Origin of the sequence: Mesorhizobium shonense (assembly GCF_040545255.1) — a bacterium.
Taxonomy (GTDB): Bacteria; Pseudomonadota; Alphaproteobacteria; order Rhizobiales; family Rhizobiaceae; genus Mesorhizobium; species Mesorhizobium shonense.
Genome location: NZ_JBEPLM010000006.1, coordinates 55,546 through 111,594, shown reverse-complemented (window position 1 = coordinate 111,594; position 56,049 = coordinate 55,546). Strand labels below are relative to the sequence as shown.

55 protein-coding genes, 1 tRNA gene and 1 pseudogene (1 of these 57 only partly in view) are annotated in these 56,049 nt (G+C 64.0%); 24 read left to right on the top strand and 33 right to left on the bottom strand.

Features of this window, described 5'->3' with window-relative positions; genetic code table 11:
• Positions 1-173, top strand: partial view of an agmatinase gene (speB, locus tag ABID26_RS17590; RefSeq protein WP_126096714.1) — the 3' end only. The gene continues 883 nt to the left of window position 1, outside the view; only the last 173 of its 1,056 coding nucleotides appear in the window; its start codon lies off the left edge, out of view; its stop codon occupies positions 171-173.
• Positions 174-575: 402 nt separating this feature from the next.
• Here the strand turns inward: speB and ABID26_RS17585 are convergent, their stop codons facing one another.
• Positions 576-1,979, bottom strand: coding sequence for an MATE family efflux transporter (locus ABID26_RS17585; RefSeq protein WP_126096715.1), 1,404 nt, complete (start codon positions 1,977-1,979; stop codon positions 576-578).
• A 253-nt stretch (positions 1,980-2,232) separates the two neighbouring features.
• Between ABID26_RS17585 and ABID26_RS17580 the strand changes: the two genes are divergently transcribed.
• The 6 genes from ABID26_RS17580 (at position 2,233) to ABID26_RS17555 (ending at position 8,622) form a co-directional block, all read left to right on the top strand.
• Positions 2,233-3,150: an AraC family transcriptional regulator gene (locus ABID26_RS17580; RefSeq protein WP_126096716.1), complete on the top strand. Its 918-nt coding sequence runs from the start codon at positions 2,233-2,235 to the stop codon at positions 3,148-3,150.
• A gap of 240 nt (positions 3,151-3,390) precedes the next feature.
• Positions 3,391-4,665: an ABC transporter substrate-binding protein gene (locus ABID26_RS17575; RefSeq protein WP_126096717.1), complete on the top strand. Its 1,275-nt coding sequence runs from the start codon at positions 3,391-3,393 to the stop codon at positions 4,663-4,665.
• A 112-nt stretch (positions 4,666-4,777) separates the two neighbouring features.
• A complete protein-coding gene (locus ABID26_RS17570) occupies positions 4,778-5,644 on the top strand; it encodes a carbohydrate ABC transporter permease (RefSeq protein ID WP_126096718.1) in 867 nt (288 codons plus the stop codon).
• A gap of 11 nt (positions 5,645-5,655) precedes the next feature.
• Positions 5,656-6,468 (top strand): carbohydrate ABC transporter permease, encoded by an 813-nt coding sequence (locus ABID26_RS17565; RefSeq protein WP_126096719.1) that lies wholly within the window; start codon positions 5,656-5,658, stop codon positions 6,466-6,468.
• A 15-nt stretch (positions 6,469-6,483) separates the two neighbouring features.
• Positions 6,484-7,530, top strand: a complete 1,047-nt coding sequence (locus ABID26_RS17560) for an NAD(P)-dependent alcohol dehydrogenase (protein ID WP_126096720.1) — start codon at positions 6,484-6,486, stop codon at positions 7,528-7,530.
• Between the two features lie 3 nt (positions 7,531-7,533).
• Entirely contained in the window at positions 7,534-8,622 is a 1,089-nt protein-coding gene (locus ABID26_RS17555) for an ABC transporter ATP-binding protein (protein WP_292303165.1), read from the top strand.
• A 10-nt stretch (positions 8,623-8,632) separates the two neighbouring features.
• Here the strand turns inward: ABID26_RS17555 and ABID26_RS17550 are convergent, their stop codons facing one another.
• The 9 genes from ABID26_RS17550 to gcvA form a co-directional block, all read right to left on the bottom strand.
• Positions 8,633-10,219 (bottom strand): FGGY-family carbohydrate kinase, encoded by a 1,587-nt coding sequence (locus ABID26_RS17550; protein WP_292303166.1) that lies wholly within the window; start codon positions 10,217-10,219, stop codon positions 8,633-8,635.
• Entirely contained in the window at positions 10,216-10,899 is a 684-nt protein-coding gene (locus ABID26_RS17545) for an HAD family hydrolase (protein WP_126096721.1), read from the bottom strand. Before ABID26_RS17545 ends, ABID26_RS17550 begins: the two co-directional genes overlap by 4 nt.
• A 16-nt stretch (positions 10,900-10,915) precedes the next feature.
• Positions 10,916-12,394, bottom strand: a complete 1,479-nt coding sequence (locus ABID26_RS17540; protein WP_126096722.1) for a mannitol dehydrogenase family protein — start codon at positions 12,392-12,394, stop codon at positions 10,916-10,918.
• A gap of 151 nt (positions 12,395-12,545) precedes the next feature.
• Positions 12,546-13,316 carry an L-iditol 2-dehydrogenase gene (locus ABID26_RS17535; protein ID WP_126096723.1) on the bottom strand — a complete coding sequence of 257 codons (771 nt, stop codon included), beginning with the start codon at positions 13,314-13,316 and terminating at the stop codon, positions 12,546-12,548.
• Between the two features lie 10 nt (positions 13,317-13,326).
• Positions 13,327-14,331, bottom strand: a complete 1,005-nt coding sequence (locus tag ABID26_RS17530) for an ABC transporter ATP-binding protein (RefSeq protein ID WP_126096724.1) — start codon at positions 14,329-14,331, stop codon at positions 13,327-13,329.
• Between the two features lie 41 nt (positions 14,332-14,372).
• Entirely contained in the window at positions 14,373-15,197 is an 825-nt protein-coding gene (locus ABID26_RS17525) for a carbohydrate ABC transporter permease (protein WP_126086439.1), read from the bottom strand.
• 207 nt (positions 15,198-15,404) lie between these two features.
• Positions 15,405-16,277 (bottom strand): carbohydrate ABC transporter permease, encoded by an 873-nt coding sequence (locus tag ABID26_RS17520; RefSeq protein ID WP_126096725.1) that lies wholly within the window; start codon positions 16,275-16,277, stop codon positions 15,405-15,407.
• Positions 16,278-16,415: 138 nt separating this feature from the next.
• Positions 16,416-17,726 carry an ABC transporter substrate-binding protein gene (locus tag ABID26_RS17515; protein WP_126096726.1) on the bottom strand — a complete coding sequence of 437 codons (1,311 nt, stop codon included), beginning with the start codon at positions 17,724-17,726 and terminating at the stop codon, positions 16,416-16,418.
• Positions 17,727-17,898: 172 nt separating this feature from the next.
• A complete protein-coding gene (gcvA, locus tag ABID26_RS17510) occupies positions 17,899-18,807 on the bottom strand; it encodes a transcriptional regulator GcvA (RefSeq protein WP_126096727.1) in 909 nt (302 codons plus the stop codon).
• Between the two features lie 110 nt (positions 18,808-18,917).
• Between gcvA and ABID26_RS17505 the strand changes: the two genes are divergently transcribed.
• Complete coding sequence (locus ABID26_RS17505) at positions 18,918-19,103, top strand: hypothetical protein (RefSeq protein WP_126096728.1); 186 nt, start codon at positions 18,918-18,920, stop codon at positions 19,101-19,103.
• A gap of 63 nt (positions 19,104-19,166) precedes the next feature.
• Here ABID26_RS17505 and ABID26_RS17500 read toward each other — a convergent pair whose 3' ends face one another.
• The gene (locus ABID26_RS17500; protein ID WP_126096729.1) at positions 19,167-20,126 is read right to left on the bottom strand and encodes a sugar-binding transcriptional regulator; all 960 of its coding nucleotides are present in this window, start codon (positions 20,124-20,126) and stop codon (positions 19,167-19,169) included.
• 205 nt (positions 20,127-20,331) lie between these two features.
• Between ABID26_RS17500 and ABID26_RS17495 the strand changes: the two genes are divergently transcribed.
• Positions 20,332-20,964, top strand: a complete 633-nt coding sequence (locus ABID26_RS17495; RefSeq protein ID WP_126096730.1) for an HAD family hydrolase — start codon at positions 20,332-20,334, stop codon at positions 20,962-20,964.
• A gap of 86 nt (positions 20,965-21,050) precedes the next feature.
• On the opposite strand, the gene ABID26_RS17490 is transcribed toward ABID26_RS17495, so the two are convergent.
• From ABID26_RS17490 to ureC, 8 genes are all read right to left on the bottom strand, one after another.
• Entirely contained in the window at positions 21,051-21,818 is a 768-nt protein-coding gene (locus ABID26_RS17490) for a class II aldolase and adducin N-terminal domain-containing protein (RefSeq protein ID WP_126096731.1), read from the bottom strand.
• 143 nt (positions 21,819-21,961) lie between these two features.
• On the bottom strand, positions 21,962-22,594 hold the full coding sequence (ureG, locus tag ABID26_RS17485) for an urease accessory protein UreG (RefSeq protein WP_126096732.1): 633 nt from the start codon (positions 22,592-22,594) through the stop codon (positions 21,962-21,964).
• A complete protein-coding gene (locus ABID26_RS17480) occupies positions 22,591-23,031 on the bottom strand; it encodes a DUF3995 domain-containing protein (protein ID WP_126096733.1) in 441 nt (146 codons plus the stop codon). The genes ureG and ABID26_RS17480 overlap by 4 nt, the downstream gene beginning before the upstream one ends.
• Positions 23,028-23,699, bottom strand: a complete 672-nt coding sequence (locus ABID26_RS17475) for an urease accessory protein UreF (RefSeq protein ID WP_126102455.1) — start codon at positions 23,697-23,699, stop codon at positions 23,028-23,030. The genes ABID26_RS17480 and ABID26_RS17475 overlap by 4 nt, the downstream gene beginning before the upstream one ends.
• Positions 23,692-24,264 (bottom strand): urease accessory protein UreE, encoded by a 573-nt coding sequence (gene ureE, locus ABID26_RS17470; RefSeq protein ID WP_126096734.1) that lies wholly within the window; start codon positions 24,262-24,264, stop codon positions 23,692-23,694. The genes ABID26_RS17475 and ureE overlap by 8 nt, the downstream gene beginning before the upstream one ends.
• Positions 24,261-24,866 (bottom strand): glutathione S-transferase family protein, encoded by a 606-nt coding sequence (locus ABID26_RS17465; protein WP_126096735.1) that lies wholly within the window; start codon positions 24,864-24,866, stop codon positions 24,261-24,263. Before ABID26_RS17465 ends, ureE begins: the two co-directional genes overlap by 4 nt.
• 58 nt (positions 24,867-24,924) lie before the next feature.
• Positions 24,925-25,518: a hypothetical protein gene (locus ABID26_RS17460; protein ID WP_126096736.1), complete on the bottom strand. Its 594-nt coding sequence runs from the start codon at positions 25,516-25,518 to the stop codon at positions 24,925-24,927.
• Between the two features lie 95 nt (positions 25,519-25,613).
• A complete protein-coding gene (gene ureC, locus ABID26_RS17455) occupies positions 25,614-27,326 on the bottom strand; it encodes an urease subunit alpha (protein ID WP_126096737.1) in 1,713 nt (570 codons plus the stop codon).
• 167 nt (positions 27,327-27,493) lie between these two features.
• Between ureC and ABID26_RS17450 the strand changes: the two genes are divergently transcribed.
• Both ABID26_RS17450 and ABID26_RS17445 read left to right on the top strand, forming a co-directional pair.
• The gene (locus ABID26_RS17450; protein WP_126096738.1) at positions 27,494-27,865 is read left to right on the top strand and encodes a hypothetical protein; all 372 of its coding nucleotides are present in this window, start codon (positions 27,494-27,496) and stop codon (positions 27,863-27,865) included.
• Between the two features lie 132 nt (positions 27,866-27,997).
• Positions 27,998-28,483 carry a hypothetical protein gene (locus tag ABID26_RS17445; protein WP_126096739.1) on the top strand — a complete coding sequence of 162 codons (486 nt, stop codon included), beginning with the start codon at positions 27,998-28,000 and terminating at the stop codon, positions 28,481-28,483.
• 34 nt (positions 28,484-28,517) lie between these two features.
• Here the strand turns inward: ABID26_RS17445 and ABID26_RS17440 are convergent, their stop codons facing one another.
• From ABID26_RS17440 to ABID26_RS17420, 5 genes are read right to left on the bottom strand one after another with little or no spacing between them, the layout of a single operon-like run.
• Positions 28,518-28,823, bottom strand: a complete 306-nt coding sequence (locus tag ABID26_RS17440) for an urease subunit beta (RefSeq protein ID WP_126096740.1) — start codon at positions 28,821-28,823, stop codon at positions 28,518-28,520.
• 7 nt (positions 28,824-28,830) lie between these two features.
• Complete coding sequence (locus ABID26_RS17435) at positions 28,831-29,424, bottom strand: HupE/UreJ family protein (RefSeq protein ID WP_126096741.1); 594 nt, start codon at positions 29,422-29,424, stop codon at positions 28,831-28,833.
• 26 nt (positions 29,425-29,450) lie between these two features.
• Positions 29,451-29,705, bottom strand: coding sequence for a DUF1272 domain-containing protein (locus tag ABID26_RS17430; RefSeq protein WP_126096742.1), 255 nt, complete (start codon positions 29,703-29,705; stop codon positions 29,451-29,453).
• A gap of 25 nt (positions 29,706-29,730) precedes the next feature.
• Positions 29,731-30,033 carry an urease subunit gamma gene (locus ABID26_RS17425; RefSeq protein WP_126096743.1) on the bottom strand — a complete coding sequence of 101 codons (303 nt, stop codon included), beginning with the start codon at positions 30,031-30,033 and terminating at the stop codon, positions 29,731-29,733.
• A 37-nt stretch (positions 30,034-30,070) separates the two neighbouring features.
• Positions 30,071-30,943, bottom strand: a complete 873-nt coding sequence (locus ABID26_RS17420; protein WP_435528584.1) for an urease accessory protein UreD — start codon at positions 30,941-30,943, stop codon at positions 30,071-30,073.
• Positions 30,944-31,138: 195 nt separating this feature from the next.
• On the opposite strand from ABID26_RS17420, the gene ABID26_RS17415 reads away from it, so the two are divergent.
• From ABID26_RS17415 to ABID26_RS17405, 3 genes are all read left to right on the top strand, one after another.
• Positions 31,139-31,393, top strand: a complete 255-nt coding sequence (locus ABID26_RS17415) for an acyl carrier protein (RefSeq protein ID WP_059188710.1) — start codon at positions 31,139-31,141, stop codon at positions 31,391-31,393.
• 4 nt (positions 31,394-31,397) lie between these two features.
• On the top strand, positions 31,398-32,606 hold the full coding sequence (locus ABID26_RS17410) for a beta-ketoacyl-[acyl-carrier-protein] synthase family protein (protein ID WP_126096744.1): 1,209 nt from the start codon (positions 31,398-31,400) through the stop codon (positions 32,604-32,606).
• Between the two features lie 284 nt (positions 32,607-32,890).
• A complete protein-coding gene (locus ABID26_RS17405; RefSeq protein WP_126096745.1) occupies positions 32,891-33,595 on the top strand; it encodes a glutathione S-transferase family protein in 705 nt (234 codons plus the stop codon).
• A 102-nt stretch (positions 33,596-33,697) separates the two neighbouring features.
• On the opposite strand, the gene ABID26_RS17400 is transcribed toward ABID26_RS17405, so the two are convergent.
• The 4 genes from ABID26_RS17400 to ABID26_RS17385 all read right to left on the bottom strand — a co-directional run bounded on the left by ABID26_RS17400 (position 33,698) and on the right by ABID26_RS17385 (position 38,334).
• Positions 33,698-34,009: a hypothetical protein gene (locus ABID26_RS17400; RefSeq protein WP_126096746.1), complete on the bottom strand. Its 312-nt coding sequence runs from the start codon at positions 34,007-34,009 to the stop codon at positions 33,698-33,700.
• A gap of 115 nt (positions 34,010-34,124) precedes the next feature.
• Positions 34,125-34,736, bottom strand: coding sequence for a nucleoside triphosphate hydrolase (locus tag ABID26_RS17395; RefSeq protein WP_126096747.1), 612 nt, complete (start codon positions 34,734-34,736; stop codon positions 34,125-34,127).
• A 338-nt stretch (positions 34,737-35,074) separates the two neighbouring features.
• Positions 35,075-36,178, bottom strand: a complete 1,104-nt coding sequence (locus ABID26_RS17390; protein ID WP_126096748.1) for a hypothetical protein — start codon at positions 36,176-36,178, stop codon at positions 35,075-35,077.
• Between the two features lie 347 nt (positions 36,179-36,525).
• Entirely contained in the window at positions 36,526-38,334 is a 1,809-nt protein-coding gene (locus ABID26_RS17385) for a methyl-accepting chemotaxis protein (RefSeq protein ID WP_126096749.1), read from the bottom strand.
• 407 nt (positions 38,335-38,741) lie between these two features.
• On the opposite strand from ABID26_RS17385, the pseudogene ABID26_RS17380 reads away from it, so the two are divergent.
• Positions 38,742-39,626, top strand: a pseudogene (locus ABID26_RS17380) (D-alanyl-D-alanine carboxypeptidase family protein); the annotation flags it as partial.
• A 415-nt stretch (positions 39,627-40,041) separates the two neighbouring features.
• On the opposite strand, the gene ABID26_RS17375 reads toward ABID26_RS17380, so the two are convergent.
• Complete coding sequence (locus ABID26_RS17375; protein ID WP_126096751.1) at positions 40,042-40,491, bottom strand: universal stress protein; 450 nt, start codon at positions 40,489-40,491, stop codon at positions 40,042-40,044.
• Between the two features lie 566 nt (positions 40,492-41,057).
• On the opposite strand from ABID26_RS17375, the gene ABID26_RS17370 reads away from it, so the two are divergent.
• Positions 41,058-41,972 (top strand): DUF1003 domain-containing protein, encoded by a 915-nt coding sequence (locus ABID26_RS17370; protein ID WP_292373900.1) that lies wholly within the window; start codon positions 41,058-41,060, stop codon positions 41,970-41,972.
• Between the two features lie 219 nt (positions 41,973-42,191).
• Positions 42,192-42,268, top strand: a tRNA-Arg gene (locus tag ABID26_RS17365).
• 16 nt (positions 42,269-42,284) lie between these two features.
• Here ABID26_RS17365 and ABID26_RS17360 read toward each other — a convergent pair.
• The 3 genes from ABID26_RS17360 to ABID26_RS17350 are packed head-to-tail and all read right to left on the bottom strand — an operon-like array spanning position 42,285 to position 46,179.
• Positions 42,285-42,509, bottom strand: coding sequence for a hypothetical protein (locus ABID26_RS17360; RefSeq protein WP_292373902.1), 225 nt, complete (start codon positions 42,507-42,509; stop codon positions 42,285-42,287).
• 47 nt (positions 42,510-42,556) lie between these two features.
• Entirely contained in the window at positions 42,557-45,925 is a 3,369-nt protein-coding gene (locus tag ABID26_RS17355) for a class I SAM-dependent DNA methyltransferase (RefSeq protein WP_354416026.1), read from the bottom strand.
• Positions 45,859-46,179, bottom strand: coding sequence for a type IIL restriction-modification enzyme MmeI (locus ABID26_RS17350; RefSeq protein WP_354416006.1), 321 nt, complete (start codon positions 46,177-46,179; stop codon positions 45,859-45,861). The genes ABID26_RS17355 and ABID26_RS17350 overlap by 67 nt, the downstream gene beginning before the upstream one ends.
• 232 nt (positions 46,180-46,411) lie before the next feature.
• On the opposite strand from ABID26_RS17350, the gene ABID26_RS17345 reads away from it, so the two are divergent.
• Positions 46,412-47,845 (top strand): chromosomal replication initiator DnaA, encoded by a 1,434-nt coding sequence (locus ABID26_RS17345; protein WP_354416005.1) that lies wholly within the window; start codon positions 46,412-46,414, stop codon positions 47,843-47,845.
• 46 nt (positions 47,846-47,891) lie between these two features.
• On the opposite strand, the gene mocR is transcribed toward ABID26_RS17345, so the two are convergent.
• Positions 47,892-49,364: a rhizopine catabolism transcriptional regulator MocR gene (mocR, locus tag ABID26_RS17340; RefSeq protein ID WP_292373909.1), complete on the bottom strand. Its 1,473-nt coding sequence runs from the start codon at positions 49,362-49,364 to the stop codon at positions 47,892-47,894.
• Positions 49,365-49,903: 539 nt separating this feature from the next.
• On the opposite strand from mocR, the gene iolE reads away from it, so the two are divergent.
• The 6 genes from iolE to iolG all read left to right on the top strand — a co-directional run bounded on the left by iolE (position 49,904) and on the right by iolG (position 56,027).
• Entirely contained in the window at positions 49,904-50,848 is a 945-nt protein-coding gene (iolE, locus tag ABID26_RS17335; RefSeq protein WP_292373912.1) for a myo-inosose-2 dehydratase, read from the top strand.
• On the top strand, positions 50,845-51,942 hold the full coding sequence (locus ABID26_RS17330; RefSeq protein ID WP_292373914.1) for an ABC transporter ATP-binding protein: 1,098 nt from the start codon (positions 50,845-50,847) through the stop codon (positions 51,940-51,942). Before iolE ends, ABID26_RS17330 begins: the two co-directional genes overlap by 4 nt.
• Positions 51,939-53,252, top strand: coding sequence for an extracellular solute-binding protein (locus tag ABID26_RS17325; RefSeq protein WP_292373916.1), 1,314 nt, complete (start codon positions 51,939-51,941; stop codon positions 53,250-53,252). The genes ABID26_RS17330 and ABID26_RS17325 overlap by 4 nt, the downstream gene beginning before the upstream one ends.
• Positions 53,252-54,157, top strand: a complete 906-nt coding sequence (locus tag ABID26_RS17320) for a carbohydrate ABC transporter permease (RefSeq protein ID WP_292373918.1) — start codon at positions 53,252-53,254, stop codon at positions 54,155-54,157. The genes ABID26_RS17325 and ABID26_RS17320 overlap by 1 nt, the downstream gene beginning before the upstream one ends.
• Complete coding sequence (locus ABID26_RS17315; RefSeq protein WP_292373920.1) at positions 54,154-54,972, top strand: carbohydrate ABC transporter permease; 819 nt, start codon at positions 54,154-54,156, stop codon at positions 54,970-54,972. Before ABID26_RS17320 ends, ABID26_RS17315 begins: the two co-directional genes overlap by 4 nt.
• A 62-nt stretch (positions 54,973-55,034) precedes the next feature.
• The gene (iolG, locus tag ABID26_RS17310) at positions 55,035-56,027 is read left to right on the top strand and encodes an inositol 2-dehydrogenase (protein WP_126096761.1); all 993 of its coding nucleotides are present in this window, start codon (positions 55,035-55,037) and stop codon (positions 56,025-56,027) included.
• The last annotated feature ends 22 nt before the right edge of the window (positions 56,028-56,049 follow it).

Sequence of the window (56,049 nt, the reverse complement as noted above, 5' to 3'; positions counted from 1 at the left end):
GCGAGGTGCTCGAGCTGCTGCGCGGCCTGAAAGGCTTGAACATCGTTGGCGGGGACGTGGTCGAGGTGGCGCCGCAGTACGACGCGACCACCAACACCGCTCATGTCGGCGCCCAGGTCCTGTTCGAGATTCTGAGCCTGATGGTGTTCAGCCCGGCCATCAAGAAGGGCTGAAGCAGGCAACCCGACGCGGCGGCCGCGCGGGCGGCCGTCACCGAAGTGGCCAGCAATGTTCACAATTGGCCCCCCGTTCATTTCCGTGAAATCAGCGCAAATGCCGGGGATTGATTGAAGCCGCCCCAACCTCGTCATTCTATGGCGGAGCAAGGAGCGAAGCGACGCGGCGCAGACCATAGAATCCATGCCGTGACTTGGAAGCGCCACCACGGTGCAGAATTTTTGCTCCGTTGCACTCCTTGGCGAAGGTAACGGCATGGATTCTAGGGTTTTCGCGACGGAGCTTCGCTCCTGCTCCGCCCTAGAATGACTATCGCGATGGGCGTTTCGGCCAATCTCCAAGGCATGCCACCTGCCAATGCAAACAGAGCCGACCGGTCAAAATCCCTGTGCTGGGGTCTAATGACTGAACGACAGCGCCGGCGCGATGCGATCGCGCCGCAGCCAGCGCGCGAGCAGTAGCGCCGCCACCACGGCCAGGCCCGACGCCAGGCCGATCCAGATGCCGACGCCGTGGAAGCCGAAATGGAAGGCGAGCAGCACGCCGAGCGGCAGGCCGACGCCCCAATAGCCGATCGCGGCATAGATCATCGGCACCTTGGTGTCGTGCAGGCCGCGCAGCATGCCGGCGGCCACCGCCTGCGCGCCGTCGAAAATCTGGAACAACGCCGCAAACGCCAGGAACGACACCGCAAGCGTGATCACTCTGGCGTTGGCCGGATCGGCAAGGTCGATGAAGGCGCTGATCAGGACATGCGGCCAGAGGATCATCACCAGGCCCATCAGCGCCATGAAGGAGACGCCGATGACAAAGGCGGTCCAGCCGGCGCGCGAGACGCCTTCCGGATTGCCGGCGCCATGCGCAAGGCCGACCCGCACGGTCACGGCCTGGTTGAGGCCGAGCGGCACCATGAAAGAGATCGAGGCGATTTGGATGGCGATGGCATGCGCGGCAAGCGAATCCGCGTCGATCAGGCCCATCAGCAGTGCTGCCGCGTTGAAGATCGTCACCTCGAAGGCAAGTATGCCGGCGATCGGCAGGCCGAGCCTGAGCAGGCCGCGGAAACGCGGCCAGTCGGAGCGCCAGAAGCGACCGAACAGGCGATAGCGACGAAACTTCTTCTCCAACACTACGACGGCCGCCAAGCCGGCAAACATCAGGGTGCTCGATAGCGAGGTGGCAAGGCCCGATCCGGCGATGCCCATGGCCGATACGCCGAGATTGCCGAACATGAACACCCAGTTGAAGAAGGCGTTGCAGGCTACCGCGACGAACACGATGATCAGCGCCCAGCCCGGCCGCTCCAGCGCCGAGATGAAGGAGCGCAGCACGATATAGCCGTAGAAGGGCAGCACCGCCCATTGCAGCCAGTGCAGGTAGATGCCGGCCTGATGCGCGAGCTCCGGCTTCTGACCCATGGCCAAAAGCACCTCTTCGCCGTGCCAGAGGAACAGCCAGATCGGGATCGACACGAGCACCGCCAGCCACAGGCCCTGGCGCACGGTGCGGCGCAGGTCGCGCACGGAATGGCGGCGACGGCCGAGCTCGGTCGCCATCATCGGCGATGTCGCCAGCATCAAGCCGAGCCCGAAGATCAGCGGCATGAAATAGAGGTTGGAACCGAGCGCGCCGGCGGCCAGCGTGTCGGGTCCCAGCCTGCCCATCATCATGACGTCGGTCGCGGTCATGGCGGTCTGGCCGAGATTGGTCAGCACCATCGGCCAGGCGAGCGCCAGCGTCGTCCTGATTTCCTGACGCCAAAGATTTTCCGGCGCGCGAGCGCCGGCTTCGATCGCAGACATTTTCCGCTCTTTCAGATCGCGGCGCGTCGGGACCAATCCCGGAAGCCGCACGGCAAAACGGCGCAACCTTCGGTTTCGCGCCGTTTGCGTCGTCTTGTGAACGAAATGCGACATATTGGCAAGGGAGGAGGAGCGGCGAGCCATTGATCCAGCGGGCGGCTGCGGCCTCCGACGCCCGCGTTCACTTGCCGGCCGAGGGCTGCTACGGATTACCCAAAGACACGGAGCCGGCGGAACGAACCCGGAGGAATGGATGCCGTTCAGGCGCAGAAAGAACACGGCCGCGATACCGAGAACGGTGCCCGCTTTCGAGCATATCGTCACCGAGGCGAGCGACAGTTTTCTGTGGCGGCTGGACGACTATCCCTGGGAGCGCAATGTCTGGAATTTCCATCCCGAATACGAAATCCATCTGTTGCGGAAATCGTCCGGCGTCGCGCTGGTCGGCGACCATATCGGCGAATTCGGACCGGGCTATCTGACGATCGTCGGCGGCGGCCTGCCGCATGACTGGGTGACGGCGGTGCAGCCGGGCGAGCTGATCGAGGGCCGCGATATCGTGCTGCAATTCGATCCCGAGCGGCTGCGCGGGTCCGCCGGACTGCTGCCGGAACTGCGCGAGCTTGAGCCATTCCTCGAACGCTCGCTGCGCGGCATGGTCTTCCATGGCCAGACGGCGCTCGACGGCGCCGAACTGATGGAACGAATGGGAGAGGTGCATGGGCTGGCAAGGTTTCGCCTGTTCCTCGAACTGCTGGACCTGCTGGCCACGACCGACGAATACCAGCTTTTGTCGTCGCCGGACTTTTCACCGCTTCTCGACGCGGAGTCGCTGGACATCATCCAGCGTTCGCTGACCTATCTGTTCCAGCATTTCGCCGAGGACCTGAAGCTGCCGGACGTGGCCGCATTGGCCGGGATGAGCGAAAGCACGTTCTCGCGCTTCTTCCAGAAGAACACCGGCAACTCCTTCAGCGACCACCTTGCCAAGCTGAGACTTTGGCAGGCCTGCAAGCTGCTCGCCGATACCGACATCCCGATCACCGACATCTGTTTCCAGGTCGGCTACATGAACATCTCCAACTTCAACCGCGCCTTCCTGCGCAAGCACAAGATGACGCCGTCATCCTATCGCAAGCTGTCGCGGCAGCGGCTGGCGCTGCGGGCCTGATCAGGTCGAAATCGGCTGCTCCCGACGGCACTGATACTCGTGTGACAGACAGACTCTGTCTGCGCTAGTTTTTGCGCCGCACAATGCATAAAAGTACAGGTTTGCCGCAACAAGACTTCTAGTCTCGCCCTGTCCAACTCCTCATTTTGGCGACGGGTGGCAGGTCGCCCGGGCGATGGTGAGGGTCGCTTAGTCCGAGGACCTCCGCTTCCTGCGAGTGTTTCTGGAGGAGAAAAATCAATGCAATCAAATCGGCTCGCTGCCAGCCTCGGCGCAGCGTTCGTGCTTACCGCATCCGTATCAACCGCAGCGCTGGCGCAGGCGCCGATCTGCTCGGCGCCGGTCAAGGTGCTGGCGCAGCCGCGCGATGGGCTGACGCTTCTGGAAGACTCCAAGGACGAGTTCAAGAAGCTCTCCGGCGCCGGCTTCCAGATCGACTACCTGAACGAGAACGACCGGCGGGCCAAGTCGCGCGCCGACGCCTCTACCGTAGGCAATTACAACGTCTACTATGTCGACGAAGCCAATGTCGCGCTGTTCGCCTCGTCCGGCTGGATCGCGCCGCTGACCGATTATTATCCGGCCGAGTACGACTTCGCCGATTTCGATCCGGGCCGCCAGAAGGTCGCCACCTATGACGGCAAGGTCTGGTTCGCGCCGCTGACCGGCGGCGGCGACCTGATGGTCTACCGCAAGGACGTGCTGGAGGCCGCCGGCATCCAGCCGCCGAAGACGTTGGACGAGCTGATCGCCGATGTTGCGAAGCTGAACGATCCCGACAAGGGTATGTACGGCATCGCGCTGCGCGGCGCGCGCGGCTCGGGCGCCAATGTCTGGCGCTGGATGCCCTTCTTCAAGGCCTATGGCGGCAAATGGTTCGACGGCGACAAGCCGGCTTTCAACTCGGACGCCGCCGTGAAGGCGACCGAAACCTATCTCAAGCTGTTCAAGGACTCGGCCCCCGGCACGCAGACCGGCAGTTGGGATGAATCGACCGGCGCCTTCCTCTCCGGCCAGGTCGCCATCCTCGTCGAATCGACGCCGCTGTCGGGCATGGCGGTCGATCCGAAGACCTCGCAGGTCGTCGGCAAGGTCGGCTTCCTGCCGCCGCCATCGCCGCTGCCCGGCGGCGGCTACGGCCATGGGCTCGCCATCGGCACCAAGGCCAATCAAGACGACGCCTCGAAGAAATGCGCCGGCCTGTTCATCGCCTGGGCAACGTCGAAGGAGAACGAGAAGCGCAGGCTCGACGCGCACCAGTTCGGCGAGCTCAATCGAACCAGCATCCTCTCCAGCAAGGAATTCGCCGACATCTACGGCGCCGATCTCGGACAGGCGCTGGCCGACACCGGCAAGGTTACGGCGGTGAACTTCTGGCAGGATCCGCGCTGGCCCGATCTCGGCGACCGCTGGGGCATCATCCTCGAGGAGCTGGTCACCGGCACCCGCACCGACATCAAGGGCGGCCTCAACGAGCTCGATGCCTACGCCAACGAGTTGGTGAAGAAGAAGTAATCCTCCCGCCCGTGGCGCGCGGTCGCCGGCATTCGTCGGAATGCCGGGACCCGTGCGCCGCGGGCTCACGCCAGCGATTCCAATGTATCCGCGATATTCCCGAGGATAGGCAATGCGCCGACGCTCTTCCCTGCCCGTCACCTTTCTCGTTCCGACGCTCGCCATCCTGCTCGTGCTGTCGATGGTGCCGACGCTCTATGCCATCGTCATTGCCCTGCAGAACCGCGAGCTGAGCGCGTCGGGCTATTCCTGGATCTGGTTGTCGAACTTCGCCGATCTCTTCCTCGACCGCCGCTTCCTCAACGCCGTCTGGGTTTCGGTGAAATGGGAGATCGTCACCGTCGTGGCGACGATGGCGGTGGCGATAGGGCTCGGCGTGCTGATGTTCGAGGTCGCCGGCCCACGCCTGCGCAATGTCTACTGCCTGCTGTTCATCATTCCGGTGCTGCTGCCGCGCGTCTCGGCGGCCTTCGTGTGGAAATTCGCCTATCACCCGCTCTACGGCATCGCCACCTATCCCTACCGGCTCGTCACCGGCGGGCTGATCTTCGACCCGCTGTCAAAGGCCTCGACGGCGCTTTTCGCCGTCTCCTCGGTCGATGTCTGGCAATGGGGCCTGTTCTTCGCCGTCATCGTGCTGAAGCTCCTGGAGACGTTGCCGCCGCAGCCGATCGAGGCGGCGCGGCTCGACCATGCGAAGCGCTGGCAGATCCACGCCTATGTCACCTTGCCGATGCTCAAGGCGCCGCTGATCAGCCTGATGTTCGTCAAGATGATCGAGTCGCTGCGCTCCTTCGACCTCATCTATGTGATGACGCGCGGCGGGCCGGGCGTGGCGACCGAGACGCTCGACATGTACGCGTTCTCGCAGGGCTTCATCGAGTCCGGCAAGGTCTCCTACGCCTCGGCCATGGCCGTGCTGATGATGATTGCGACGGTCATCACCTTCACCTTCCTGTGGAAGCGGGTGCAGGCATGAGGCAGTACCGGATGAGACCGGGCCGCCTGATCGCCAAGGCCATACTGGCGCTGGCCGGATTCCTGGCCGTGTTCCCGCTCGTTTGGACGGCGCTCAACGCGCTGAAGAACAATGTCGACATCATCACGCGGGTCCCGCGCCTGGTGTTCACGCCGACGCTTGCCAACATCTCCTACATCCTCGGCCGCGACAGCGTGATGACCGGGCTCTACAACTCGGTGGTCGCCTGCGGCTCGGCCGTGCTGATCGGCGTCGCGCTCGGCCTGCCGGCGGCCTATGCTGTGGCGCGCTATCCCAACCGCTGGGCGGGCGACATCCAGTTCTTCGTGCTGTCGCTGCGCTTCCTGCCGCCAGTGGCGGTGGCCATCCCGTTGATGGTGATCTGGCTGCAGGTCGGTCTCTACGACACTTTGCCGGCGCTCATCGTCACCTATTCGCTGCTCACCATCTCGGTGATCATGTGGCTGGCGATCCCCGCCTTCCAGGGCGTGCCCAAGGAGGTCGAGGAAGCCGCCTTCGTCGACGGCTACGGCGCCTATTCGGTGTTCTGGCGGATTGCGCTTCCCGTCGCGGCGCGCTCGCTCGCCGGCGCCATCGCCTTCAGCTTCGTGCTGGTCTGGAACGAGTTCCTGATCGCGCTGATGCTGTCGAGCTCCAACGCCAAGACCCTGCCGATCGTCGCCTCGGAGCTGTCGCAGCAAGGCATGAACGTGCCGTGGGGCATCCTCAACGCTTCGGTCGTGCTGCTCTCGCTGCCGCCGCTGCTGTTCCTCGGCGTGCTAAGCGGCTTCCTGAATTCCGTTTTCCGGCAAAAAAAGACTTGATGCGAGGATTAGCCGATGCAGGCACTGGTACTTGAGAAAAAGGGTGAACTGTCGCTGCGCGAGATCGCGCTGCCGCTGGATGTCGGACCGGACGATGTCAGGATCGCCATCCACACCGTCGGCGTCTGCGGCAGCGACGTGCATTATTACACGCATGGCGCGATCGGCAGCTATATCGTTCGCCAGCCGATGGTGCTCGGCCACGAGGCGTCAGGCACGATCGTCGAGATCGGCGCCAATGTCACGAGCCTGAAGGTCGGCGACCGCGTCTGCATGGAGCCGGGCGTGCCGAACCTTGCGTCGCGCGCAACGAAACTCGGCATCTACAATGTCGACCCGGATGTCCGCTTCTGGGCGACGCCGCCGGTGCATGGCGTGTTGGCGCCCTACGCCGTGCATCCGGCGGCCTTCACCTACAAACTGCCGGACAATGTCTCCTTCGCCGAGGGCGCGATGGTCGAGCCCTTCGCCATCGGCATGCAGGCGGCGGCGCGTGCCCGCATTGTGCCCGGCGACGTCGCCGTCGTCGTCGGCTGCGGCCCGATCGGCATCATGATCGCGCTGGCTGCACTCGCCGGCGGCTGCTCGAAAGTGCTGATTTCCGACTTCTCCGCACCCAAGCTGAAGATCGCCGCGCAGTATCCGGGCATCGTGCCGGTCAATATCGGCGAGCAGTCGCTGGTCGATGCGGTGCGGACAGCCACCGACGGCTGGGGCGCCGACATCGTCTTCGAGGCGAGCGGCAGCCCTAAGGCCTTCGCCAATCTTTTCGATCTCGTGAGGCCCGGCGGCGCGCTGGTGCTGGTCGGGCTGCCAGTCGAGCCGGTCAGCCTCGACGTGCCGGCGGCGATTTCCAAGGAAGTGCGCATCGAGACCGTGTTCCGCTACGCCAACATCTTCGACCGCGCCCTGCAGCTCATCGCCTCGGGCAAGGTCGACCTCAAGCCGCTGATCACCGGCACCTATGATTTCCCGGACAGCATCAAGGCGTTCGAGCGAGCGGCCAAGGGCAACCCGCAAGACGTCAAGCTGCAAATCCTGCTCACCGGCGAAAAGGGCTGACCCATGTCCGCGATCGTTTGCTCCCACGTCGACAAGGCCTATGGCGCCACAACCGTCATCCGCGACCTCAACCTTGCGATCGAGGAGCATGAGTTCGTCGTGTTCCTAGGCCCGTCCGGCTGCGGCAAGTCGACCTTGCTCAGGATGCTCGCCGGGCTGGAGGACATCAGCGGCGGCGAGGTTTCGATCGGCGGCAAGGTGGTGAACGATCTCGAGCCAGGCGACCGCGGCATCGCCATGGTGTTCCAAAACTATGCGCTCTATCCGCATATGACGATCTTCGACAACATCGCCTTCGGGCTCAAGCGGCAGAAGGTGCCGGCTGGCCAGATCAAGAAACGGGTCGAGGCGGTTTCCGGGACGCTCGGGCTCGAGCCCTATCTCGGCCGTAAGCCGACCGAGCTTTCCGGCGGCCAGCAGCAGCGCGTGGCGATCGCGCGCGCCATGATCAAGACACCGAAAGTGTTCCTGTTCGACGAGCCGCTGTCCAATCTCGATGCCAAGCTGCGCAACCATATGCGCGTCGAGATCGCCAGGCTGCACCAATCGCTGAAGACCACGACCGTCTACGTCACGCACGACCAGCTCGAAGCGATGACGCTCGCCGACCGCATCGTGCTCTTGAAGGACGGCGTGATCGAGCAGATCGGCTCGCCTGCCGAGATCTATCGCCAGCCCAAAAACATGTTCGTGGCGGGCTTCATCGGCACGCCCAATATGAATTTCGTCGAGGTGACGGTCGGCCGAGCAAAGAGCGGGTGGACTCTGAACGGCGCCGGAACGGCTCTGGTCGTGAACGGCTCGGATTTTCATCTGCAGCACGGCGATCGAGCGGTGCTCGGCATCCGGCCTCCGGACCTGAAGACGGTGAACGCCGACGCAGCTGGCAACCTCTTGCTAGGCACGGCCGATCTCATCGAATTCCACGGCAATGACGCGCTGGTGACATTCGGCTCCGGCGGCAAGGAGATCAGCGCGCTGGTTCCGGCCCGTGAATGCCCGGATCTGCGCGCGGCGGTGCGCTACACATTCGATGAGGAAAGCATCCATCTGTTCGATGCGACGACGGGCCTGTCGCTTCGCAAACAATAGCTCGGCCAATCTACCCTATCGCATCCAGCGCCTGCCGCTGGCGGTGCATCTCGAGGAAAATCCGGTAGTCGCGGTCGAAGCGGGGGCCGGCGGCCGGATTGGAGGGCCGCGTCTTGCCGCCTTGCTGCATGGCGACACAGGCGGCGTTGAGGTCAGGGTAAAGCCCGGCGGCGGTAGCGGCCACCATGCCGGTGCCGAGCAGCACCGCCTCGTCGGCGAGCGGCTCGATGACGGTGCAGCCGGTGGCGTCGGCATAGAGCTCCATCAAAAGCGGATTCTTGGTATGGCCGCCGGTGACATGCAGCGTGTCGATCAAATAGCCGTTCTCGTTCAGCGCCTCCAGCACATGGCGCACGCCAAGCGCGATGCCGACGGCGGTGCGCCAGTAGAGCTTGCACAGGCTGTCGAAGGAGGAGTCGAGCGTCAGCCCGCTGACGACGCCGACCGCGTGCGGGTCGGCGAGCGGCGAGCGGTTGCCATGGAAATCCGGCAGGACATGCAGCCGCGCCGCCAGCGCATCGCCCTCGACGGCGCGCAGTTCGGCGACGCGCCTGGCAATCTTCGCATGCATGGCCGCATCCGGCTCGCCGCCGGCGCCGTGCCAGCGGATGATGTGGTCGAGCAGCGCGCCCGTCGCCGACTGGCCGCCTTCCGATAGCCAGAGTTTTGGCAATGCCGCGCCGTAATACGGTCCCCAGACGCCGGCGAAAGGCTGCGGATCCTGGGACATCGCCATGACGCAGGACGAGGTGCCGGCAATCAGCGCCAGGTGCCGGCTGATGTCCTTCTCGTCGCCGGCAAAGCCGCCGAGAACACCGAGCGCGCCGGCATAGGCGTCGATGACCCCGGCGCCGACGCGACATTTCCCGGTCAGGCCCAGATCGGCCGCCGCTTGCGTCGTCAGCGGGCCAATATCGGCGCCGACGGGGCTGGCTTTTTCCGGAAGGTTGCCGTGCTCGAAGAGATCGCCGAGGCCGACGAGCTCGAAGAAATCGCGCCGCCAGCCCGTCTCCTCATGCGCGAGATAGGTCCATTTGGCGGTCAGCGTGCATTGCGAGCGGGCGAGCGAGCCGGTCGCCTTCCAGGTCAGGAAATCGGCGAGGTCGAACAGATAGCCGGCTTCGTTCCATGTTCCGGGCAGGTTGCGCTTCAGCCACATCAGCTTCGGCGTTTCCATTTCCGGCGACATCACGCCGCCGATATAATCGAGCACGGCGTGGCCGCTTCTGGTGCATTCATCTGCCTCGGCGATGGCGCGATGATCGAGCCAGACTATGGTGTCCCAGCGCTTCTCGCCGGTGACCGAGACACTGAGCTGGCCGCCCTGCCTGTCGCGCACCACAAGCGAGCAGGTGGCATCGAAGGAGATGCCGACGATATCCGCGGCTGCGACGTTCGCCTTCTCGCGCGCGGCGCGCACGGCGGCGCAAACGGCCGACCAGATATTTTCCGAATCATGCTCGGCGTGATCGGGCTTGGGCTGGTGCATGGCGATCGGCCGCTCGGCACGGCCGAGCAGATTGCCTTTCGAGTCGAGAATGCCCGCGCGAGCGCTCCCGGTGCCGACATCGACCGCGCAAACGAAACTCGTCGTCAAGATGCTTTTACTCTCGCTCCCAGGCCTGCAATCAGATCGGGCAATTGCAGCATGTCAGCGAATATAAAGTCCGGTTCGGTCGACGCAAGCCGCGCCTTGAGAGCGGGGTTGTTCGCGTGCGAGCCGCCGGTGAAGGCAAAGACGCGCATGCCCGCCGCCCGCGCCGCGGCGATACCGGCCGGACTGTCCTCGATGACCAGGCATTTGCGCGGTTTTGCGCGCATGGTGGCGGCGGCATGGAGGAAGAGATCCGGCGCCGGCTTGCCACGCTTCACCATGGCGGCGCTGAACAGGTTGGGCTCCAGCAAGCCCAGCAGGCCGGTGACCTCGAGCGCGTAGCGGATGCGCTCCAGCGTGCCGGAGGAGGCGACGCAACAGGGCAGGTCGAGCCTCGGCAGAACCTCCTTGATGCCGGGGATCGGCTTCAACTCCTCGCGGAACTTGCGCATCAGCTCGACACGCATGGCGGTGAGATGCTGGTCGCTGATCTCGAGTCCGAAATCGCGGCCGAGGATCTCACGCACGCTTTTCATGCTCTTGCCGAGGAAGTGCTCGTAGGCCGCGTCCTCGCTGACCGTTCCGCCGGCAAGCTCGATCATGCCGAGCAGCGCCGAGACCGAGAGCGCCTCGCTGTCGACCAGGACGCCGTCGCAGTCGAAGATGACCAGTTCGGGCGTCATGCCGGTTTCAGGGGCTTCAGAGCTTGCCGGCGAGATAGCGCGTCAAGGTCTCGCGCGCGCCATTCGTCCACAGCACGTCGAGCGCATGGGCAAAGGCTTGCGTGAAAACCGGCGAGCGGCCGACATCACCATAGATGTCGTCCATGGCAAGCCAGGCGCCGGGCTTGTCCTTTGCCGCTTTCGCGGTCGCCTGCATGCGGTCCCAGCTCGGATCGTTCGGCTCGATGACGGCGCCGCTGTCGGTGGTGCCGAAGCAGTAGCGGCACCAGAGCGCGGATTCCAGCGCCAAGCCTGTGACGCCCTCCCCCGCCTTCAGCCGGTCGGCAATGGTCGGGATGATGAATTTCGGCTGCCGGTTGGAGCCGTCGAGGCAAAGCCGGCGGATGGTGTCGCCGATCTTCGGATTGGAGAAGCGGCGCTCGATGAGCTGGTAGTAGTCCTCCAGCACGGTGTCCGGCACCGGCGGCACGGTCGGGATGATCTCGTCGCGCTCCAGCTTGGCGAGGAAGCCGCGCACGAGCGGCTCCTGCATCGCCTCATGGACGAAATGGATATCCATCAACCCGGCGGGATAGGCGATTGCTGCATGGCCGCCATTGAGGATGCGGATCTTCATCAGCTCGTAAGGCGAGACATCCTTGACGAACTGCACGCCGGCCTTTTCGAGCGGCGGCCGGCCGGCGGTGAAATGATCCTCCAGCACCCATTGCTTGAACGGCTCGCAGAAGACCGGCCAGTTGTCCTCAAGCCCGAAATCGCTCGCCAGGATACCACGCTCGCGGTCGGTGGTGGCCGGCGTGATGCGGTCGACCATGCCGTTCGGGAAAGCGACATTGTCCCTCACCCAGTTGGCCAGATCCTCCTCGATCAACCGCGCAAGGCCGATGACGCCATCGGAGGTGACGTGACCATTGTGGGGTATGTTGTCGCAGGACATGACGGTGAACGGCACGATGCCGTCGGCGCGCCGGCGCACCAGCCCGGCGAGGATGATGCCGAACACCGTTTTCGGCGCAGCGCCAGCCTGCGCGTCGGCGACGATGTCGGGATGGGCCGGGTTGAACTTGCCCGAAGCCGGGTCGATGAAATAGCCGCCTTCGGTGATAGTCAGCGACACGATCTTGATCGCCGGGTCGGCGAGCTGCTCGATGATCGCCTCAGCATGGCCTGGCATCAGGAAGTCGATCATGGCGCCGGTGACGCGGGCGCTCATATGGCCAGAATCCTGCTCGACCACCGTGGTCAGCCAGTCCTGCTCCTCCAGCTTCGAGCGCCCGACTTTTTCGCCCTCGAACACGCCGGCGCCGATCAGCGCCCAGTCATGGCCGAGCCCGGAATTGAACAGGTCGTCGAGATAGACGGCCTGGTGAGAGCGGTGGAAGTTGCCGACACCGAAATGCACGATGCCGGCTTTCAAAGAGGAGCGGTCGTATTTCGGGCCGGAAACCTTGGCGGGGAGCTTTGCGAGGTTCGAGGAAGAGAGTTTCACGGTCATCTGCTTTACCCTTTGGCCGATACGCGGCCCGACAATTCCGTCTTTTCCCGCGCCCGGCGAGAGCGGTGAGGGACGGCGCCGGCTGCTCCGTGCCGCCCCTCACCTGCCCCTCGGCGCATGCTCCCGGAGGAAGGGAGACGCGCCTTCCCCCTCAACTCATCCATTGGCCGCCATCGACATTGTAGGTCTGGGCGACAATGTATTCGGCCTCGTCGCTGGCGAGGAAAACCGCCATGCCGGTCAGGTCTTCCGCCCGGCCCATGCGGCCGTAGGGCACGCTCTCGCCGACCAGGCGCTTCTTCTCGCCCTTCGGCCGGTTCTCGTATTTGGCGAACAGCGCATCGACGTGATCCCAATGCTCGCCGTCGACGACGCCCGGCGCGATGGCGTTGACGTTGATGCGGTGCCTGATCAGGTCGAGCCCGGCCGACTGGGTCAGCGAAATGACGGCGGCCTTGGTGGCGCAATAGACCGCGACCAGCGGCTCGCCGCGGCGCCCGGCCTGGCTCGCCATGTTGATGATCCTGCCGCCCTTCCCGCGCGCGATCATCGATCGCGCGGCGGCCTGTAGCATGAACAGCGTGCCGGCGACATTGACGGAGAACAGCTTGTCGTAGCTCGCCCGGCTGATCTCGACGATCGGCGCCAGATCGAACAGGGCGGCGTTGTTGATCAGGATGTCCAAGCCGCCGGCCTTCGCCTCGACCGCTTTCACCGCGGCCTCGATCGAGGACAGGTCGGTGACGTCGAGCCGGACGGCGTAGGCGGCTGAGCCGATATCCCTCGCCGTCGCCTCCGCCGCTTCGAGGTTGATGTCGGCGATCGCCACCGTGGCGCCTTCGCGCGCATAGGCTTCGGCGAAGGCCCTGCCGATGCCGCGCGCCGATCCGGTGATCAGCGCCGATTTGCCCTTCAGCCTCACTGTCCCGTCCTCACTGGGCCAGCGCCTTGCCGTCGGCGCCGAAGCGATGGAGCTTGCTCTTGTCGGGCGTCAGATAGACGGTGTCGCCATGCTTGACCGCGACCTCGCCGTCGGCGCGCACGTTGATCGTGCCGATGCCGTCCGTCTGGACATGCAGGAAGGTGTCGGAACCGAGATGCTCGGCAACGCCGACCGTCGCCTTCCAGTCGCCCGCCGTGGTCGAGATGTTGATGTGCTCGGGCCGGATGCCGATGGTCTTGGCGCCGTATTTGTCGGCCGGCGCGCCTTCGATCAGGTTCATCTTGGGCGAGCCGATGAAGCCGGCGACGAAGAGGTTCTTCGGCGTGCGGTAGAGCTCCATCGGCGAGCCGACCTGCTCGATGTTACCGGCGTTGAGCACGACGATCTTGTCGGCCATGGTCATGGCCTCGACCTGGTCGTGGGTGACGTAGACCATCGTCGTCTTCAGCTGATGGTGCAGCTCGCTGATCTCCAGCCGCATGGTGCCGCGAAGCGCTGCGTCGAGGTTCGACAGCGGCTCGTCGAACAGGAAGGCCGAAGGCTGGCGTACGATGGCGCGGCCGATGGCGACGCGCTGGCGCTGGCCGCCGGAGAGCTGGCCCGGACGACGCTCGAGATAGTTGGTGAGGTTCAAGACGCGCGCGGCGTCCTTGACCTTCTTGTCGATGGTCGCCTGGTCCTCGCCGGCCATCTTCAGCGGGAAGGCGATGTTCTTGGCGACCGTCATGTGCGGATAAAGCGCATAGGACTGGAAAACCATGGCAAGCTTGCGCTTGGCCGGCGCTTCCTGGGTGACGTCGCGGCCGTCGATGCTGATTGTGCCGCCGCTGGTGTCCTCGAGGCCGGCGATCAGCCTGAGCAGCGTGGACTTGCCGCAACCCGACGGGCCGACGAACACGACGAACTCGCCGTCCTCGATATTGAGGTCGATGTTCGGAATGATCGTCGTCGACCCGAAGGACTTGGAGACGTTCTTGAGCGTGATGTTTCCCATGGTTTCCTCCCGGGGATTTCGTCGTCCGCCGCTTGCGGCTCTTACTTCACGGCGCCAAAGGTCAGGCCGCGCACCAGCTGCTTCTGGCTGAACCAGCCCATGATCAGGATCGGCGCGATCGCCAGTGTCGAGGCGGCCGAGAGCTTGGCCCAGAACAGGCCTTGCGGGCTGGAGAAGGAACTGATGAAGGCCGTCAGCGGCGCTGCGTCGGTGGTGGTCAGCCGGATCGTCCAGAACGCTTCGTTCCAGGCCAGGATGATGTTCAACAGCATGGTCGAGGCAATGCCCGGGACCGCCATCGGCGTCAGCACATAGATGATCTCGTTCCACAGCGAGGCGCCGTCCATGCGCGCCGCTTCGAGGATCTCACCCGGGATCTCGCGAAAGTAGGTGTAGAGCATCCAGATCACGATCGGCAGGTTGATCAGCATCAGCATCACGGTGAGGCCGATGCGGCTATCGAGCAGGCCGGTGTCGCGGAAGATCAGGTAGATCGGGAACAGCACGGCGACGGCCGGCATCATCTTGGTGGAGAGCATCCACATCAGGATGTCCTTGGTGCGCTTGGTCGGCGAGAAGGCCATCGACCACGCCGCCGGTATCGCGACGACGAGAGCCAGGATGGTCGAGCCGACCGACAGGATCACCGAATTCAGGAAGAACTTGAAATAGCCGCTCTGCGCCTGCACTTCGGCATAGCTTTCCGTGGTGCCCGACGGGATCAGGGCGAAGCCCTGGATCGCCTCCTGCTCTGACTTGAACGAGGTGATGATCGTGTAAAGGATCGGGAAGAAGATCAAAAGCGCGACGATCCAGGCCGCAGCGGTGGCGATCGTCTTGTGCTGGGTGGTGACTGCGCGTGCCATAGTCAGGTCCTCCCGTATCGGCGATGTTGGCGGCAGGGTCGACCCCCACTCCGGTTCGCTGCGCAAACCACCTCTCCCCCGATCGACGGGGTAGAGGAAGGGCGCAGCTTCGATGCAGGCCTTTCCTCTCCCCCTGCCACGGGGAGAGGTGTCCCGCGCAGCGGGGCGGAGTGGGGGTGGTTCAGCGCAAGTGGCATCGTCTCCCCCTTACTTGTCCAGGTTCTTGCCGACGGCGCGCATGACGAAGAAGGCGACGATGTTGGCGAGAATGACCGCGATGACGCCACCGGCGGATGCCTGGCCGATTTTGAACTCCAGCAGCGCCTTCTGGTAGACGAGGAAAGGCAGGTTGGTTGAGGCATAGCCCGGGCCGCCGTTGGTGGTGACCAGGATCTCGGCATAGATCGAGAGCAGGAAGATCGTCTGGATCAGGATGACGACGGTGATGGCGCGCGACATGTGCGGCAGCGTCAGATACCAGAAGCGGCTGAGGAAGCCGGCGCCGTCCATCTCGGCCGCCTCTTTCTGCTCGCCGTCGAGCGATTGCAGGGAGGTGAGCAGGATCAGCGTCGCGAAGGGCAGCCACTGCCAGGCGACGATGAGGATGACCGCCGTCAGCGGGTGCTGCCCGAACCAGTCGATGGGGTTGGCGCCGAAGAAGCGGGCAATATCGGCGAAGACGCCGTATTGCGGGTGCATGATCATGTTCTTCCACACCAGTGCCGCGACCGGCGGCATGACGAAGAACGGCGAGATGACGAGAATGCGCACGAACCCCTGGCCCCAGATCGGCTGGTCGAGGAGCAGCGCCAAAAGGATGCCGCCGATCACCGTGATGACCAGCACGCTGACGACGATGGTCAGCGTGTTCAGGATCGACTGCAGGAAGGCGGGATTGGAGTAGAAGAGCTTGTAGTTGGAGAACCAGACGAACCCGTCGCGGATCGGATTGAGCGGGTTGTACTGGAGGAACGAGAACCAGATCGTAAAGACCAGCGGCACGATCATCCAGATGAACAGCAGGATCACCGATGGCGCCATCATGAAACGGGCAAGCGAACGGGTTTGCTGAGTAGCCATGACGGTCACCCTCCAATAGTCGGCCGGATTTCAGAGTCGTGCCAAATTTCCTGATTGCAAAGGTGGCCGCCCGAACTGGGTTTCGGGCGGCCAATGCCGGTCATGATGCGCTACCGGCGTTCGGCACCGGGAGGAGCCTTACTGGATATAGCCGCCTTCGGTCATCGCGGCGGTCGCCGCGTCCTGGGCCTGCTTCAGCGCGTCGTCGACGCTCGACTGGCCTGCAAGGGCAGCCGAGAAGAGCTGGCCGACGGTGGTGCCGAGGCCCTGGAATTCAGGAATGGCCACGAATTGCACGCCGACATAGGGCACCGGCTTGACGGTCGGATGCGTCGGGTCGGCGGCGTTGATGGAGTCCAGCGTCATCTTCGCGAAGGGAGCGGCCTTCTGGTACTCAGGGTTGGCGTAGAGCGAGGTGCGCGTTCCGGGCGGAACGTTGGCCCAGCCTTCCTTCGACGCCACCAGCTCGGCATAGTGCTTGCTGGTTGCCCAGGACACGAACTTCTCGGCGGCGTCCGCCTTCTTGGTGCCGGCGGGGATGGCCAGCGACCAGGCCCACAGCCAGTTGCCGCGCTTGCCGAGGCCGGTGTCGGGCGCCAGTGCATAGCCGACCTTGTCGGCGACCTGCGAAGCCTTCGGATCGGAGACGAAGGACGCGGCGACGGTGGCGTCGATCCACATGCCGCACTTGCCCTGCTGGAACAGCGCCAGATTCTCGTTGAAGCCGTTGGACGAAGCGCCCTCGGGACCGTCGGCCTTCATCAGGTCGACATAGAATTGCAGCGTGTTCTTCCATTCCGGCTGATCGAATTGCGGCTTCCAGTTCTCGTCGAACCAGCGGGCGCCGAAGGAGTTCGACATGGCGGTCAGGAAGGCCATGTTCTCACCCCAGCCGGCCTTGCCGCGCAGGCATACGCCGTTCACGCCGTTGGCGCGGTCGGTCATCTTGTCGGCCGCCTGCTTGATGAAGTCCCAGGTCGGCGCGTCGGGCATCTTGAGGCCGGCCTTCTCCATCAGGTCCTTGCGGTACATGACGAAGGAGCTCTCGCCGTAGAAGGGCGCGGCATAGAGCTTGCCGTCGACCGAAAGGCCGCCGGCGATGGCCGGGATGATGTCCTTGACGTCGTAATCGTCGCCGAGCTTGTCGAGCGGCAGCAGCCAGCTCTGCTTGGCCCAGATCGGAACCTCATAGGTGCCGATGGTCATGACGTCGTACTGGCCGCCTTTGGTGGCGATGTCGGTGGTGACGCGCTCGCGCAGCACGTTCTCTTCAAGCGTGACCCAGTTGAGCTGGATGTCGGGGTTAGCCTTGGTGAAGTCGTCCGTCAGCTTCTGCATGCGGACCATGTCGCCATTGTTGACGGTGGCGATGGTGATGGATTCGGCATGCGCGGCGAAAGCAAGGGCGCTGGCCGACAACAGGCCCAGGGTGAGCGTGCGAAGTTTCATCAATTCCTCCCATAAACCAAGATGAGCATTTGCCTTGGCTGTGGGCAATTACTCACTTAGCGTGAATTGTGTCAAGCCGGAATCGATGCTGCAGCGCAGCAGAAATGACGCAACGTGACCCTGTCGGGGAACGCGGTCAGATCATTCGGAACGAAGATTGAGGGACGCCGGTCTACTGGCAGGCGATTTCGGCGAGGATCCAGTCGCGGAAGGCGCGGATCTTCGGCACGTTGCGTCGGGCCGTGGGATAGACCAGCCAGTAGGCGTGACCGTCGTCGCCGACCAGATCGAAGGGCTGGACCAGCCGGCCGTCGGCGAGCTCGTTCTTGAACAGCGCCCTGGTCAGGATCGCCACGCCGTGGCCGGCCATGGCGGCATTGGCCTCGTAGGCCTGCGCGCCCATGCTGGTGCCGGGGCGGCTGGCGAGTTCCTCGGCCGGCAGACCCGCGAGCGCAAACCATTCCTGCCACCAGATATCGCCCGGATCGAGGATGGGGAGCTTGAGCAGGTCGGCGGGCTCCTTGACGCCGCCTATGCTCGCCGCGAGCCTGGGGCTCAGCACCGGGGTGAAGTCGGCCTTGAACAGCATATGCGTTTCCACGCCCGGCCATTTGCCGCCGCCGGAACGGATGGCGATGTCGATATCCTCGCGGGCGAAATCGACGACACGGTTCGAGGTATCGACGCGCACGGCAAGCGACGGATGCGCGACCTGGAAGGAGCCCAGGTGCTGTGCCAGCCAGTTCGAAGCGAAAGTGAGCAGGGTCGAAACGCAAAGCACGCCGTCGGCGCCGGCGCGGGCGGCCGAGTAGGCGCCGCTCAGCAGGGAAAACGCCTCGCTGACGGCCGGCGCCAGGCGCTGGCCGGGCTCGGTCAGCTCGATCTGCTTGGGCCTGCGCAGGAACAAGGGCGCGCCGATGCGTTCCTCGAGCAGCTTGATCTGATAGCTCGCGGCGGCTTGCGTCATGCCGAGTTCCTCGGCGGCCTTGGTGAAGGAAAGGTGCCTGGCCACGGCCTCGAACACGCGGATCGCCTGCAGCGGCGGAAGTTGGGCAAACTGTCGGGCGCTGAGATCGGGCATAAGGCCTCTTTATGGGTCATGATCGACGTTTGATTGGAAGCACTGGCCGATCAGACCGATATGTGGGGTCGACGATCAACCCAGTTCAAGCTTGGCGAAGGCTGACGATCATGACCACGATACAGGAAAAAGTCGTTTCGACCCCGGCACCCAACTGGATTTCGCTGCTGGCGCGGGAGTTTTCATGGTTCGCCAGCCGCAGGCGCGGTTATGTCGATGTTCGAGACCTGTCGCCGCATCTACAGCGCGACATGGGCCTCCTCGACGGTAACGATCCGCGCGGTCCTTCCCGATAGGCGGTTCTTTTTATCAACAATCATCGTTTGGCGGATGCTGCATGATGAAGCTGGGGCTCGAATTCATGCGCCAGCAAGCAATGCCGCGGCCGTCCGTTCATCGGTGATGAGGCCGTTGACCAGCCGCCGGTTCACGGCGGCGAGGATGCCAGGCAGCTTGCGCTCGCCCATGGCCAGCGCGATGACCAGCGATTTTTCGCGCGACGGCAAGGCGGCGGACGACACGCGGTCGTTGGTGATGCCTTCGATCATGCGGCCTTCGCGGTCGAACACCCAGCCGACGATCTCGGCGACGCCGCCGGCCTTTTGCAGTGCCTTCAGCTCCGCTTCCGAAATGAAGCCGTCCTCGTAGAGCGGCGCCTTGGGGCCGAGATCGCCGATGCCGACGAAAGTGACGTCGGCTTCCGCGGCGAGCTCCAGCGTCGGCTGGATCATCGGTTGGCTGAGCAGCATGTCGCGCTCTTCCGGCGAGGAGGCGATGACGGGCAGCGGCATTGGGAAGGAGCGCGCCTTGACGCGGTCTGCCATGGTGAAGATGACGTTGTAGAAGGCGGCCGAGCCGTCGGGCGAGATGTTGCCGGTCAAGGACACCACCTTATGCTGCGGGCACTCCATCGGCGGAAGCTGCTCGATCGCCGCCTTCAGCGTGCGCCCGGTGCCGATCGCCATGACGATGGGCGCGGCCGAACGCAGCCGTCGTTCGATCTCGGCCGCCGCCGCCTCGGCGACGCCGGTCGTCGTCGAGGACGAGGTCGGATCGCTCGGCACCACTTCGACCAGATCGAGCGCGAAGCGCGACTTCAGCCGCGCGGCAAGGTCGAGGCAATTGGCGATCGGATGATCGACGCGCACCTTGATCAGGCCTTCCGACATCGCCAGCGACACGAGCCGCTGCGCCGTCTGCCTGGAAATGCCTAATTTGGCGGCGATCTGGTCCTGGGTGTTGCCGGCGACGTAATAGAGCCAGCCGGCGCGCGCGGCGTCGTCCAACCTGGTGTTGCCGGTTTCCTGTCGCGAGTTCACATCCTGCCTCCCCAGCCCGCACGTGAGCGGGCGCTATAGATTACAGCGAAAGCGGCTATGCGCAATTGTCTATCGAAAGAGCAATTGCTTGCCGCAAAGCAACTGTCACGGACGAACCAATTCGCCCTTGCTTCAACCATTTGCCGGCCGGACGGTTTATCTCGGCGTGCAAACGCATTAAGGGGATCGGCAAAAGGAGCCTTGTATGACGCCGAAAGCGGTTTTCTGGGACATGGACGGAACGCTGGTCGACAGCGAGCCGCTGCACGAAGCCGCCCTCGTGGCCGCGCTGCGCAGCGTCGGCATCGCGCCGCCGACCGATCTGCACGAACGGGTGCTCGGTATCGCGGCATGGCCGGTCTACGAAATGCTGCGCGACCAGTTCGGCCTCGACCTGCCTTTCGACGACTGGATCGTGCGCAAATACGACCACTATCTGCCGATGGCCGAAACGCTGAAGCCGCGGCCCGGCGCGATCGAGGTGTTCAACGAACTGCGCGCGTTGGGCGTCGAGCAGGCGGTGGTGTCCAATTCCGACCGGCTGATCGTCGACGCAAATCTCGGCGCGGTCGGTCTGGTCTATCCCGGCATGCACACGGTCAGCCGCAACGACGTGCGCTTGGGCAAGCCGCATGCGGAACCGTTCCTGCGCGCCGCCTATCTCGCCGGCGTCGATCCGGCCGACGCGGTCGCTGTCGACGACAGCCGCACCGGCGCCATGGCCGGACTGGCTGCTGGCATGAAGACGATCTTCTGGCCGGAAGCGCCGATGGAGGGACCGCCCGGCGCGATCGTGATCAACAGCGCGGATGAGCTGCGAGCGCAATTGGGGCTCTGAGCGAATTGACCAACGCCGGCGCTGCCCCTCATCCGCCTGCCGGCACCTTCTCCCCGTAAAACGGGGGAGAGGGAAGGAGTCCAGCATCAGTTCCTATAGACAGGCTCTTCCTCGTCGAGGATCGCCTTCAGTTCGGAAAGATGGCGCTCGGCCTGGCCGGGATAGTCGTCCATCTCGCTTGCCGCCTTTTCGGCAATCGCATCGGAGAGCGTGCGCAGCGGGCGGCCGGTCCACAGCGCCTTGATGTAAGTTTCGGCGGCGCGCTCGAAATAGAACATGCGGTTGAAAGTGTCGGCGACGGTGTCGCCGATAACCATCACGCCGTGATTGCCCATGACCATCACCTTGACCTTGGGGTCGGTCAGAAGCTGCGAGCAGCGCTCGCCCTCTTCCTCGAACGCCAACCCACCGTAATTGGCATCCACCACATGGCGGTTGAAGAACATGGCCGAGTTCTGGTCGATCGGCGGCAACGTCGAGTCCGCCAGCGAGGCAAGCACGGTGGCGTGGATGGAATGCACATGCATGGCGCAGCGCGCATGCGGCACGTTGCGGTGGATGGCGCCGTGCAGGCCCCAGGCAGTCGGGTCGGGCGCGTTGGGGCCGGAGAGCGTCTCGGGATCGTTGGCGTCGATCAAAAGCAAGTCGCTCGCCTTGATGCGCGAGAAATGCACCTGGTTGGGGTTCATCAGGAATTTGGTGCCGTCCTCGTTGACCGACAGCGAAAAGTGATTGGCCACCGCCTCGTGCATGTTGAGCCGCGCCGTCCAGCGGAAGGCGGCGGCGAGATCGACCCGCTCCTCATAGTAAGGAAGATTGGTCAGGGTTTCCTTCTGCAAGCGGGCGACGCTCATCGAAAATCCTCCGGTTTTGGCGGTTCTGCCGTTAAGCGATTCCGGACGGAAAACCGCTACGCACTTTTCCTGGAATTGCTCCAGAATGCCGTGCATGGCCGTGGCCAGCAACCGTAAACTGGTGGGTCAGGCCAAACGATCGGTCAGGCGGCGGGCCGCGCGGATTGCAGCCCCCCATGCTCGACGATGAAGTCGATCACCTCCTTGAGGCCCTTGCCGCGCGACAGGTCAGTGAAGCCGAACGGCCGCTTGCCGCGCATGTGGGCGGCGTCCGCCTCCATCACGTCGAGGTTGACGTTCACATAGGGCGCGAGATCGCTCTTGTTGATGATCAGGAAATCCGAGCGGGTGATGGCCGGGCCGCCCTTCCTCGGTATTTCCTCGCCCTGGCAGACCGATATGACATAGAGCGTCAGGTCGGCGAGGTCCGGCGAGAAGGTGGCGGCGAGGTTGTCGCCGCCGGATTCGATGAAGACGATGTCGAGGTCGGGAAACTTCCTGTTCAGCTCGGCAATCGCCCGCAAATTGATCGAGGCGTCTTCTCGGATGGCCGTGTGCGGGCAGCCGCCGGTCTCGACGCCGACGATGCGCTCCTCCGGCAACGCCTGCAGGCGGGCCAGCATCATGGCGTCTTCCTTGGTGTAGATGTCGTTGGTGACGACAGCGACCGAGAATTGATCGCGCAGCGCCTTGCAGAGCTTTTCGGTGAGCGTCGTCTTGCCGGAGCCGACGGGGCCGCCGATACCGATGCGAAGGGGACCGTTGGCTTGAGTCATGCCGGGAACTCCGAGATTGCAAGGATTGCGAAGCCCAGCCCGATCAGCAGGCAGAGCGGCGAATAGAGGCGCTGGTCGAGCCGAGCGAAAGGCTGCTCCGGCGCCAGCCTGCGCCACCAGGGCGTGAAGCCGGCGACGCCGCGGCCAAGGAAGACGAGGCCGATGAGCAATGCGGTGGCTGCCAGTCCTTCCTTGGGAAACGGCGCCGCGAAGACGCCTTCAAGCGCCAGCGGCCACAACGTAGCGAGAGCCAGGCACGCAGCGACGGCCAAGCTCGCGACCGGCGAGGGCATTTCGTCGACGCCGCGAAAACCAACGACGGCGTGAGCGCAGGATTTTGCATCCGTGCCCGGCCAGATGCCGCCGATGCCCCAATAAACATGCAGCGCGGTGATCAGGAGCAGGACGAAAGAGAGAATGAAGGCAAGGATGATCATGAACGGAACAGACGCGAATATTGGGTTTCGTGCTTCATCGCCGTGATGTCGGACATCAAGGCTGCGCCGCCGAGATCGTCGAGCGAAGAATTCGCGGCGCGGTCGGCCGTCGCAAGAGCCAAAGACTCAAAGCCGGCTAACAGTGCCATTGCGTCGACTTGCCCTACCACACCGAGGCGGATCGCGGCCTGCACGAGGTTGGAGAAGAAGGCCTGCAGGAAGGCGGACAGCGCCTCGGCGAGGCCGATGCCGTTGCTCCCGGCAACGGCGCCGACGGCAACGCAGTAGGCGCAGTCGGCCGGCAAGCGCTCCAGCGCGGGACACGGCCAGGCGGAAGCCGCCTTGAGGAAGGCCGCGCCCTGCAGCATGGTTTCCATGTGCCGCTCCTGCGACCCGGCAAGCGCCTCGGCGAGTGCTGCGACTTCCGTCAGATCGCCGCCGTCACGCGAGCGCCGCCAGCTTTCGGCGAACAGCACGGCATCGTTCCAGCCGGAACCCATCTCGACCAGCGTCTCCAGCCAGTCGGCGAGATCCTGGCGATCAGCGATCAGTCCGTCATGCACGGCGCGTTCGAGGCCATGGCTGTAGGAAAAACCGCCGACCGGAAAGGACGGCGACAGCCAGGCCATCAGCCGCAGCAGCGCTATGGGCGACGGCTGGTCAGTCATGGTGGTGATGATGATGGTCGTCGTGGTGGTGATGGTCATGCGAGTGGCTATGATCATGATGATCGTGGCCATGGTGATCATGGCTATGGTCGTGCCCATGTCCGGAATAGGCGCCGCGTACAGGGTTGAACGGCATCAAAACCTCGCTCACGGTGGCGCCCAGCCCTTCCAGCATCGCCTTGATGACATGGTCGCGCAGGATGAGGATGCGGTCCGCCTCGATCGCCGCCGCGAGATGGCGGTTGCCGATATGCCAGGCAAGCTCGGCGAGGTGCACGGCGTCGCGGGCGCGGATGTCGTAGACCTCTTCCGGGGCGGCGACGATCTCGAGCTGCCGGCCATCTTCCAGCACCAGCCGGTCACCATTGCCGAGCGCCAGCGGCTCGGGCAGGTCGACCAGCACCCTGCCGCCTGCCGCCGTCTCGATGGCACGGCGGCGCAGATGCCGTTCGTCATGGGCCAGCACTGCCTTGTCGTAGGCTGCGGCTACCGATGCGTCGCCGGCAGGGAGAACCGAGACGGCGCGCGGAAACTTGGTGAAGTCGGTATTGATGTTGAGCTTCATGTGAAGGCTCCTCCATTCGCCTGCGCGCGGGCTCGGGCCGGGCGCTGCAAAACACGATCGAAATAGGCATTGACCCGATCGGAATCGATCGGGAACCTGCCGGCGCGCGCCCAGCCGGCCATGTCGCCGAGCAGGACGTCGACCGCGGAAAAACGGTCGCCGAGCGCAAAGGGCTTGTCGCCGAGCCGTCGGTCCAGCGCCTTCACCTCGGAAGCGAAATCATGCGCGGCGGCAGGGCCGACATCGACCCGCAGCTCCTTGGGTAGCAGGAAGCGGTGGCGCAGCTTGTTCCACAGCGGCGCTTCGAGCTCGCTCTGGGCGAAATGCATCCAGGAATCCATCTCGGCGCGGCCGGCGAGGCCCGGATCGGCGCCCATGCCCTTATCGGCATGCTTGTCCGCCAGATAGACGCAGATCGCCGCCGAGTCCGTGATTTTCAGCGCGCCGTCGATCAAGATCGGCACCTTGCCGGAGGGATTCAGCGCATAAGCCTCCGGCGAGCGCAGCTTGACCTCGACGAACTCATAGGGCTGCCCGAGCTCCTCGAGCATCCAGAGCACGCGGCTGACCCGGGAACCTCGCGATCCGACGGCCTTGTACATGGTTGAACCCTGCCTTTCCCGAAACCCTAGCCCATCGCCACGTCAAGCCCAATGGCGCTCAGACGATGGTGTCGAAGAGCCGCAGGATGAAGGATATCTGATAGATCAGCGCGGCCGCGACGAAGGCGATGTGGAAGCGGCGGTCTCGGACCAATATTGCCGCGATGCAGAGCGCGACGAAGACCGGCGTGCGGAACAGATATTCGCTGCCGAAGCGGGCGAAATGCTCCGGCCCCTTGAGCAGCGTGTCGATCACGTCGAGCAGATAGGTCGCGCCAAGCAGGCCGAAGAACCAGGCGCGGCGCGAATAGAAATAGTCCTCGTAGCTGGTGTAATCGAGCATCGAATCCGGAAACAGCAGCGCGCAGAGCAGGAACAGCATGATGGCGTAGAAGATGATGAAAAGATACTTGCCGAAGGTCCAGTTTTCGATGGCGTAGAGACCGAACTCCCACCACCAGAAATGCACCAGCATCAGGAGCACCGAGCCGACCCAGGCGAGATGGACGGGATAGAGCTTGTATTGGCCGGGATGCTGGACGATGCGGGCCGTTCCCGACAACAGCCGGGTGACGCCAAGGCCGATCACCATGCCCATGACGATGCGGATATGCGGGAAGATATCGTGGGGAGAGGCGATTTCGGTGGGCATGGTTGTCCGCTATGCAGTTGCTCAACCGCATAGTGCAGGGTCCAAACTCCAGCCGCAACGGATTTTGCCTGCTCACCGGAAGGCCCGATTTGGCCCTAAAACAGAAAATACCTTTGCGCCATCGGCAGCACGGTCGCCGGCTCGCAGGTCAGCAGCTCGCCGTCGGCGCGGACCTCATAGGTTTCCGGGTCGACCTCGACATGCGGCGTGGCGTCGTTGAGCACCATGGAATGCTTGCCGATGCCGCCGCGCGTGTTCTCGACCGCGACCATGGCCTTTTCCACGCCAAGCCTGCCTTGCAGGCCGGTCTCGAAGGCGGCCTTCGAGACGAAGGTGACCGAGGAGTTGGTCAGCGCCTTGCCATAGGCGCCGAACATCGGCCGGTAGTGCATCGGCTGCGGCGTCGGGATCGAGGCGTTGGGATCGCCCATCGGGGCGGCGGCGATCGAGCCGCCAACCAGCACCATCTCCGGCTTGACGCCAAAGAAGGCCGGGTTCCACAGTACCAGATCGGCGCGCTTGCCGACCGTCACCGAGCCGATCTCCTTCGACAGGCCGTGCGCGATGGCCGGATTGATCGTGTATTTGGCGATGTAGCGGCGGACGCGGAAATTGTCGTTGTCGCCGGTTTCCTGCGGCAGCGCGCCGCGCTGGCGCTTCATCTTGTCGGCCGTCTGCCAACAGCGGATCGCCACCTCGCCGACGCGGCCCATGGCCTGGCTGTCGGAGGAGATGATCGAGAAGGCGCCGATGTCGTGGAGGATGTCCTCGGCCGCGATCGTCTCCTTGCGGATACGGCTTTCGGCAAAGGCGATGTCCTCGGGGATCGACGGCGACAGATGATGGCAGACCATCAGCATGTCGAGATGCTCGGACAGCGTGTTGACGGTGTATGGCCGCGTCGGGTTGGTCGATGACGGGATGACGTTGGGCAGGCCGCAGACCTTGATGATGTCGGGCGCGTGGCCGCCGCCGGCGCCCTCGGTGTGGAAGGCATGGATGGTGCGACCCTTGATGGCTGCCACCGTGTTCTCGACGAAGCCGGACTCGTTCAGCGTGTCGGTGTGGATCATCACCTGCACGTCGTAATCGTCGGCGACCGACAGGCAGCAGTCGATCGCGGCCGGCGTCGTGCCCCAGTCCTCATGCAGTTTCAGCGAGCAGGCGCCAGCAAGCACCATCTCCTCCAGCGCTGCCGGCCGCGAGGCGTTGCCCTTGCCGGACAAGCCGATATTCATCGGGAAGGCGTCGAAGGACTGGATCATGCGCGCCATGTGCCAGGGGCCGGGCGTGCAGGTGGTGGCCAAAGTGCCGTGGGCCGGACCGGTGCCGCCGCCGAGCATGGTGGTGATGCCGCTCATCAGCGCTTCCTCGATCTGCTGCGGGCAGATGAAGTGGATATGCGCGTCGAAGCCGCCGGCAGTCAGGATCTTGCCCTCGCCGGCGATGATCTCGGTTCCCGGCCCGATGATGATGGTGACGCCATCCTGCGTGTCGGGATTGCCGGCCTTGCCTATGGCCGCGATGCGGCCGTCCTTCAGGCCGATATCGGCCTTGACGATGCCAGTCAGCGCATCGACGACCAGCGCGTTGGTGATGACCGTGTCGACGGCGCCTTGCGCGCGAGAAACCTGGCTCTGGCCCATGCCGTCGCGGATGACCTTGCCGCCGCCGAACTTCACTTCCTCGCCATGGACGGTGAAATCCTTCTCGACCTCGATGAAGAGCTCGGTGTCGGCCAGCCGCACCTTGTCGCCGACGGTCGGACCATACATCTGCGCATAGGCGGCGCGTGAAATTCTAGCCATCAGCGATTGCTCCCGAAATGAAAGTTGATTGAAGGCCGGCCGCACATTGTCGCCATCCAATGGTCACGCAATGACCCGCTGGGCGACACCTTCCGATCCCATTTGGCGGTTGAGGTGGCCGAGTCAGCCCAAAACGACCGTTTGCCAAACCGATGGAAGGAATATCCATGCGCAAGACGATATTTTTCGCTGCCGCCGCCGCCTTGATGACGGTGGGCGCCGCAAGCGCCCAGCAGCAGCCCGCGCCGCAGCCAAGCCCGGCGCCGGCAGCCCCTGCTCCCGCCGCGCCCAAACCGCCGACCATCGAGAGCGTCAGCATCGTCGACATCACCGAACTGCCGAAGGACACGCAAACGCAGGTCAACCAGATCGTGGCGCAACGCGGCGACGCCGGCCTGCAGACCTTGCGCAAATCGATCGACGCGACGCCCAAGGTGAAGTCCGCGCTCGAAGCCAAGGGGATAAGCTCGGCGCAGGTGATCGCCGCCAGCCTGCAGCCCAATGGCGCGCTGACCCTGATCACCAAGAAGGCAAGCTGACCAAGAAGAGCCGCTCGGCAAGCGCCGGCGGGCCGGCACCGGGTCCGCTGGCGGCGAGCCGGAGGGAACCTCCGACCAGCAAGGGACGTTTCGCTTTTTTCGCCCCAGCAGAAACGCAGTCAGGAGCGAGCGATGGCGGCGAGCGTCAAAAGCGCGTTTCCAGCTATGGCAATAGCCATGCTTCTCGCGGCCGCGTTGCCGCGCGCGGCGCTTCCGGCGCAGCCGCTGGACAGCAGCAAGCCGGCTTCGACGATCGTCGATTCCGACGTCCGGCAGGAAGAGGCGCTGTCGAAGACGGAAGCCGGCAAAGTCATCACCGCGATCGACCGCACGCGCGAGAACATCGGCACCGTGCGCAAGACGACCAGGCTCGACACCGTCGATATCGTCTTCCTGACGGATGCCGCGCGCAGCGAGGGCGGACCGCCGCCGGCGATCGAGAACAAGGTGAAACAGCATCAGGACGACGTCGCGGAACTGCGGCAGGAGATCGAAGCGAACGCGCTGCTCTTCAACGCCATCGATTCGCGGCGCGTGCAAGCCGAGGACGTGCTCGCCGTCGAGTTCGACAATCCGGGGAAGGTCGTCATCTACGCGGCCGCCAAGCCTCCGAAGTGATTTGAGCGCCCCAGAGCTCACAGCTTGCCGGACCTCACAGCGTGCCCATCACCTTCTGCTGGAACCCATAGACCTCGCGCTTGCCGCCGAGCGGCACCAGCGTGACGTCGCGTTCCTGGCCCGGCTCGAAGCGCATGGCCGTGCCGGCGGCGATGTCGAGCCGCATGCCGCGGGCGCGCTCGCGGTCGAATTTCAGAGCCTCGTTGGTCTCGAAGAAATGATAATGGCTGCCGACCTGGATCGGACGGTCGCCGCTGTTGGCGACCTTGAGCGTGACGGTCGGCAGGCCCTCGTTCAGCTCGATCTCGCCCTTGGCCGTGATGATTTCGCCCGGCATCATCGCGGCCTCACAGCATGCCGAAGGCAAGGCCGACGCCGACCGCCGCGCAGGCGGCGCCTGCGGCGCGTATCATGCTCCGGAAGCGCAGCCCAAGCCCAAGCGCAACCGCGATGCCGACGGTATGAAGAAGGGCCGTGGCGACGGCGAAACCCGCCATATATTCGAGCCCGCCGGCATTCTCCGGCACTTCGGTGCCATGCGCATGGCCATGGAACAGGGCGAACAGGCCGATGATGGCGACGCCCGCCGAGACCGGCAGATCGACCGCCAGCGCGACCAGCAGGCCGAGCGCCACGACCGAAGCGAGGATACCCGGCTCGACGAAGGGCACCGGCACATGCAGCATGCCAAAAGCTGCGCCAGCCAGCATCACGCCGACGAAGGCGAGCGGCCATGCCCACACCGCCCTGCCGCCTTTCATCGCCGCCCACAGACCGACCGCGATCATCACCGTCATATGATCGAGGCCGGACAGCGGGTGCATGAAGCCGGCCGTGAAGGAAGAGGTCGTGCCGGCCCCGACATGGGCATAGGCCGGCATCGCGGCGGCCAGAAAAAGGATCGCGGCGAGTGTGTTGCGTTTCGTGGATGCGGAGATCATGGGTCTGCCTTCCAATCTAGCAATGGTTACGCGGCCTTGCGGGGGCCGCAGCCCTCGGCCTTGAGCACACGGTTGGTCGATGCCGGGTATTTCTCCAGCCTTGCCGCCGGCCGGATCGGCCGCGGCGCAAAATTGCCGCCGCAGTTCGGGCAGACGCCGTCGAGCACGTTTTCCGCGCAGTCGGCGCAGAAGGTGCATTCGAACGTGCATATCCGGGCATCCGCCGCCTCCGGCGGCAGATCCTTGTCGCAGCATTCGCAATTGGGCCTGAGTTCCAGCATCGGTCCTCTCTTCGCCTTATGGGCCTCACCTGATCGGTTCGTGCACGGTCACCAGCTTGGTGCCGTCGGGAAACGTCGCCTCGACCTGGACGTCGTGGATCATCTCGGCAATGCCGTCCATGACCTCAGCGCGGGTGACGACATGCGCTCCGGCCTCCATCAACTCGGCCACCGAGCGGCCGTCGCGGGCGCCTTCGACAACGAAGTCGGTGATTAAAGCGATCGCCTCGGGGTGATTGAGCTTGACGCCGCGCTCCAGCCGCTTGCGCGCCACCATCGCCGCCATGGCGATCAGCAGCTTGTCTTTTTCACGCGGCGTCAGATTCATGCGGCTTCCCAGTATCCATGATCGAAGTATTCGAAGGTCAGAGTGACCATAATTTGGGCAGACCAGCCTGCCCGTTGAGCAGTTCGACGAGCGGAACCAGCCGCTTGCGGAGCTGGTAGCCGTCGCCGGCGGTGAGCCTCGCAAGAAGCTTGCCAGATTGCCCGACGCTCCAGAAACTGACGCCGCCCCGGTGACTGACAGCGGGACCACCGATCATCGGGTCGCCGATGATCGCTCGTGCCGGCTCCAGCAGGGTTTCCGCACGCGGAGAGACGAGAAGCATGGTTGCAACTGCGCTTGAGCCGCCGGCCACAGCCGGGCGCCGGAGGCCGGCTGCGATATCCGGCCCGACGCGAAAATCCTCGGCATGGATAAGCCTGCCGTCCTGCCAAACCCGCCAGCGGTCGTGGAAATTGCCCCGGACCGTCCGTTCGCCCATCGCCAGCCGGCCGAACAGCGTAGCTTCCAGCAAAAGCGCCTCGGCGCTCCCGGCAATCGTCACATCGAGCGTCCTTGCAAAGGCGGCCTGGTCGAAAACGATGGTTTCCTGCGGCAGCCAGGCGATCCGGCCGCCCGCGCCGACATCCAGGCTGACTGTCGTCTCGGCGCGATCGGAGGCGGCGCGATAGATTTTCTCGCAGGCCTGGGTGGTGATCGAGGCCGAGGCGCCCTCGCCGACCTCGATCTCCCAGCCGAGCCGGTCGCCGCCGGTCAAACCGCCGGCAGTGTTGATCAGCACGGCCTCGAGCGGATCGCCATGCACTGCCGGCATGCGAATCTTGGCCGATCCGTCCTGATAGAGGCGCCGGAGGCGGGTCCGGCCACCGCTTTTGCCGCAGAAAAGCCTGCCTCGCCCGGCAACACGTTGGGCGGCAGGCGGGGGAACCAGGGTATCGTCGATCATGTCCACGGCGCCAACGTTAAGCACTCCGGTGGCTTTGTCGATATATAGCTTGTTGCTTGACATCGTTTCGGTTTCTATAGAGGGAGCCACCTTGGAGCGGTCACGCGATGCCTGGAGAGGTAAGGATGACGGCGTTTGCGAATCCGGGGACGAAGGGGCGCTGATCAGTTGGCGTCGGAAAACGACAGGGGAAGGAACCGAATGGCTGACCAGCTGACGACCGAAATCATCGAAAAGATCAAGGCCCATGCCGAGACTGGCGGTGAGGAAATCACCACCAGCACCGATCTCAACACGCTTGGCATCCACTCGCTGGAGCTGACTGAGATCATCTTCGATCTCGAGGAAAAGTACGGCATCGAGATCGAGATGAACACGGTCGACGCCTGGAGCAACCTCAAGAACGTCGGCGACATGGTCGAGGCGGTTCGCGAATTGATCGCGAAAAAAGCCTGATTGCATGCTGAAGCGCGTCGTCATCACCGGCATTGGCGGGATATGCGGGCTCGGCAACGATGTGCCGGCCATATGGAGCGCCATGCGCGAGGGCCGCTCGGGAATCGGGCCGATCGAGAATCCCTCCCTGCATGATCTGAAGGTCAAGGTCGGCTGCGAAATCAAGGCGTTGCCCGATCACGGCATCGACCGCAAGCAAGTCGTATCGATGGACCGTTACAGCCTGCTGGCGGTGATCGCGGCGCGGGAGGCGATGCAACAGTCCGGGCTGGTCGCCCATGCCGACAACACCTACCGCATGGGCGCTGTCGTCGGCGTCGGCGTCGCCGGCTTCGAAACGATCGAGGAAAATTACCGCGCGATCCTGATCGAGGGACGCAACCGCGCCGCCATCTTCACCGTGCCGAAGGTGATGCCGGGTGCGGCCGCCGGCCAGGTCAGCATGAATCTCGGCCTGCGCGGCCCGGTGTTTGGTGCTACCTCGGCCTGCGCGTCGGCCAATCACGCCATAGCCTCGGCGGCCGACCAGATCCGGCTCGGCCGCGCCGACGTCATGATCGCCGGCGGCGCCGAAGCGCCGCTGGTATGGGGCGTGCTCAAGGGCTGGGAAGCGTTGAGGGTGCTTTCGCCCGACACCTGCCGGCCGTTCTCGGCCGATCGCCAGGGCCTGTCGCTCGGCGAAGGCGCCGGCATGGCGGTGCTGGAAAGCTACGACCATGCCATGGCGCGCGGCGCCACCATCCTCGCCGAGATCGCCGGCGCCGGGCTTTCCGCCGACGCCTCCGACATCGTCGCTCCTACGGTCGAGGGGCCGGAAGCGGCGATGCGCTTCTGCCTGGTCGATGCCGGACTCAATCCCGAGGACGTCGACTATCTCAACGCGCACGGCACCGGCACCAAGGCCAACGACCAGATCGAGACGGCGGCGATCAAGCGCGTCTTCGGCGAGCATGCGCGCGCGCTCTCGGTCTCCTCGACCAAGTCGATGCACGCGCATTGCCTCGGCGCGTCGGGCGGGCTGGAGATGATCGCCTGCGTGATGGCGATCCGCGACGGCATCGTGCCGCCGACCGCCAATTACCGCGAGCCCGACCCGGAATGCGATCTCGACGTGACGCCGAACGTGGCGCGCGAGCGCAAGGTGCGCGCCGCGCTCAGCAACAGTTTCGCCTTCGGCGGCACCAATGCGGTGCTGGCCTTCAAAGCGATCTGACGCAGGCAATCTGACACGGACACCGCAATCCGCCGGAACGCGCTTCAGTCTTAGAGCGGGTTCAGCCTTTGATGGAACCGCCGCACCGCTCTAAGTTTTTTCACGCAATTCCGGGCGGAAAACCGCTATGCACTTTTCCTGGAACTGCTCAAGCGGATTGCTTTGGTTGACCGTCCGTGCACGGCAGGGCGGTTGCCGGCATATTGATCCTGAAGGGTCACGGTCCTAATTCTTGCGCACCCGCCACTGCGCCGTCCGGCGCCAATCCGCATCCGGAGCCCCCGATGACCGACCTGTCCGCCTTTCCGATCGCCAAGCGCTGGCCGGCCAAGCACCCCGACCGCCTGCAGCTCTATTCCTCTGCGACGCCCAACGGCGTGAAGATCTCGATCGCGCTGGAGGAGATCGGCCTGCCTTACGAGCCGCATTACGTCGATATCGGCAAGAACGAGAGCTGGACGCCGGAATTCCTGTCGCTCAACCCGAACGGCAAGATCCCGGCGATCATCGACCCGAACGGCCCGGGCGGCAAGCCGATCGGCCTGTTCGAGTCCGGCGCTGTCCTGCTTTACCTCAGCGACAAGACCGGCAAGCTCATTCCGTCCGATCCGATCCGGCGCTACGAAACGATCCAGTGGGTGTTCTTCCAGATGGCCGCGATCGGCCCGATCTTCGGGCAAGTCGGCTTCTTCAACAAATTCGCCGGGCGCGAGATTGCCGACAAGCGGCCGCTGGAGCGCTATCGCGACGAATCGCGGCGGCTGATCGGCGTCCTCGAAACGCGGCTGAAAGGCCGGCAATGGATCATGGATGACGACTACACCATCGCCGATGTCTCGATGCTCGGCTGGGTGCGCAACCTGATCGGCTTCTACGAAGCGCGCGACCTCGTCGGCTTCGACGATTTCCCTGATGTCGCGGCATGGCTGGAGCGCGGCCTTGCACGGCCGGCCGTGCAGCGGGGCCTCACCATCCCGGCCAGGAGCTAAAGCGCGTCGCGCTGAATTCAGGCGACGCGCTTCAAGCCTTTGTTTTGATGCATGTCGTTGTCCCAGAACCGCTGCACAATTCTGGGCGACATGCATTTCGCTCTATTTGGCCTTGGTTTTAGCGCCGCCCCGGCCGAAAACAGACGCGGCAAGCCGAGCGGTGGCGACCACCGCGCCGGCCGCAACGCTTGCAACGGTGCGAACCGGGCCGGACTTCGCCGCCGCCGGCTTATGCGGCTTCACGGGTTTTGCACCGACCTTGTGCGACGCGCCCGGCACCACTTGCTTGGGCGTCGCCTTGCCGAATGTCGGCTTGCCGTCCTTGGAGCGCTCAGCCATTGCCGGAGCGGTGCCGGCTCTGGATCGACTTGCCCTGCTTCTGGCAGGCGCGGGTTTTCTGGTCTTGGTTGCCATCAGACGGTTCCCTTACGCCGGACAAATGGGGAGTACAGCCATAACGACCTGTAAATCTTAAGGTTCCCGCCCAAAAGTATCGAAAATTGAGCAGGTTAACCAAGCACCAGGGTCATTAACCAATGACCAGATCGGCCTCCCGGCGGCGCGCCAGCACGCGCTCGATGTTCGGCATATCGTTGGAGGCGATCCAGGCGCGGGCGTCCTCGTCGGACTTGCCATGCCCGCGCCAGCGTTCCATCAGTCGGCGCTCGAGCTCGCCCCGCGGCACGTCGACGAAGATGGTGAAGTCGAACAAAGGCGCCAGCCGCGACCACGGTTCCTCGTCGAGGAGGAGATAGTTGCCCTCGACAAGGATGAACTTGGTGTCGGCGCCGATCACTTCGGCCGCCGCGCGCGACAGTTCCATGTTGCGGTCGAAGACCGGAATGGCAATGTCCGGTTCGCCGGAGCGGATGCGCTTCAACAGCGTCTCGAAGCCGGCGAAGTCGAAGGTTTCCGGCGCCCCTTTTCGCGCGCGCAGGCCGCGCCGGTTGAGGATGATGTCGTCAAAATGGAAGCCGTCCATCGGCACGATTTCCGACGTGCCTTCCGGCAGCAATTCATGCAGCCTGCCCGATATGGTCGACTTGCCGGCTCCCGGCGGGCCGGCGATGGCAACGACGAAACGCTTGGCTTTGCCAGCGCGCTTGAAGATGGCGGCAGTGATATGGGCCAAGTCAGACATCGGCGCCTCTTTGCTAGCGACTCCGGCCGCATCTTGGCGGCTGTCGGCGGAAATTTCAAACGTGGTTCCTTGATGCCGAAGTTTCGACTGATTGTTTGGCAGTCACCCGGCCTTGAGATTAGCCGAAACGCCTATCCCTTCGTCATCCACGGGCGGAGCAAGGAGCGTAGCGACGCAGCGCTGACCCGAGGATCCATTCCGTGACGTCCGAGCGCTGCCGCGGTTCGGAATTCTGCGCCGTTGCGCTCTTCGGCGAATGTCACGGCATGGATTCCAGGGTCTCCGCGACGGAGCTTCGCTCCTGCTTCGCCCTGGAATGACGAACTTGCGGGCCTAGTCTAGTCCAGAACCGAGCGGCCGATGCGCAGGAAGTCTCCGTCGAACGGCACCTCCCGCGCCGTGCCGGTGCCAAGGACGCGCAACCGGTCGGGCGCTGATTCGAGGTTCGTTGGCGGCCCGGCATCGGCCAACGGAACCGCGCCAATGACATGGCGGAAGGAGACGCTGCGCCCTTCGGCGAGGGCGAAGGCCGTCGCCACGCCTTCGTGCTTCAGCCAGTTGTCGCCGAGCGAGGCGGCGTGGCCGACCGCGGCGCGGCCGTCCTCGATGCCGAGCACGCCGATGTGGCGGCCGCTCCAGGGCGCGTAGTCGCGCCCGCCATTGCTGAACCACAGCATGGTGACCGGCAGTTCGGCCGGATTCTTCAGCACCAGCACCAGATCCTGCTCGGCGCGCCGCGCAAGCGCCGTCCAGCCCGGCCCGTCATGATCGGCCTCGACCAGCGTGATGAAATCCTCGCCCCTAGCTTCCATGCGGTAGTCGGTGAGATCGGCGGTGCCGCCGGCCGCGATCGGGTAATGGGTCAGATCGGTGGCGCGTGCGGGATAGGCCAAGCGAAACCGGCCGCGCGCCGGATCTGGCTCCAGCGGGGTCGCTGGCGTCACCGCCAGGCGCTTCGGCGAGAAGGCGAGCCTGCCGCCCTCGCGCATTGCCGTCATCGGATGATGGGCGACGGAAACGGCGCCGGAGCCACCGGAGAAGACGTGCTCCTGGTAGAGGAACGGATGGCCGTCGCGGAGCGTGAAGATCTTGTCGACGGCAGCGCCCATCACCTTGCGACGCAGCCGGAAGACGGCCCGCCAGCCGCCGGCGATGGCACCGTTCTCGATGACGTCCCATTCACTGTTGGCCGTCCAGCCATGCAGGGGCGCTGCCTCGACGTCGCTGGTGGAGAACGGCGCGCAAAGGAAATCACCGGACAGGCGCACCGTGCCTTCAGGGAGATTTTCCGGCAACGTCTCGCGTGGCGAACCGACCCAGGGCGCGCGATGCAGCGGCTTCAAGCGGCGGCCGTCGGCCTCGATTTCCATGGCGGCGATGTGGCCGACCGCGAGATCGAGCGAGACCGAGATGCCTTTTGCGTTGAGCGTGACCGTGTCCATGGCTTCACCCCGAATCTTTTAGAGCGCCAGAAAAGCTGGCGAAGGCATCCTGCGCAAGCGGGGCGACAGGCAATTTGCATCAGACAATTGCAGAGCCGCCAATTGTCGATCCCCGGCGCCGCCCCTCATTGCCCTGCCGGGCATTTCTCCCCGTATAGTGACGGGGAGAAAGGGGCTGGCCGCGATGCCGGCGCCTTTCTTGCAGCGTTGGCGGTTGGCGAAACCGGCGGCGACAGCGCCCCTCTCCCCGTCGCTATACGGGGAGAGGATGCCGGCAGGCAGGTGAGGGGCAGCGCCAACGTTGGAGGTGATGCTGCGGCCCTGGCGCGCCACACGCCTCCGCCACCCTACTGCCGCTTATACTCCCGCACCGGCGACTTCGTGCCATCCGTGTAGGTCACCTGCACCGCCATCGATTTCACGTCGTCCTTCACCTTGAAGTAGGGCTGGTAGTCGGCGGGGATGGCGTACGGGTCCTTGGCGTCGCAAGGCGGCATCTTGATCTCTTTGTCGAGCGCGGTGCCGTTCAGGCTGTAACGGACTTGCCTGATGGCGCAGCGGAAGGAGAGCATCTGCGTGAAATAGACCAGGCCGTGGTTGCCGCCGGCGTCGAAGGCGATCCACGACGTCCAGAACTGGTCGAGGATCTGCTTGTTGCCCTGCTGGAGCGCTGAATCCGGATCGAAGCGGATGGCGAACGGGCCGGTCTCGCGGCCCCTGATGTCGAGATATTTGATCGCGATGTTGGTTGCCGCAGTGCTGTCCGGCAGCTCGAAGCTCGGATTGGGCATCGGCTTGCCGGTGCGCTGGTCGTTGGTCGCGAGCAGGCCGGTGTCGGTGAACGGGCCAGAGTCGCCGAGCCGCCAGGAAATGGCGGTGGCCGGCTCGGGCAGGGAAATCGTCATCGACCAGCCGCCGTTGGAGCGCGTCGGGGTCAGCGTCGGCACGAAGCGCGAGGGGTCGAGCACGTCGCCAAGTGCCGCCAGCCGGGTTCGGCTGCGGTCGAGCCAGTCGGCCAATTGGGTCTGGTCGACGAAATATTTGAGCAGGCCGCCGTCCTTTTCGTAGGAAACGAATTTGGTCAGCGCCTCAGCTTCGCTGCGTTTGTCGGCCAGCGTCTGGCTGCCGAGACGATCTTCGGAAAACTCCTGCGCCTCGAGGAAGTAAGCCGGCGCATAATCCGGATTGGCCGCTATGAAGGCGTTCAACTTATCCAGCCGCTGGACGTCATCCAACTGCAGGAGATGGACGAGTTTGATCGACGGCGCCTTGGCCTTTTCGGCGAGCGTGCCGAAGACTTCGCGCGCGCCGGCCTTGCCGTCCTGGACTCTCAGCAGCGTGGCGAAGCGCGTGTAGGGATCGATGGCGTCGACATCGAATCCGGCAAAGGCGAGATAGGCGCGGCGGGCATTGAGCATGTCGCCGGCCAGCTCGTAGACACGGGCGTTGTGATAAAACTCGTCTGGACGCTTGGGATCGGCGATCGCCCCGCCCTGCGCGGCGAGTTGGGCAAAGCCCTTGGCTATCGTGTCGATGGAGGCGGCGATCTGTTCGGTCGTCGCCTGCAGCTTCTGCGCCTCAGCCTGCTGCTGCTTCTGGCCGGCGGCCAAAGTGTCGGTCGTCTGCTTGACCGTCTCGACCGTCTTCTGCGTCTCGGCGCCCTGAGCGGTCTGCTGCTGCTGGGCGGAGGCGATCTGGTCGGTCTTTTGCGCCACGGTGTCGGTCGACTTCTTGACTTCCTCGACGGTTTTCTGCGTCTCGGTGACGGTCTTTTCGATCTTCGCCACCTTCTCGGAGACGATGCCCAGCGACTGCTGCAGTTGCGCGACCGCCGGCACCAGCGCGGCGATGACGCCGTTCTGCGAGTTGGTCTCCTGCTGGACGCCGTAGACGCCGCCGGCGATCGCGGCGGCGCTTGTCGCGAAGATCAGCGCCGGCATGGCCTTCGCCGCAAGCACCAGGCGCAGCACCATGGCGACCGCGATGATCGCGGCTGCGACCGCCGCGACCAGCGCGATATAGGCGGCAAAAGGCCCGAGCGGGTTCAGCACATCCGACACAGCGCCGCTGAGGAAAGCGACGCTGCCCGCCCATTTGCCGGTGCGGCTGAGCGATGCCCGCATGAGCGAGGTCGTGCCCGTAGCGATTTCCGACATGCCATTCCCCCCGAAATCCAAGCCGTCTGCATCATAGCGGCAAGGGGGTCGGGATGGCAAAGCGGGGGAATTGCCAATCGCACAGCGTCAGCGCTGCCCCTCATCGCCCTGCCGGGCACTTCTCCCCGTATAGTGACGGGGAGAAGGGGGGCCGGCCGCAACGCCAGCTCCCTATTGCAACGTTTGAGATTGGCGAAATCATCGATGACAGCGCCCTCTCCCCGTCACTATACGGGGAGAGGATGCCGGCAGGCAGGTGGGGGGCAGCGCCTGCCTCGGAAGGAAGAGGGGCCTGTACAAGCCTCCGAAACCTGGGCAAAGGCCTTGTTACGCCCATTAACCAAATGGACGCGGCAGGTGCGTTACGTTAGCTTCGCCGCATCTCAGCAACCGTTTTTAGAACACTCTTGTCCCGTCTCCTTACGCTCCTCCAGAAACTGATCGCCGTGTTTTCGCTGGTGCTTGTCACCGGCTGCACCACCGCAGCGCCCCCCGAAAGCGTGCTCGCTGTCCCGGCCGCGCCGCAGAAATATGCGGCGATCGTGGTCGACGCCTCGACCGGCAAGACCTTGTTCGAGGTGAACTCGACGGCGCAGCGCTATCCGGCTTCGCTCACCAAGATGATGACGCTCTACATGCTGTTCGAGGCGCTGGAGAGCGGCCGTGTGACCAAGGAGACGCAGATCCCGGTCTCCGACCACGCCGGCTCGCAGCCGCCGACGAAGCTGCGTTTCAGGCGCGGCGAGACGATCGACGTCGATTCCGCCATCCGCGCCATGGTGGTGAAGTCGGCGAACGACGTGGCGGTGGCGGTGGGCGAATATCTCGGCGGCGGCAGCGAGGACCAGTTCGCCGCCATGATGACCGCCAAGGCGCATCAGCTCGGCATGGCGAGCACCAGTTTCCGCAACGCCTGCGGCCTGCCCGACGGCGGCCAGGTGACTTCAGCGCGCGACATGGCGGTGCTGGGCATCGCGCTCGAGCATCGCTTCCCGCAGCATTTCCACTATTTCTCCGAAAGCGACTTCATGTTCCGCGGCCGGCTGGTGCGCGGCCACAACGACATGCTCGGCCGGGTGCGCGGCGTCGACGGCATCAAGACCGGCTATATCCGCGCCTCCGGCTACAACATCGTCACCTCCTACAATGCCGACGGCAGGCATCTGATCGTGGTGGTGATGGGCGCCCAAAGCGCGCGCCAGCGCAACGACCATGTCGAGGCGCTGATCCAGCGCAGTCTGGGGCCAATGACGGCGGATGCACAGCCAAGGCTGATGTATGCCGGGCAGCAGCCGGCCGCTTCGGCGCTTCCGGGTCTGGCGGCGCCGGGAGTGGCGGCGCAAGGTTCGTCGCTGCCGGCCGCGCCTGCGTCGCCGCTGCCGGGCCAGCCGGCGTCCGATTTGCCGTCGGCCGATTTGGCGTCGCCTACTTCGCCGCTGCTGCCGGTGCAATAGAGCGGCGCCCTTGTCAGCTCGTCATCCTAGGGCGGAGCAAGGAGCGAAGCGACGCGCGCAGACCCTAGGATCCATTCCGTGACCTATGAGCGATGCCACGGTGCAGACCTCACACCGAATGCCAGTGCAGACCTTTCTGTTCCGCTGCATCCTTCGGCCAACGTAACGGAATGGATTCCAGGGTCTGCGCGACGCTTCGCGTCGCTCCGCCCTGGAATGACTAACCAACAGGAGGCGTCGCCCCAGCAATCGTTTATCTAACCACCAGCACCGGGATCTGGGTCAGCGACACCACCTCAGCCGTCTGGCTGCCGAGCACCAGCCGGCCGAACCCTCTGCGGCCATGCGAGGCCATGACGATCAAGTCGCAGGCTTGTGCGCGGGCGGTGTCGAGGATCGCCTCGGCGGGCGCCTTGTTCTCGATGTGCATGGTCTTCGCGCTTATACCGAGCTTATCGGCCTCGGCCTTGCACTTCTCCAGCACCTCGCGGGCATATTTGCGCGCGCTTTCCTGGTAATTGGTGAGCTCGTCGGCGGCGACGTAGCCGGCCATGGCGCCGCCCCAGGCAAGCGTCGGGAACGGCTCGGAGACGGTGACGAAGGCGACCGTGGCGCCGAGGCCCTTGGCCAGTTCCAGGCCGTGGGCGACGCCCTTTTGGGCGAGCTCCGAACCGTCGGTGGCGATCAGGATATGCTTGTACATGGTGGCGATCCCTGTTTTTTCGGAGCTATGCGCGCCCTGGTGGCGGGAGCCTGCGGTCAGGCCATAGGCTTGATGTAGTTTGCCGGGCGTGCTGACCACAGGGGGTGGATGATGCCAGCAGGCGGGGAATATCGCGCCAGTGAGGCAGGGATCAAGGCTTTCGAGGATGGCGCCGCCCCTCACCTGCCTGCCGGCATCCTCTCCCCGTATAGTAACGGGGAGAGGGGCGCTCTCACCTGCGGCTTCGCCAATCGCAGACGTTGCAGGAAGGGCGCCAACGTGGCGGCCAGCCTTCTTCTCCCCGTCACTATACGGGGAGAAGGTGCCGGCAGGCGGATGAGGGGCAGCGCCGAGCCTGGAGATTGGCTGTTGCCCTCCAATACCCTTTCCAGATTTGCTGAAGGGTAGCAGGCATCGGCAAGAAAGCTCCAGCCTGAGCTGGAATGCCCTCCACACGGCGCCCAATCACAAGAACTTTACAGAGATGCGGCATTCACTCCTCACCATGGATATGCCGCGCCGGCTTGGCGTATCGTATCGGAAAGCCGAAAAGAGGAGCACCGAACATGGCCGGCGACCCCAAGGCGCAGAAGCAAGCCGACGACGAGAACGAGAGCGGCGGCGAATATTTCGAGGCGGCCACCGTGGCGGAGGACCAGCACGAAGCGGCGGACGAGATCCTCGAAGCGCCGGAAGTGCCGGATTCGGAACCGCACGTCCCCGGCAGGATCAAGCCCAAGAAAAAACCGTCGGCGATCAGCGGCCGGAAGTTCCGCAAGCGCGACCTGGTGCGCATCGACGATCTGAGGCCCAGCCTCGCCGACCGCATCCGCGCCGACCATCCCGACCTGCCGCGCGGCGCCCGCGTCAGCCGCGCCGAGCTCGCCCGCTACCGCATGCGCTACATGGAGGAATTGCTGCAGCAGGAGCACGGCGAATTCTCCGAGCTCGACCGCCAGGTGGTGGAATCGATCGCCAGACAAGACACGATCTCGGAAAACTCGGAAGAGGAATTCGAGGAGCACCGCTCCTTCGCCGACCGCGTTTCCGACAATATGGCCGAATTCGGCGGCAGCTGGTGGTTCCTGATCTCGTTTGCGGCCGTGCTGCTGATCTGGATCGGCATCAATTTGTTCGAAGGCACGGTGGGCGCCTTCGACCCCTACCCGTTCATCCTGCTCAACCTGATGCTCTCCTGCATCGCCGCCATCCAGGCGCCGGTGATCATGATGAGCCAGAAGCGGCAGGAAGCCAAAGACCGGCTGCGCTCCTTCAACGACTATCGGGTGAACCTGAAGGCGGAGCTGGAAGTGCGGCACCTGCACGAAAAGCTCGATTATTTGATCTCGCGCCAATGGCAGCGGCTGGCCGAAATGCAGCAGATGCAGCTCGACGCCATGCACGAGCTGACGGCGAAAAAGCAGAAGCGGGCGGCACGGGGGGTGAGGCGGCGGGTGGCGAAGAGCGAGGTGGAGGGGTGAGGGTGCCCGTGACCCGGCATCAGCAAAGGCTAGGCTGGGGACAAGTCCGCGAGACGCCTCGGCCGCCGACAATCTCGCTTCGCATGCCCGAGCGCGAGCCGCCGCCCCACAGCCTTAATACGCCGCCATTCCAATTGCCCGTTGAAGCCCGGAGCGGCTTCCGCTAAGAAGCCGTGGCTGGCCGGCTCACCGGCCGGTTCGTTTTCCGGTTCCCGGGAAGCACCCGTAGCTCAGCTGGATAGAGCGCTGCCCTCCGAAGGCAGAGGTCACAAGTTCGAATCTTGTCGGGTGCGCCATTTTTGCCTCGCCTGCTTATGCTAACAGCTCGACTTGGCCAATGCTCAACTTTTTCCGTTGAACAATGCTGTCATCGGCAACGCCTACGACGTCTTCGACCGACCAAGAACCTGGCGCGACTGCTTTTACCGCTGATACTGCCGCTTCTTTGGTGCCAAACATGGCCACATAGAGCACAATTGCCCCGCTGGGACTCGGGCCCAGATCGGGAATGCGAGCGCGAACGAGAAACGGTTTCATACAATGCCTTCAAAAGTCAGTAGGAGAGATGTGAGGAATAGCAGTCGCTACCTCGGTAGGAAGTAGCGTTGTCCTTCGACCTCGCGTGCCAGCCCGGTGGCAACAAGCGTTCGTAAGACCTGTTCAACACGATCCTTCCGCTTGCTGGTGTTCCTACCGTCGAACACGCTAGCAATGGCGTCCGGTGGAGTCGGGCTCGGGGCTTTCGCAAGGAGGTCGCGCACAATTCTAATTTGCTCCAGTCCGTCAGTCGGCCATTTCGGACGGTCTCCCGTCTCGGGCATTTCGATGTCGAATGTCCCAACGTGTTCGCTCTTTGGCCTCGGTGCTTTCACGCCGAGTTTGGGTATCTGGTAGTCGGGGCGGAGCCAACGCACCAGACCGCGCTTTTCGTCCGCCACGCGTTCCTGATTGACTGCGACCAACCGCGACAGCAGTTCTTCCTCAGCTCGTTCCTGAGCTTCGGCCTTGTGGGGCGATGGTACTGTCGCGCCCGGCTTGCTGACAAGTTCGGGGATCAGGTCTTCCCAGCCGTAGGCGGTGAAGACGGCTCGATCTATCTCGTCGTGAATTTCCTTGAGTACGGAGACCAACCCTGCCTGATGCACGTCGCGTTCGGCATCGTCCAGCGGCGGCACGTCGCAGTCGTTCTCCAGCTCACGCAACCGCTCCAGTGCGTTGTAGAGACCGGTCATGGTCAGGAATGCGTGAGCAGCCAGCCGGTCCTTGCGGAAGCTGTCCAGCTGCTCGCCAAGCTCGCGCAGACGCTCCTGCTGAGCATATAGGGGATCACCTGGCATCAGCTTGGGATCGACTGCCATCGGGAACGGGAACGGATCGAATGTCCGCGACTTCGAATAGCGGGGATCGTTGCCGACGCCGAGCCAGCCACCGGTGGCAATTGCCCATGCGATATGGAGCCGGGAAGATAGCACCGACAGCACCTCCGCCGCCGGGATGGCGATAGCGACAACCATGTGGTCTGGAGTGACAGTACCATCGAGGAACCGGAAGGTGCGATGCTTTGTGGTCTCGGTGGTTGCCAAATATCGTTGAAGTCCGGCAAGCGCAGGGCGAAATGTTGAGCGCGGCTCGCCAAAGACCCACCATCGATGCCGGAAAGCTGGTCTATTGTTGGTATCCCTCTCCGGCTTAACGGTTTCCAGAACGTGTTGGTAGATACTGGGGAAATCGCGAGCAACGTCGTCGGCTGTCCGTCCAAACAGGTCAATGACAAATCGCGGCTTTGGTGTCCTCGTAAGGTCGCCTCCGTTGACGTACGGAAGAACGACCTGATCGGCGTCTCCCCCATCCGCAGATATCAAACCTGCGGCCTTTGATGGGCTCACCACGAAGCCCTTGCCCGCAAGCATCATGCCGTTTCTACACAAGCCCTCGTTTGCCGAGAGGGCACGTGCCAAGCCGACAGGGGCGCCGATCTCGAGGTTGGCACCGATCTTCCCGGTTCGGCCTTCCAGCTCCACGTTGGGGGTGTCGGTATTCAGGTCAGCCTCGGACATTACCTTGGCAAGCACCCCGTCGCGGTCACCCTTCTCCGCAACAGTCATCGCAATACGGACCGCCGCCTTGTCGGATGCCTTCATCCAAGGATGGTTGGGCACGGCGAAGACAAGTGACAAGGGTTCCTTGGCTGTCATATGACGGTCGATGACCCGGCGGGAGAAAGTCTGGGTGATCGAGTTGGTGGTGATGAAGCCGAAGCGCCTGAGCGGGTTCGCCTCGCCCTTCATCGGCTTGCGCAGCAGGCGTGTCGCTGCTTCGTCCCAGAAGTGCATGACGAAATCTGCTTTCGGCTGGACGTTGGGTCGAGCCTTCCAACATGCTTCCGCGTAGCCGTCGCCTAATTCAAAGCGCATCATCCCGCCGCCGATGAAGGGCGGGTTGCCGACGATGAACTCGACCTCCGGCCACGGCGCGCGCTTCGGGTTCACATAGGTGTGGAGGGGCACGGCGGCGTCCGGGTCCGGGATTTCCTCGCCGGTGATCGGATGCAGCTTCTTCGTGACGCCGTCCCACCGCGACAGCGGCCTGCCGCTAGCGTCCCGCAGCAGTTCCTGTCGGTCATAGGCGATGACAGCGTCCTGCTGCATGATCGTGCCGTAGGCGTGCAAGATCGGCTCGGTGATCGAGGCCAGGCCTGCGGTCCTGAGCTGCCATTTCAGGTAACCGATCCAAAGCACAAGGTCGGCGATGGGGACCGCACGGCGGTTCAACTCAAGCCCGTAGAACTGGCGCGGACTAACCGTCTCGCCTTCCATCGCGAAGCGCGCCTGATCCTCGCCGAGCCCGTCCAGTGCCTCCAGCACCTCGCCCTCCAGCCGCTTCATCAGTTCGAGGCTGACATAGAGAAAGTTGCCGGTGCCGCAGGCGGGGTCAAGAACACGTGTAGTGCACAGCTTGTGGTGGTAAGCCTTCACCGCAGCCAAGGCTCCGGCTTGGTCCCCTTTGTCGCGGAGTTCCTTCACCCGCCCCTGCACAAGCTCCCAATCGGCGCGCAACGGTTCGACAATCGTAGGCACAACGAGACGTTCGACATAGCCGCGCGGCGTGTAGTGCGCTCCCAACTTCGACCGCTCGCGCGGATCAAGCGCACGCTCAAGCAGCGTGCCGAAGATGGCAGGTTCCACATCTGACCAATCCTTGCCTGCTGCGATCCACAACTCGTTGATGTCGTCCCTTGCGAGCGGCAGGGCTGTTCGCTTCTTAAACAGCGAGCCATTGAACTTTTTCAGCGTAGCATTCAGGTGAGGAGCGTAGCCGCCACCGTCCATCACGGCCCATAGGCTCTCCAGCGCCGAAACGAAATGTTCGGGCGTGTCCTTCATCTGCCCGAGCAGCTTCTGGAAACCCTTCTCGGGAATGAGCTTCACGTCTTCCGCGAACATCGTGAAAAGGCAACGCATTAGGAATTCGGCAACGTCCTTGGCGTCGTGCTTACCCTCCAGCCGCTTCGCGATCTTCGCAAGTCGCTCCGCTATGTCTCGCGTGATTTCGGCCGAAACCTTTGCCGGATCCAGCGAATGCGGGTCTGTCCAGATCGCACGTAGGCGTGCCTGCACCTTTCCGTCACGAAGGTCATCCATACCGATACGAAAGGACTGCCTGTCCGGGAAGTGGGCGTAGTTCTTCCCTTGGCCGGAGAAGTCGGCATAGACCTCGATCACGTGCCCGACATCGACCACAAGCAGGAAGGGAGGATAGCCATGCTCGACCGGCAGGGCACGGGCGTAGTCTTCCGCCTGCTTGCGCGCCGCCAGCATCACCTGATCCCAGCCCCTTGTTCCTCTTTTGGCCTGACCGGGCTTGTGCTGGGCGGCATCCTCCGGGATCAGCTGCAATTGGCCCGCATCAACCTTTGCAGCCTGGCGCTTGCCGGATTGCTTGGCTTCGAGGATGAAGCAGCCCGCCGATAGCAGTCGATGCGCCCCGCCGTTCGGGAGCCATCGGGGTGTTTGAAATCCACCCGGCGCTCGAATATGTAGTCGTTCCTGTCGTTCTGCTCTTGCGCCATGTTCGGGCGATCAAGGCCAAGCGCCTCGCAAAGGCCGATGATGAAAAGCTGATAGTTCGCAAGCTCAGACCCGCCCGACTGCGAGCCGGCCGCTATGAGTGCATCAAGCTTGGTGATGTCCGTGAGTGCTTCCCCCATGAGGGGCAACCTATGCGGACGAGGGGGCATAAGGCAATGCGGATCGAAGAAGAAATCTGCCTGCTGCGTACGACAAGAGGCGGACCTATACCGCAACACCAAAATGCGTCATCGAGGACGCAATGGTGTCTCTTCTGCTGTATCCACAACAACTCTCAAAAATTGACTACTGAGCTTGGAACAATGGATGGTGGGGCCGTATACTGGGCTTCTCGACTCGGAGGGGTGGATCGTGAGAGCCTTTGCAAACCCACTTTTGTTTTCTGAAAGCTTCGGAATTCCAGCAGACGTACTAGATAAAGCGGGTCTGATAGACCCATTCTTAAACGTGGATACACCCTTATTTGTGGACCCGATTCTCCTCGACAAATCCAGTATCGAAATTATTCGGAAAGATGCATACGCCGCTCTGAGGAAGCACTTCGAGAACGTCGTTCGACTACTAATGATCTCCGAAAAGGAGGGTGACGCGCCCTGGAGGGGCGCGCAGAAGCTGCTAAACCTTCGCGAGCCGCCAGCAAATGGGTTGGGCTACGGAACTAGTGACCGTGCAGGCGCTTCGAGACCCGAAGAGCTACGGGACGTAATCCTTCGAACGACCAAAGAGATCGTCCAACTAGGGGCGCGAGACCCCGAAATGATTTCCCTAATGGGCTTTTTTGAAGAGAATGTCGGCCCTGACACTATCAGCGATCTAACGTCACGAGTGATCGAGCCACAACTAGCTGCACTCACCCGAGACTTTTGCCGCCAGTTCGGCATCGACGTTAAGAGGTCATCCCTCGCTCCTGAAATTGAGTTACCCCACTACAAATCTGTGACGGGAAAAGAGCGAGCTATTGTGTTAGTTCCGAAAGATATCGTTCGTGAGCTGCCCGTGGCCAACGACCAGTCGGAGGTTGAGGCCGCAATTGAGGCGAACGCCGCCATCCGAGAACGAGTGAACCAATTCCTTGCCCTGATTGTACGCCCGACCGTCACAGATAGGAAAGCGGCCATAAGGGCTGCTGCGCTTCAATCGGCTGCGCTCTTTGAAAGCTTCATCGCAGCGATGAAGCAGCAGGCAAGCTTCTACGACCCGAACGTCGATGCCTTAGGCTATTACCGTCTCCGCGAGATACTGACCGAAAGCAAGTCGAACTTTCGAACAGGGGAACAATACAAGCTTGAGAAAGGCATCGACGAAATCGTTCGCGTTGTCTCCGATACGCTTGAGATGTTCCGCCATCACGTTGAGGACGGCAACCTTTGGGAAGAGCTTTGGATAGGTGAGCAGCCCAAACGAGAAAGGGCCGCACAACTCATCTACTACGCAATAGCCGACAGCTTTTGTAAGGCAAATGACGTCGATATTTCTCCAGAGGCCAACATGGGAGGTGGGCCGATCGATTTCAAATATTCTAAGGGCTACAAAGCCCGCGTACTTGTTGAAATGAAGCGCTCAATGGGTTCGGTCGTGCATGGCTATGAAACGCAGCTAGAGATTTACAAAGATGCGTCGCAAACCAATCACGCAGTGTTCGTTATTATAGACTACGGGGACTTGGACAAAAAACTGGATACCATCCTAGAAATCCAAAGACAGCGCCGTGCGAGGGGCGAACCAGCGTCCGACATCCTTGTAATCGATGCTACGAGAAAGGCTTCAGCCAGCAAGCGCAGATAGAGGCAGACGTCACAAGTCGAATCTCGTGGGCCAAGGACTTCCCCCCTCACCCCAGCGTCTCGCGGATCGCCGCCGCCAGCCTCTCCACCCCCTCCCGCGTCTGCGCCGCATCGCAAGCCGCGTAGCCCAGCACCAGCCCCTGGGTCGGCGCCGTGTTCTGGAAATATTTCGACAGCGGCGAGACGTTGATGGCCCTCTTCGCGGCGGCCTGGCTGACCTTGATGTCGTCGATGCCCTCCCTCAGATAGCCCACCACCTGGATGCCGGCTTCGGCGGGGGAGAGCGTGATCTCGTCGCGCAGGCGCTCGGTCACGATCTCGCGGAAGAGCTGGCGGCGCTGGGCGTAGATGCGGCGCATGCGTTTCAGGTGCCGGCTCATATGGCCTTCGGTGATGAAATCGGCGAGTGCCGCCTGCAGCAGGAGGGGCGCGAACTGGCCGGTGGTGGAGAGCGCGTTGACGATGCGGCCGGCCAGCTCGATGGGAAGCACCATGAAGCCGAGGCGCAGCGCGGGGAACAAGAGCTTGGCGAAGGTGCCGACATAGATGACGCGGCCGGAGCGGTCCATGCTCTGGATCGCCGGCACGGGCCTGCCTTGAAAGCGGTATTCGCCGTCGAAATCGTCCTCGATCACCCAGGCATTCGCGGTCTCGGCGATGTCGAGCAGGCGCAGCCGCTCCTCCATGCGCATGGTGATGCCGAGCGGATGCTGGCAGGCCGGCGTCACATAGATGAGGCGGGGTGAAAAATCCGGCGCATCAAGGCGCCAGCCGCGCTCCTGGTCGACCGGGATGGGCAGGATCTTTGCGCCGGCCACGGTGAAGGCGGCCTTGGCGCCGTAGTAGCCGGGCTCCTCCATCCACACCGTGTCGCCGGGGTCGAGCAGCAGGCGGGCGAGAAGATCGAAGGCGGCCTGCGCGCCGGTGGTGACGACGATCTGCTCCGGCCGGCAGCGCACGCCGCGCGCCGAATAGAGATAGCCGGCGATCGCCTCCTTCAGCGCCGGATGGCCGGTGACGTCATAGGTGCCGAACAGGGTCTCGCCGCCATGGCTGGCGCGGCGCGCGACCAGCCGGCCCCAGACGCCGAAGGGGAAGCTCGACGCATCCGGCATGCCGGGGTGGAAGGCGACGTGCCCCGGCCTGCCGTGGTGGCAGGGCTGGCTGAGCAGTTGCTGGCCGCGCCGCGAGGGCGCGCGCAGCGGCACGGGCGGCACTTCCGCCGGCGTCTCGCGCGGGCCGTCGGGCAGGTCGACGATCACCGGGCGCGCGCCCCGGCGGTTGGCGAGATAGCCTTCGGTGACGAGCTGGTCGTAGGCCGAGACGATGGTGTTGCGGCCAAGGCCGAGCTCGGCGGCCAAGGCGCGCGTCGACGGCAGCTCCGAGCCCGGCGCCAGCGCGCGGCTGCGGATGATGGCGACGAGGCCGTGATAGAGCTGGCGGGAGAGGTGCTCGGGGCCGGCGCGGTTCACGGTGAGCATGTCGAGCGGGAAGGCCTGGGGTTTGGGGTGGAGGCGCATTTTTCACCTCGCGCCATGGCACGACGATCGCGTGTTGGGCGCGCCGGCTTTGCAGGTCGAGTTCCTTCGCCCCCCTCTCTGTCCTGCCGGACATCTCCCCCTCAAGGGGGGAGATTGGCAGCTTCGGGGCCTCGCTGCTCCCTGCAACGCCGGCGATTGGCGAAAGCCGGCGCGACATCCGATCTCCCCCCTTGAGGGGGAGATGCCCGGCAGGGCAGAGAGGGGGGCCTCGCGCCGGCGATCGATGATTTCCAGATTTTCCATCCTCCCCCCATCCTGCCACAGCCGCGGGCCGGCACAACTGGTTCCTTCATTTTCCGGAAAACTGGCCCTCGCGATGGAGACAGAGCGGCGTAGACTTCGCGCATTGACGTTGGGGTAAGACGTCGACGACGGCAAGTTTGGGCGAGGCAACTGGGAGGGCGTCTTGCCAAATAAGAGCGGCGGGGCAACGCAATTGTCCCGCCCTCAAGAACCCGCAGCCATCTCCCTCCCGAAACTCACCCCGCGGCCTGTCGGCCGCGGGCGGAAAGCGGGCAATGACAACAGTTCGACTTGGCATCAACCCAATCACCTGGACCAATGACGACGTGCCGGAGCTCGGCGGCGACACGCCGCTCGAGACTTGCCTCGGCGAAACCGCGGAAGCGGGCTATGCGGGCACCGAGCTCGGCGGCAAGTTCCCGCGCGATAGCCGCACGCTCGGGCCCATCCTCGACCATTACGGGCTGGCGCTGGTCTCCGGCTGGTATGACGGCCGCATCTGCGAAAAGGAGGTCGAGGACGAGTTCGAGGCGATCCGCCCGCATCTGACGCTGCTCAAGGAGCTCGGCGCGAAACATGTCGTCTATGCCGACACCTCGCGCGGCCGCCACGGCGCCATCCACGACCCGATCTCGCAGCGGCCGAAGCTGTCCATGGAGGAATGGCAGCCCTACGGCGCCAAGATCACGCGGCTGGCGGAGCGTTTTTCCGATTTCGGCGTCGGCATGGCCTTCCACCACCATATGGGCACGATCGTCGAGACCGACGCCGAGATCGACATATTGATGAACGTCACCGGCAAGGCCGTCGGGCTGCTCTACGACACCGGCCATTGCGCCTTCTCCGGCGGCGATCCCGAGCAATTGCTGCGCCGGCATGTGAACCGCGTCGTCCATGTGCATTGCAAGGATGTGCGGCCGGCCATCTTGAAGAAGGCGCGCGACGCCGACATGAGTTTTATGGGCGCGGTGATGGAAGGCATCTTCACGGTGCCCGGCGACGGCGCGATCGACTATCCGACGCTGCTGAAAATCCTGGCCGACAAAGGCTATTCCGGCTGGCTGGTGGTGGAGGCCGAGCAGGACCCGGCCAAGGCGCATCCGCTGACCTATGCTACAATGGGCTACCGCAACCTGCGCGATCTCGCCCGCAAGGCCGGCTTCACGGTCGACGAGCGGAAGGGCTTGGGAGCAAGCGGGGAGCGGCGGGGAGGGCGATGAGCTCGGTCCTGTTCAAAAGCGTGGTCAAGAATTTCGGCGCGCTCAACGTGCTGCGATCGCTCGACCTCGCTGTGCCGGACCACAAATTCCTCGCCCTGCTCGGCCCGTCGGGCTGCGGCAAGACGACGGCGCTGCGCCTCCTGGCCGGGCTGGACATGCCGACCGCCGGCAAGGTCTTCATCGGCGAGCGCGACGTCACCCGGCTGCAGCCGCGCGACCGCGATATCGCCATGGTCTTCCAGAGCTACGCGCTCTATCCGCAGATGACGGTCGCCGAGAACATCGGCTATCCGCTGTGGATCCGCGGCACGCCGGAGGCCGGGCGAAAGGCCAAGATCGGCGAGGTCGCCGCCATCCTCGAAATCGGCCATCTGCTCGACCGCCGGCCGCGCCAGCTCTCCGGCGGCCAGCGGCAGCGCGTGGCGCTGGCACGCGCCATCGTCAGGGATCCGGCTGCCTTCCTCATGGACGAGCCGCTCTCCAATCTCGACGCGCGGCTGCGGCTCACCATGCGCGGCGAGATCAAGCGGCTCTGCCAGCGCCTCAGCGCCACCACCATCTACGTCACCCACGACCAGGTCGAGGCCTTGACGATGGCCGACCTCGTCGCCGTCATGCATGGCGGCGAGCTGCAGCAGATGGCGCCGCCCATCGACATCTACGACCGCCCGGCAAACCGCTTCGTCGCCACCTTCGTCGGCAACCCGCCGATGAATATCCTGCCGGCTGCGCTCGCAGAGCAAGGCGTGATCGCCGGCGGCAAAGTCGTTCCACTGGAGCGAACGCGGCTCACCGCATGCCGCCTGGCGGAGATCGAGGAAATCGGACTGCGCCCAGAGGACTGCAGCGTCGCCCAACCGGGCGAGCCGGGCGCGCTGCCCGGCGAAATCTACGTCGTCGAACCGATGGGCAACGAGACGCTGGTCAATGTCCGCCTCGAAGGCGGCAACGTCTCGGTGCGCGCCGGCCGCGATTTCAGGGGCGCGGTCGGCGAAAGCATCGGCGTCGCCTTCGACCCGGCGAACGCCTGTTTCTTCAATGCGGCCGGCCTCACCGCCGTCCACAGGGTCAACAGCAATGGGAGAGAGAAATGATGCATTCCAGCAGACTTACTCGCCGCTCCGTCATCAAGGGAGGGCTCGGGCTGGCTTTAGCCACCACGGCCCTCACCATGCTCGGCTTGCCGATGCCCGCCAGGGCAGCCGGCAAGAAGGTCATCATCGGCGCATTCGCCGATGGCGGGCTGACGCCGTTCAAGCAGAAAATCATCCCGCTGGCGAAGGAGCAGGGCTTCGACATCGAATTCCTGGAGGATGAATATGGCGTCACCCTGGAGAAGTGGTTCGCCGACGCCCAGAGCGGCGCCGGCCAGTACGACCTCTATCTGCTCGACGATCCGTGGGTGCCGCAGTTCGGCGCCGCCAACGTGCTCGAGGATCTCGGCGCCGGCGGCATCGACGGCTCCGACAAGGACTGGATCGGCTCGATGATCGACATGGGCTACTGGCCGCCGCAGAAGGGGCCGCGCGTCAAGGGCTTCGAAAGCGCCAAGCCGACGCTGATCTGCGTGCCCTTCGTCGGCGACCTGCAGACGCTCACCTACCGCAACGACGTCTTCACCGGCGGCGCGCCCAAGACCTGGGACGAGGTGATCGCCAAGGGCAAGGAAGGCGTCGCCGCCGGCAAGATCAAGTATCCGGTCGTATTCCGCGGCGTTACGGGCAATCCGATCGTCACCAGCTGGTATCCGATCTTCCTGTCGTTCGGCGGCTCCTTCTTCGACGACAAGTGGAACCCGATCTTCAATTCGGCGGAAGGCAAGGCATCGGCCGATTTCTTCGTCGGCACGATGAAGCAGAACGCGCCGAGCGGCGTGGTCGAGTTCGACTCCGACCAGGAGGGCGCGGCGATCCTCGGCGGCGACGCCGGCGCCATCATCCAGTATTCCGGCAACGCCTTGAAGGCTGACGATCCCGCCCAGACCAAGGTGGCGGGCAAGCTCGATTTCGGCGTCGTGCCGAAGCAGCAGTCGGCGATCGGCCAGATGGGCATCTTCATCGCAGGCGTGCCGAAATCGGCGCCCAACAAGGCGAACTCGATCGAGTTCCTGAAGTGGTACGTCAGCGCCGAAACCCAGGCCAAGCTATCGGAAGCGGGCTCGATCCCCGTCAAGCGCAGCGCCTTCGGCATCGCCAAGCCCGGCAACCGGCTCATCCCGGTCGCCCTCAAGCAGCTCGACGCCGGCTCGCTGCCGAGGCCGCGCACGCCGGACTGGGCGAAGGTGGAGGAACTGCTCGGCATCGAGCTCAACAAGGCGCTGCAGGCCGGCTCCGGCGGCGGCGCCGCGCTCGACACGGCCGCCAAGCAGGTCAAGGACTATCTGACCACGGCCGGTTACTACTGATGCGAAGCGTAACGCAGGCTCGCAAATATCGCCTGCAGGGGGCGGGGCTCGACCTCGCCCTCCCCTATCTCATGCTGGCGCCCGGCCTGATGATCGTGCTCGGCGTGCTCGTCTATCCGCTCTGGGATGGGCTGCGCGCCAGCACAAGAGCCTATCGTTATGGCTCGCCGGTCGGCGATGTCGGGTTTCAGAACTACATGCGCCTGTGGAGCGATGCGCAGTTCCTGAATTCGCTCTGGGTCACGGTGAAGTTCGTCGCGCTGTCGGTTTCGTTCGAGGCGGTGCTCGGCTTTGCGCTTGCGCTGTTCTGCCTGCGCGAGTTTCAGGGCATCCGCCTGCTCAGAACGGTTCTCATCATCCCGATGGTGGTCACGCCGGTCGTCGTCGCCATTGTCTTCCGCCTGATCTACGCCAGCGACGCCGGCATGCTGACGGCGCTGTCGGAAGCGATCGGCGGCGGCGAGGCGCAGATCCTCGGCAACCCGCTCAACGCCTTCATCGGCCTTGTCGTTCTCGATGTCTGGGAATGGACGCCGCTGATGTTCCTGATCCTGCTCGCCGGGCTGCAATCGCTGCCGCACGAGCCTTTCGAGGCGGCGCGCGTCGACGGCGCCGGTGCCTGGCGGGTCTTTGCCGATCTCACCTTCCCGATGATGCGGCCGGTGCTGGCGGTGGCGATCGTGCTCAGGACCATCGATGCCTTCGGCACCTTCGACCAGGTCTTCGTGCTGACCCGTGGCGGGCCGGGCGAGGCGACGAGGCTGATCTCGATCTACGGCTACGATACCGCGTTCAAGTTCCAGCAGACCGGGTACGCGGCGGCGCTGTTCGTGACGATCGGCCTCGTCGTGCTCGCGCTCGCCTTCAGCGCCATCAGGCTTCTGCGCAGGGTGGATGCGTCATGAGTACCCGTCTGGCGCGCATCCTGACGACGATCTTCGTGCTGGCCGTTGTGCTTTTGCCGATCTACTGGCTGGTTTCCACCTCGCTCAAATTCAACCGCGAGATCACGCAGGAAGGCACGCTCTACCCGCACGTGCCGACGCTCGACAACTACGTCCGGCTGTTCACCGAAAAGCAGTTCGGCTCCTACCTGACGAACTCGCTGGTGGTGACCTTCTTCTCCGTTGCCATCGCGCTGGTCGCCGGCGCGATGGGCGCCTACGCCATCGCCCGCTTCCGCCTCCCTCTCGCCATGGAGGGCAAGGTCGGCCTGTTCCTTCTGACGCTGCGCATCATCCCGCCGGTCGTCATCCTGATCCCCGTCTATCTGCTGATGCTCAGCCTCGGCCTGCTCGACAGCTGGCTCGGCCTGATTGCCACCTACACCGCCTTCAACGTCACCTTCTGCGTGTGGATGATGGAGAGCTTCTTCCGCGAGATCCCCGTCGATCTCGAGGAAGCCGCGATGGTGGACGGCGATTCGCGCTTCGGCGCCTTCCGCCGCATCACCCTGCCGCTGGCCGCCCCGGGGCTCGCGGCGACCGCCATTTTCGCGGTGCTGGTCACCTTCAACGAATTCCTCTTCGCGCTGGCACTGACGGCGACGCCGCGCGCCATGACCATGCCACGCGGCACCGCGACGCTGATCGGCCGCATCGACACCGACTGGGCCTCGATGTCGGCGGCCGGCGTCATCGGCGCGCTGCCGATCGTTTTCTTCGCGCTCCTGGTGCAGCGCCATCTGGTGCGCGGGCTCACCATGGGCGCAGTCAAATGACTGCCGCCGGCGAAAACATGAACGTGCCACGACAGGCGCGACCTGACAGGAAAGTCGAACGCATGATGGATGTTTGTCTGTTCGGGGTGGGACTGATCGGCCGTGTGCACGCGGGCAATCTCGCGCGTCATCCAAGGGTGCGGCTGCGCTACATCGTCGATCCCAACCGCGAGGCCGCCGCCAAGGTCGCCGCCGTTACCGGTGCCGAGATCGCCGACACCGAGGCGGTGATGAACGATCCGTCGGTGAAAATGGTGTTCATCGCTTCGGCGACGCGCACGCATGCCGAGCTTGCCATGGCCGCGGCGGCGAAAGGCAAGGCGATCTTCTGCGAGAAGCCGATCGATCTCGACCTCAAGCGCACGGACGAATGCCTGGCCGCGGTCGAGAAAGCGGGCGTGCCGTTCCAGATCGGCTTCAACCGCCGCTTCGATCCGAGCTTCCGGGCGCTGAAGGAGCGCCTTGCCGGCGGCGAGATCGGCGCCGTCGAACAGGTCATCATCACAAGCCGCGACCCCGAACCCGAAACCGAGGAAGCGCTGGCCGGGGGTGGGGGCGTCTTTCGCGAAATGACCATCCACGACTTCGACATGGCTCGGAACCTGCTCGGCGAGGAGCCGGTCGAACTCTTCGCCACCGGCTCCTCGCTGGTGGCGCCGCAATACCGGAAGCTCGGCGATTACGACACCGCGATGTTCATCCTGCGAACCGCGTCCGGCCGGCAGTGCCACATCAACAACAGCGTCAGGGCCGCCTATGGCTACGACCAGCGCATCGAGGTGCATGGCGCCGACGGCATGCTGCAGGCCGGCAACCGGATGCCGACCTCGGTAGAGATGTACAGCGACAGGGGCATATCGCGCGACAAGCCCTTCTATTTCTTCGTCGAACGCTACGCCGAGTCCTACGCATCGGAGATCGATCACTTCATCACTTGCGTCGAAACCGGCAGCAAGCCCGCCGTCACGGCCAGCGACGGCCGCAAGGCCATGATCCTTTGCGAGGCGGCCCTTGCCTCCGCCAGGTCCGGCAGATTCGAGCCTGTGAAGCCCTGAGCGGATGGTCTCAAGTCAAACG

Coding starts and splice junctions, on each gene's coding strand:
- ABID26_RS17585 (WP_126096715.1), bottom strand. CDS start 1,979: ATGTCTGCGATCGAAGCCGGCGCTCGCGCGCCGGAAAATCTTTGGCGT.
- ABID26_RS17580 (WP_126096716.1), top strand. CDS start 2,233: ATGCCGTTCAGGCGCAGAAAGAACACGGCCGCGATACCGAGAACGGTG.
- ABID26_RS17575 (WP_126096717.1), top strand. CDS start 3,391: ATGCAATCAAATCGGCTCGCTGCCAGCCTCGGCGCAGCGTTCGTGCTT.
- ABID26_RS17570 (WP_126096718.1), top strand. CDS start 4,778: ATGCGCCGACGCTCTTCCCTGCCCGTCACCTTTCTCGTTCCGACGCTC.
- ABID26_RS17565 (WP_126096719.1), top strand. CDS start 5,656: ATGAGACCGGGCCGCCTGATCGCCAAGGCCATACTGGCGCTGGCCGGA.
- ABID26_RS17560 (WP_126096720.1), top strand. CDS start 6,484: ATGCAGGCACTGGTACTTGAGAAAAAGGGTGAACTGTCGCTGCGCGAG.
- ABID26_RS17555 (WP_292303165.1), top strand. CDS start 7,534: ATGTCCGCGATCGTTTGCTCCCACGTCGACAAGGCCTATGGCGCCACA.
- ABID26_RS17545 (WP_126096721.1), bottom strand. CDS start 10,899: ATGACGCCCGAACTGGTCATCTTCGACTGCGACGGCGTCCTGGTCGAC.
- ABID26_RS17540 (WP_126096722.1), bottom strand. CDS start 12,394: ATGACCGTGAAACTCTCTTCCTCGAACCTCGCAAAGCTCCCCGCCAAG.
- ABID26_RS17530 (WP_126096724.1), bottom strand. CDS start 14,331: ATGGGAAACATCACGCTCAAGAACGTCTCCAAGTCCTTCGGGTCGACG.
- ABID26_RS17525 (WP_126086439.1), bottom strand. CDS start 15,197: ATGGCACGCGCAGTCACCACCCAGCACAAGACGATCGCCACCGCTGCG.
- ABID26_RS17520 (WP_126096725.1), bottom strand. CDS start 16,277: ATGGCTACTCAGCAAACCCGTTCGCTTGCCCGTTTCATGATGGCGCCA.
- ABID26_RS17515 (WP_126096726.1), bottom strand. CDS start 17,726: ATGAAACTTCGCACGCTCACCCTGGGCCTGTTGTCGGCCAGCGCCCTT.
- gcvA (WP_126096727.1), bottom strand. CDS start 18,807: ATGCCCGATCTCAGCGCCCGACAGTTTGCCCAACTTCCGCCGCTGCAG.
- ABID26_RS17505 (WP_126096728.1), top strand. CDS start 18,918: ATGACCACGATACAGGAAAAAGTCGTTTCGACCCCGGCACCCAACTGG.
- ABID26_RS17495 (WP_126096730.1), top strand. CDS start 20,332: ATGACGCCGAAAGCGGTTTTCTGGGACATGGACGGAACGCTGGTCGAC.
- ABID26_RS17490 (WP_126096731.1), bottom strand. CDS start 21,818: ATGAGCGTCGCCCGCTTGCAGAAGGAAACCCTGACCAATCTTCCTTAC.
- ureG (WP_126096732.1), bottom strand. CDS start 22,594: ATGACTCAAGCCAACGGTCCCCTTCGCATCGGTATCGGCGGCCCCGTC.
- ABID26_RS17480 (WP_126096733.1), bottom strand. CDS start 23,031: ATGATCATCCTTGCCTTCATTCTCTCTTTCGTCCTGCTCCTGATCACC.
- ABID26_RS17475 (WP_126102455.1), bottom strand. CDS start 23,699: ATGACTGACCAGCCGTCGCCCATAGCGCTGCTGCGGCTGATGGCCTGG.
- ureE (WP_126096734.1), bottom strand. CDS start 24,264: ATGAAGCTCAACATCAATACCGACTTCACCAAGTTTCCGCGCGCCGTC.
- ABID26_RS17465 (WP_126096735.1), bottom strand. CDS start 24,866: ATGTACAAGGCCGTCGGATCGCGAGGTTCCCGGGTCAGCCGCGTGCTC.
- ABID26_RS17460 (WP_126096736.1), bottom strand. CDS start 25,518: ATGCCCACCGAAATCGCCTCTCCCCACGATATCTTCCCGCATATCCGC.
- ureC (WP_126096737.1), bottom strand. CDS start 27,326: ATGGCTAGAATTTCACGCGCCGCCTATGCGCAGATGTATGGTCCGACC.
- ABID26_RS17450 (WP_126096738.1), top strand. CDS start 27,494: ATGCGCAAGACGATATTTTTCGCTGCCGCCGCCGCCTTGATGACGGTG.
- ABID26_RS17445 (WP_126096739.1), top strand. CDS start 27,998: ATGGCGGCGAGCGTCAAAAGCGCGTTTCCAGCTATGGCAATAGCCATG.
- ABID26_RS17440 (WP_126096740.1), bottom strand. CDS start 28,823: ATGATGCCGGGCGAAATCATCACGGCCAAGGGCGAGATCGAGCTGAAC.
- ABID26_RS17435 (WP_126096741.1), bottom strand. CDS start 29,424: ATGATCTCCGCATCCACGAAACGCAACACACTCGCCGCGATCCTTTTT.
- ABID26_RS17430 (WP_126096742.1), bottom strand. CDS start 29,705: ATGCTGGAACTCAGGCCCAATTGCGAATGCTGCGACAAGGATCTGCCG.
- ABID26_RS17425 (WP_126096743.1), bottom strand. CDS start 30,033: ATGAATCTGACGCCGCGTGAAAAAGACAAGCTGCTGATCGCCATGGCG.
- ABID26_RS17415 (WP_059188710.1), top strand. CDS start 31,139: ATGGCTGACCAGCTGACGACCGAAATCATCGAAAAGATCAAGGCCCAT.
- ABID26_RS17410 (WP_126096744.1), top strand. CDS start 31,398: ATGCTGAAGCGCGTCGTCATCACCGGCATTGGCGGGATATGCGGGCTC.
- ABID26_RS17405 (WP_126096745.1), top strand. CDS start 32,891: ATGACCGACCTGTCCGCCTTTCCGATCGCCAAGCGCTGGCCGGCCAAG.
- ABID26_RS17400 (WP_126096746.1), bottom strand. CDS start 34,009: ATGGCAACCAAGACCAGAAAACCCGCGCCTGCCAGAAGCAGGGCAAGT.
- ABID26_RS17395 (WP_126096747.1), bottom strand. CDS start 34,736: ATGTCTGACTTGGCCCATATCACTGCCGCCATCTTCAAGCGCGCTGGC.
- ABID26_RS17390 (WP_126096748.1), bottom strand. CDS start 36,178: ATGGACACGGTCACGCTCAACGCAAAAGGCATCTCGGTCTCGCTCGAT.
- ABID26_RS17385 (WP_126096749.1), bottom strand. CDS start 38,334: ATGTCGGAAATCGCTACGGGCACGACCTCGCTCATGCGGGCATCGCTC.
- ABID26_RS17375 (WP_126096751.1), bottom strand. CDS start 40,491: ATGTACAAGCATATCCTGATCGCCACCGACGGTTCGGAGCTCGCCCAA.
- ABID26_RS17370 (WP_292373900.1), top strand. CDS start 41,058: ATGGCCGGCGACCCCAAGGCGCAGAAGCAAGCCGACGACGAGAACGAG.
- ABID26_RS17360 (WP_292373902.1), bottom strand. CDS start 42,509: ATGAAACCGTTTCTCGTTCGCGCTCGCATTCCCGATCTGGGCCCGAGT.
- ABID26_RS17350 (WP_354416006.1), bottom strand. CDS start 46,179: ATGGGGGAAGCACTCACGGACATCACCAAGCTTGATGCACTCATAGCG.
- mocR (WP_292373909.1), bottom strand. CDS start 49,364: ATGCGCCTCCACCCCAAACCCCAGGCCTTCCCGCTCGACATGCTCACC.
- iolE (WP_292373912.1), top strand. CDS start 49,904: ATGACAACAGTTCGACTTGGCATCAACCCAATCACCTGGACCAATGAC.
- ABID26_RS17330 (WP_292373914.1), top strand. CDS start 50,845: ATGAGCTCGGTCCTGTTCAAAAGCGTGGTCAAGAATTTCGGCGCGCTC.
- ABID26_RS17325 (WP_292373916.1), top strand. CDS start 51,939: ATGATGCATTCCAGCAGACTTACTCGCCGCTCCGTCATCAAGGGAGGG.
- ABID26_RS17320 (WP_292373918.1), top strand. CDS start 53,252: ATGCGAAGCGTAACGCAGGCTCGCAAATATCGCCTGCAGGGGGCGGGG.
- ABID26_RS17315 (WP_292373920.1), top strand. CDS start 54,154: ATGAGTACCCGTCTGGCGCGCATCCTGACGACGATCTTCGTGCTGGCC.
- iolG (WP_126096761.1), top strand. CDS start 55,035: ATGATGGATGTTTGTCTGTTCGGGGTGGGACTGATCGGCCGTGTGCAC.